Annotated in this window: 57 protein-coding genes, 3 tRNA genes and 3 pseudogenes (2 of these 63 running past the window's edge); 42 read left to right on the top strand and 21 right to left on the bottom strand. The window is 51.4% G+C overall.

Annotated features, from left to right (window positions below):
* The 12 genes from fliH to rcsA all read left to right on the top strand — a co-directional run.
* A protein-coding gene (fliH, locus tag DK872_RS09700) for a flagellar assembly protein FliH (protein ID WP_007371497.1) crosses the window boundary here: on the top strand, nt 1-195 show its 3' end. The gene continues 519 nt to the left of window position 1, outside the view; only the last 195 of its 714 coding nucleotides appear in the window; its start codon lies off the left edge, out of view; its stop codon occupies nt 193-195.
* On the top strand, nt 195-1565 hold the full coding sequence (fliI, locus tag DK872_RS09695) for a flagellar protein export ATPase FliI (RefSeq protein ID WP_007371496.1): 1371 nt from the start codon (nt 195-197) through the stop codon (nt 1563-1565). The genes fliH and fliI overlap by 1 nt, the downstream gene beginning before the upstream one ends.
* 20 nt (nt 1566-1585) lie before the next feature.
* A complete protein-coding gene (fliJ, locus tag DK872_RS09690; RefSeq protein WP_007371495.1) occupies nt 1586-2029 on the top strand; it encodes a flagellar export protein FliJ in 444 nt (147 codons plus the stop codon).
* Complete coding sequence (gene fliK / locus DK872_RS09685; RefSeq protein ID WP_079517739.1) at nt 2026-3294, top strand: flagellar hook length control protein FliK; 1269 nt, start codon at nt 2026-2028, stop codon at nt 3292-3294. The genes fliJ and fliK overlap by 4 nt, the downstream gene beginning before the upstream one ends.
* 103 nt (nt 3295-3397) lie before the next feature.
* Nucleotides 3398-3865 (top strand): flagellar basal body-associated protein FliL, encoded by a 468-nt coding sequence (gene fliL / locus DK872_RS09680; protein WP_007371493.1) that lies wholly within the window; start codon nt 3398-3400, stop codon nt 3863-3865.
* 4 nt (nt 3866-3869) lie between these two features.
* Nucleotides 3870-4874, top strand: coding sequence for a flagellar motor switch protein FliM (gene fliM, locus DK872_RS09675; protein WP_007371492.1), 1005 nt, complete (start codon nt 3870-3872; stop codon nt 4872-4874).
* A complete protein-coding gene (gene fliN / locus DK872_RS09670) occupies nt 4871-5287 on the top strand; it encodes a flagellar motor switch protein FliN (RefSeq protein ID WP_007371491.1) in 417 nt (138 codons plus the stop codon). The genes fliM and fliN overlap by 4 nt, the downstream gene beginning before the upstream one ends.
* A 7-nt stretch (nt 5288-5294) precedes the next feature.
* The gene (gene fliO / locus DK872_RS09665) at nt 5295-5669 is read left to right on the top strand and encodes a flagellar biosynthetic protein FliO (RefSeq protein WP_007371490.1); all 375 of its coding nucleotides are present in this window, start codon (nt 5295-5297) and stop codon (nt 5667-5669) included.
* Nucleotides 5669-6406, top strand: coding sequence for a flagellar type III secretion system pore protein FliP (gene fliP / locus DK872_RS09660; protein ID WP_161518284.1), 738 nt, complete (start codon nt 5669-5671; stop codon nt 6404-6406). Before fliO ends, fliP begins: the two co-directional genes overlap by 1 nt.
* 9 nt (nt 6407-6415) lie before the next feature.
* Entirely contained in the window at nt 6416-6685 is a 270-nt protein-coding gene (gene fliQ, locus DK872_RS09655; RefSeq protein WP_007371488.1) for a flagellar biosynthesis protein FliQ, read from the top strand.
* Nucleotides 6686-6693: 8 nt separating this feature from the next.
* Entirely contained in the window at nt 6694-7491 is a 798-nt protein-coding gene (fliR, locus tag DK872_RS09650; RefSeq protein WP_007371487.1) for a flagellar biosynthetic protein FliR, read from the top strand.
* Between the two features lie 278 nt (nt 7492-7769).
* Entirely contained in the window at nt 7770-8393 is a 624-nt protein-coding gene (gene rcsA, locus DK872_RS09645; RefSeq protein ID WP_007371486.1) for a transcriptional regulator RcsA, read from the top strand.
* 44 nt (nt 8394-8437) lie between these two features.
* Here rcsA and dsrB read toward each other — a convergent pair whose 3' ends face one another.
* Nucleotides 8438-8626, bottom strand: a complete 189-nt coding sequence (gene dsrB, locus DK872_RS09640; protein WP_007371485.1) for a protein DsrB — start codon at nt 8624-8626, stop codon at nt 8438-8440.
* 126 nt (nt 8627-8752) lie between these two features.
* On the opposite strand from dsrB, the gene yodD reads away from it, so the two are divergent.
* Nucleotides 8753-8983, top strand: a complete 231-nt coding sequence (gene yodD, locus DK872_RS09635; protein ID WP_007371484.1) for a YodD family peroxide/acid resistance protein — start codon at nt 8753-8755, stop codon at nt 8981-8983.
* A 217-nt stretch (nt 8984-9200) separates the two neighbouring features.
* Nucleotides 9201-10031 carry a mannosyl-3-phosphoglycerate phosphatase-related protein gene (locus tag DK872_RS09630; RefSeq protein ID WP_007371483.1) on the top strand — a complete coding sequence of 277 codons (831 nt, stop codon included), beginning with the start codon at nt 9201-9203 and terminating at the stop codon, nt 10029-10031.
* Here the strand turns inward: DK872_RS09630 and dgcQ are convergent.
* From dgcQ to DK872_RS09615, 3 genes are all read right to left on the bottom strand, one after another.
* Nucleotides 9995-11692 carry a cellulose biosynthesis regulator diguanylate cyclase DgcQ gene (gene dgcQ / locus DK872_RS09625; protein WP_161518283.1) on the bottom strand — a complete coding sequence of 566 codons (1698 nt, stop codon included), beginning with the start codon at nt 11690-11692 and terminating at the stop codon, nt 9995-9997. The genes DK872_RS09630 and dgcQ overlap by 37 nt on opposite strands.
* A gap of 106 nt (nt 11693-11798) precedes the next feature.
* Nucleotides 11799-11981, bottom strand: coding sequence for a YodC family protein (locus tag DK872_RS09620; RefSeq protein ID WP_007371481.1), 183 nt, complete (start codon nt 11979-11981; stop codon nt 11799-11801).
* Between the two features lie 79 nt (nt 11982-12060).
* Entirely contained in the window at nt 12061-12972 is a 912-nt protein-coding gene (locus DK872_RS09615) for a DUF808 family protein (RefSeq protein ID WP_071920998.1), read from the bottom strand.
* Between the two features lie 177 nt (nt 12973-13149).
* Between DK872_RS09615 and yedA the strand changes: the two genes are divergently transcribed.
* On the top strand, nt 13150-14058 hold the full coding sequence (yedA, locus tag DK872_RS09610; RefSeq protein ID WP_035942225.1) for a drug/metabolite exporter YedA: 909 nt from the start codon (nt 13150-13152) through the stop codon (nt 14056-14058).
* Here the strand turns inward: yedA and DK872_RS09605 are convergent.
* The 4 genes from DK872_RS09605 to DK872_RS09590 form a co-directional block, all read right to left on the bottom strand.
* Nucleotides 14036-14527, bottom strand: a complete 492-nt coding sequence (locus DK872_RS09605) for a very short patch repair endonuclease (RefSeq protein ID WP_007371477.1) — start codon at nt 14525-14527, stop codon at nt 14036-14038. The genes yedA and DK872_RS09605 overlap by 23 nt on opposite strands.
* A gap of 12 nt (nt 14528-14539) precedes the next feature.
* Nucleotides 14540-15238 carry a phosphohydrolase gene (locus tag DK872_RS09600; RefSeq protein WP_079517738.1) on the bottom strand — a complete coding sequence of 233 codons (699 nt, stop codon included), beginning with the start codon at nt 15236-15238 and terminating at the stop codon, nt 14540-14542.
* A gap of 39 nt (nt 15239-15277) precedes the next feature.
* On the bottom strand, nt 15278-15535 hold the full coding sequence (drpB, locus tag DK872_RS09595; protein ID WP_007371474.1) for a cell division protein DrpB: 258 nt from the start codon (nt 15533-15535) through the stop codon (nt 15278-15280).
* Nucleotides 15536-15831: 296 nt separating this feature from the next.
* Nucleotides 15832-16032 carry a hypothetical protein gene (locus DK872_RS09590; RefSeq protein WP_071921000.1) on the bottom strand — a complete coding sequence of 67 codons (201 nt, stop codon included), beginning with the start codon at nt 16030-16032 and terminating at the stop codon, nt 15832-15834.
* A gap of 450 nt (nt 16033-16482) precedes the next feature.
* On the opposite strand from DK872_RS09590, the gene DK872_RS09585 reads away from it, so the two are divergent.
* The 7 genes from DK872_RS09585 to DK872_RS09555 all read left to right on the top strand — a co-directional run bounded on the left by DK872_RS09585 (nt 16483) and on the right by DK872_RS09555 (nt 24202).
* Nucleotides 16483-16839, top strand: a complete 357-nt coding sequence (locus DK872_RS09585) for a YdiL family protein (protein WP_079517737.1) — start codon at nt 16483-16485, stop codon at nt 16837-16839.
* A gap of 57 nt (nt 16840-16896) precedes the next feature.
* Nucleotides 16897-18099, top strand: coding sequence for an MFS transporter (locus tag DK872_RS09580; protein ID WP_007371469.1), 1203 nt, complete (start codon nt 16897-16899; stop codon nt 18097-18099).
* Between the two features lie 257 nt (nt 18100-18356).
* Entirely contained in the window at nt 18357-19631 is a 1275-nt protein-coding gene (locus tag DK872_RS09575; protein WP_035890257.1) for an MFS transporter, read from the top strand.
* Nucleotides 19631-20497, top strand: a complete 867-nt coding sequence (ydiB, locus tag DK872_RS09570) for a quinate/shikimate dehydrogenase (RefSeq protein WP_007371466.1) — start codon at nt 19631-19633, stop codon at nt 20495-20497. The genes DK872_RS09575 and ydiB overlap by 1 nt, the downstream gene beginning before the upstream one ends.
* Before the next feature lie 25 nt (nt 20498-20522).
* Nucleotides 20523-21281, top strand: a complete 759-nt coding sequence (aroD, locus tag DK872_RS09565) for a type I 3-dehydroquinate dehydratase (RefSeq protein WP_035890259.1) — start codon at nt 20523-20525, stop codon at nt 21279-21281.
* A 163-nt stretch (nt 21282-21444) separates the two neighbouring features.
* Nucleotides 21445-23040, top strand: coding sequence for an acyl CoA:acetate/3-ketoacid CoA transferase (locus tag DK872_RS09560; protein WP_035890260.1), 1596 nt, complete (start codon nt 21445-21447; stop codon nt 23038-23040).
* A 13-nt stretch (nt 23041-23053) separates the two neighbouring features.
* Nucleotides 23054-24202, top strand: coding sequence for an acyl-CoA dehydrogenase (locus DK872_RS09555; RefSeq protein ID WP_007371463.1), 1149 nt, complete (start codon nt 23054-23056; stop codon nt 24200-24202).
* A 42-nt stretch (nt 24203-24244) separates the two neighbouring features.
* Here DK872_RS09555 and DK872_RS09550 read toward each other — a convergent pair whose 3' ends face one another.
* Nucleotides 24245-25156: an AraC family transcriptional regulator gene (locus DK872_RS09550; RefSeq protein ID WP_007371462.1), complete on the bottom strand. Its 912-nt coding sequence runs from the start codon at nt 25154-25156 to the stop codon at nt 24245-24247.
* A gap of 327 nt (nt 25157-25483) precedes the next feature.
* Here DK872_RS09550 and DK872_RS09545 point away from each other — a divergent pair, with 327 nt between their 5' ends.
* The 5 genes from DK872_RS09545 (at nt 25484) to fadK (ending at nt 30575) form a co-directional block, all read left to right on the top strand.
* Nucleotides 25484-26248: an electron transfer flavoprotein gene (locus tag DK872_RS09545; RefSeq protein ID WP_035890062.1), complete on the top strand. Its 765-nt coding sequence runs from the start codon at nt 25484-25486 to the stop codon at nt 26246-26248.
* A gap of 20 nt (nt 26249-26268) precedes the next feature.
* Nucleotides 26269-27216, top strand: a complete 948-nt coding sequence (locus tag DK872_RS09540; protein ID WP_161518282.1) for an electron transfer flavoprotein subunit alpha — start codon at nt 26269-26271, stop codon at nt 27214-27216.
* Nucleotides 27217-27257: 41 nt separating this feature from the next.
* Complete coding sequence (locus DK872_RS09535; RefSeq protein WP_161518281.1) at nt 27258-28547, top strand: FAD-dependent oxidoreductase; 1290 nt, start codon at nt 27258-27260, stop codon at nt 28545-28547.
* Nucleotides 28544-28837 (top strand): ferredoxin family protein, encoded by a 294-nt coding sequence (locus DK872_RS09530; RefSeq protein ID WP_007371457.1) that lies wholly within the window; start codon nt 28544-28546, stop codon nt 28835-28837. The genes DK872_RS09535 and DK872_RS09530 overlap by 4 nt, the downstream gene beginning before the upstream one ends.
* Before the next feature lie 70 nt (nt 28838-28907).
* Complete coding sequence (gene fadK, locus DK872_RS09525; RefSeq protein ID WP_079517734.1) at nt 28908-30575, top strand: medium-chain fatty-acid--CoA ligase; 1668 nt, start codon at nt 28908-28910, stop codon at nt 30573-30575.
* Nucleotides 30576-30769: 194 nt separating this feature from the next.
* Here fadK and DK872_RS09520 read toward each other — a convergent pair whose 3' ends face one another.
* Both DK872_RS09520 and DK872_RS09515 read right to left on the bottom strand, forming a co-directional pair.
* Nucleotides 30770-31381 carry a hypothetical protein gene (locus DK872_RS09520; protein WP_035890070.1) on the bottom strand — a complete coding sequence of 204 codons (612 nt, stop codon included), beginning with the start codon at nt 31379-31381 and terminating at the stop codon, nt 30770-30772.
* Nucleotides 31382-32004: 623 nt separating this feature from the next.
* Nucleotides 32005-32094, bottom strand: a tRNA-Ser gene (locus DK872_RS09515).
* Nucleotides 32095-32187: 93 nt separating this feature from the next.
* Here DK872_RS09515 and mtfA point away from each other — a divergent pair.
* The 3 genes and pseudogenes from mtfA to DK872_RS27505 form a co-directional block, all read left to right on the top strand.
* Nucleotides 32188-32985 carry a DgsA anti-repressor MtfA gene (gene mtfA / locus DK872_RS09510; protein ID WP_007371403.1) on the top strand — a complete coding sequence of 266 codons (798 nt, stop codon included), beginning with the start codon at nt 32188-32190 and terminating at the stop codon, nt 32983-32985.
* A 100-nt stretch (nt 32986-33085) separates the two neighbouring features.
* Nucleotides 33086-33161 (top strand) — tRNA-Asn (locus tag DK872_RS09505).
* Between the two features lie 153 nt (nt 33162-33314).
* Nucleotides 33315-33421: pseudogene (locus DK872_RS27505) on the top strand (DUF4102 domain-containing protein); the annotation flags it as partial.
* 1029 nt (nt 33422-34450) lie between these two features.
* Here the strand turns inward: DK872_RS27505 and DK872_RS09500 are convergent.
* The 5 genes from DK872_RS09500 to DK872_RS09480 form a co-directional block, all read right to left on the bottom strand.
* Complete coding sequence (locus DK872_RS09500) at nt 34451-35845, bottom strand: efflux transporter outer membrane subunit (RefSeq protein WP_007371401.1); 1395 nt, start codon at nt 35843-35845, stop codon at nt 34451-34453.
* Nucleotides 35846-35950: 105 nt separating this feature from the next.
* Nucleotides 35951-36850, bottom strand: a complete 900-nt coding sequence (locus DK872_RS09495) for a helix-turn-helix domain-containing protein (RefSeq protein ID WP_161518280.1) — start codon at nt 36848-36850, stop codon at nt 35951-35953.
* Nucleotides 36840-37472 (bottom strand): TetR family transcriptional regulator, encoded by a 633-nt coding sequence (locus DK872_RS09490; protein WP_035890072.1) that lies wholly within the window; start codon nt 37470-37472, stop codon nt 36840-36842. The genes DK872_RS09495 and DK872_RS09490 overlap by 11 nt, the downstream gene beginning before the upstream one ends.
* Before the next feature lie 105 nt (nt 37473-37577).
* Nucleotides 37578-40712: an efflux RND transporter permease subunit gene (locus DK872_RS09485; protein ID WP_079517732.1), complete on the bottom strand. Its 3135-nt coding sequence runs from the start codon at nt 40710-40712 to the stop codon at nt 37578-37580.
* A 9-nt stretch (nt 40713-40721) separates the two neighbouring features.
* On the bottom strand, nt 40722-41879 hold the full coding sequence (locus tag DK872_RS09480) for an efflux RND transporter periplasmic adaptor subunit (protein ID WP_161518279.1): 1158 nt from the start codon (nt 41877-41879) through the stop codon (nt 40722-40724).
* A 55-nt stretch (nt 41880-41934) separates the two neighbouring features.
* Here DK872_RS09480 and DK872_RS09475 point away from each other — a divergent pair, with 55 nt between their 5' ends.
* The 4 genes and pseudogenes from DK872_RS09475 (at nt 41935) to shiA (ending at nt 44737) form a co-directional block, all read left to right on the top strand.
* Nucleotides 41935-42561 carry a TetR/AcrR family transcriptional regulator gene (locus tag DK872_RS09475; protein WP_007371396.1) on the top strand — a complete coding sequence of 209 codons (627 nt, stop codon included), beginning with the start codon at nt 41935-41937 and terminating at the stop codon, nt 42559-42561.
* A 285-nt stretch (nt 42562-42846) separates the two neighbouring features.
* Nucleotides 42847-42994: pseudogene (locus tag DK872_RS09470) on the top strand (P-type DNA transfer ATPase VirB11); the annotation flags it as partial.
* Between the two features lie 101 nt (nt 42995-43095).
* Nucleotides 43096-43347, top strand: a complete 252-nt coding sequence (locus DK872_RS27310) for a hypothetical protein (RefSeq protein ID WP_107146604.1) — start codon at nt 43096-43098, stop codon at nt 43345-43347.
* A gap of 64 nt (nt 43348-43411) precedes the next feature.
* Nucleotides 43412-44737, top strand: coding sequence for a shikimate transporter (shiA, locus tag DK872_RS09465; protein ID WP_071921006.1), 1326 nt, complete (start codon nt 43412-43414; stop codon nt 44735-44737).
* A gap of 40 nt (nt 44738-44777) precedes the next feature.
* Here shiA and cbl read toward each other — a convergent pair whose 3' ends face one another.
* Both cbl and nac read right to left on the bottom strand, forming a co-directional pair.
* Entirely contained in the window at nt 44778-45728 is a 951-nt protein-coding gene (gene cbl / locus DK872_RS09460; RefSeq protein WP_007371390.1) for an HTH-type transcriptional regulator Cbl, read from the bottom strand.
* A gap of 101 nt (nt 45729-45829) precedes the next feature.
* Nucleotides 45830-46747 carry a nitrogen assimilation transcriptional regulator NAC gene (nac, locus tag DK872_RS09455; RefSeq protein ID WP_007371389.1) on the bottom strand — a complete coding sequence of 306 codons (918 nt, stop codon included), beginning with the start codon at nt 46745-46747 and terminating at the stop codon, nt 45830-45832.
* 331 nt (nt 46748-47078) lie between these two features.
* Between nac and DK872_RS09450 the strand changes: the two genes are divergently transcribed.
* Both DK872_RS09450 and DK872_RS27500 read left to right on the top strand, forming a co-directional pair.
* Nucleotides 47079-47154: transfer RNA gene (locus tag DK872_RS09450), tRNA-Asn, on the top strand.
* 151 nt (nt 47155-47305) lie between these two features.
* A pseudogene (locus tag DK872_RS27500) lies at nt 47306-47503 on the top strand (Arm DNA-binding domain-containing protein); the annotation flags it as partial.
* A gap of 220 nt (nt 47504-47723) precedes the next feature.
* On the opposite strand, the gene DK872_RS09440 reads toward DK872_RS27500, so the two are convergent.
* Nucleotides 47724-48641 carry a LysR family transcriptional regulator gene (locus tag DK872_RS09440; protein ID WP_007371388.1) on the bottom strand — a complete coding sequence of 306 codons (918 nt, stop codon included), beginning with the start codon at nt 48639-48641 and terminating at the stop codon, nt 47724-47726.
* A gap of 141 nt (nt 48642-48782) precedes the next feature.
* Here DK872_RS09440 and DK872_RS09435 point away from each other — a divergent pair, with 141 nt between their 5' ends.
* From DK872_RS09435 to DK872_RS09410, 6 genes are read left to right on the top strand one after another with little or no spacing between them, the layout of a single operon-like run.
* Nucleotides 48783-49550 carry a 5-oxoprolinase subunit PxpA gene (locus DK872_RS09435; protein WP_199887163.1) on the top strand — a complete coding sequence of 256 codons (768 nt, stop codon included), beginning with the start codon at nt 48783-48785 and terminating at the stop codon, nt 49548-49550.
* A 29-nt stretch (nt 49551-49579) separates the two neighbouring features.
* Nucleotides 49580-49831: an acetyl-CoA carboxylase gene (locus DK872_RS09430; RefSeq protein ID WP_071921007.1), complete on the top strand. Its 252-nt coding sequence runs from the start codon at nt 49580-49582 to the stop codon at nt 49829-49831.
* Nucleotides 49832-49847: 16 nt separating this feature from the next.
* Nucleotides 49848-51248 (top strand): acetyl-CoA carboxylase biotin carboxylase subunit, encoded by a 1401-nt coding sequence (locus DK872_RS09425; RefSeq protein ID WP_071921008.1) that lies wholly within the window; start codon nt 49848-49850, stop codon nt 51246-51248.
* Nucleotides 51238-52128, top strand: a complete 891-nt coding sequence (locus tag DK872_RS09420; protein WP_071921009.1) for an allophanate hydrolase subunit 1 — start codon at nt 51238-51240, stop codon at nt 52126-52128. Before DK872_RS09425 ends, DK872_RS09420 begins: the two co-directional genes overlap by 11 nt.
* Nucleotides 52109-53089: a biotin-dependent carboxyltransferase family protein gene (locus tag DK872_RS09415; RefSeq protein ID WP_161518278.1), complete on the top strand. Its 981-nt coding sequence runs from the start codon at nt 52109-52111 to the stop codon at nt 53087-53089. Before DK872_RS09420 ends, DK872_RS09415 begins: the two co-directional genes overlap by 20 nt.
* A gap of 58 nt (nt 53090-53147) precedes the next feature.
* Nucleotides 53148-54491 carry a cytosine permease gene (locus tag DK872_RS09410; RefSeq protein WP_072440324.1) on the top strand — a complete coding sequence of 448 codons (1344 nt, stop codon included), beginning with the start codon at nt 53148-53150 and terminating at the stop codon, nt 54489-54491.
* A 241-nt stretch (nt 54492-54732) separates the two neighbouring features.
* Here the strand turns inward: DK872_RS09410 and DK872_RS09405 are convergent, their stop codons facing one another.
* Nucleotides 54733-55953, bottom strand: a complete 1221-nt coding sequence (locus tag DK872_RS09405) for a hypothetical protein (RefSeq protein ID WP_007371381.1) — start codon at nt 55951-55953, stop codon at nt 54733-54735.
* On the bottom strand, nt 55950-56681 hold the 3' portion of the coding sequence (locus tag DK872_RS09400) for a mannosyl-3-phosphoglycerate phosphatase-related protein (RefSeq protein ID WP_007371380.1). Its footprint extends 93 nt past the window's final position; the window shows 732 of its 825 coding nt (coding positions 94-825); the start codon falls outside the window, past its right edge — the gene reads right to left on this strand; the stop codon is at nt 55950-55952. Before DK872_RS09400 ends, DK872_RS09405 begins: the two co-directional genes overlap by 4 nt.

Below are 56681 nucleotides of genomic sequence, written 5' to 3'. Positions count from 1 at the left end.
GTTCACCCGGACGATCTGCAACGGGTAGAAGAGATGCTCGGCGCGACGTTAAGCCTGCACGGCTGGCGTCTGCGCGGCGACCCAACGCTGCATCCGGGCGGCTGTAAAGTTTCCGCCGATGAAGGCGATCTTGATGCCAGCGTTGCAACGCGCTGGCAGGAACTGTGCCGTCTGGCGGCGCCGGGAGTGATTTGATGACTGCGCGCTTGACCCGCTGGCTGACAACGCTTGATAACTTTGAAGCCAAAATGGTGCAGCTCCCTTCTGTGCGCCGTTACGGGCGACTGACCCGCGCTACCGGCCTGGTGCTGGAAGCCACCGGTTTGCAGTTGCCGCTGGGCGCAACCTGCATCATTGAACGTCAGGAAGGCGGCGAAACCCACGAAGTGGAAAGTGAAGTGGTCGGCTTCAACGGTCAACGCCTGTTTCTGATGCCGCTGGAAGAAGTCGAAGGGATTTTGCCCGGCGCGCGCGTTTATGCACGCGGTGCGGTGGGCGATGGTCTACAGAGCAGCAAACAGTTGCCGCTCGGCCCTGCCCTGCTGGGACGCGTGCTCGACGGTGCAGGTAAACCGCTCGACGGCCTGCCTGCGCCCGATACCGGGGAAACGGGCGCGTTGATGACGCCGCCGTTTAACCCGTTGCAACGTACGGCGATCGAGCATGTGCTTGATACTGGCGTGCGCGCCATTAACGCCCTGCTGACGGTAGGTCGCGGTCAACGTATGGGGCTGTTTGCCGGTTCCGGCGTCGGTAAGAGTGTGCTGCTTGGCATGATGGCGCGTTATACCCAGGCTGACGTGATTGTCGTGGGGCTTATTGGTGAACGTGGCCGTGAAGTTAAAGATTTTATCGAGAACATCCTTGGCGCTGACGGTCGCGCCCGTTCTGTCGTGATCGCCGCGCCAGCGGATGTTTCTCCATTGTTGCGTATGCAGGGCGCTGCCTACGCCACGCGCATTGCTGAAGATTTCCGCGACCGCGGTCAGCATGTGCTTCTGATCATGGACTCTCTGACGCGTTATGCCATGGCGCAGCGTGAAATTGCGCTGGCGATCGGCGAACCGCCAGCAACCAAAGGTTATCCTCCTTCTGTCTTCGCCAAATTACCGGCGCTGGTGGAACGTGCGGGGAACGGCATTCACGGCGGCGGCTCGATCACCGCTTTTTATACCGTCCTCACTGAAGGGGATGACCAGCAAGATCCTATCGCGGATTCTGCGCGCGCGATTCTTGATGGACATATCGTACTTTCCCGCCGTCTGGCGGAAGCCGGTCATTATCCGGCGATTGATATTGAAGCCTCCATCAGCCGTGCAATGACCGCGCTAATTACTGAACAACATTACGCAAGGGTCCGGAATTTCAAACAGTTGCTGTCTAGCTTCCAACGAAATCGCGATCTGGTGAGCGTTGGCGCGTATGCGCGAGGCAGTGACCCAATGCTGGATAAAGCTATTGCATTGTGGCCGCAGCTTGAAGCCTTTCTGCAACAGGGCATCTTCGAACGTGCCGGGTGGGAAGATTCTATACAGTCTTTAGAGCTGATCTTCCCGACAGTATAAGGTAGTGGAGAGCTGACTTTATGACGCAAAACAGCGCATTAACGACGCTAAAAGATCTGGCTGAGAAAGAGGTTGACGACGCGGCACTGAAGTTGGGTGAAATGCGTCGCAACTGCCAGCAGGCGGAAGAGCAGTTGAAAATGCTGATCGACTATCAGCATGAGTATCGCAACAGTCTGAATAACAACATGAGCCAGGGCATTGATAATCAGCGCTGGCAAAATTATCAGCAATTTATTCAGACGCTGGAAAAAGCCATCGATCAGCATCGTAAGCAATTGATGCAATGGAACGAGAAAGTCGATATCGCTCTGGGTTGCTGGCGAGAGAAGAAACAGCGCTTACAGGCCTGGCAAACGCTGCAAGAGCGGCAAAGCGCAGCAGCATTACTGGCGGAAAACCGCCTCGATCAGAAAAAAATGGATGAGTTTGCACAACGCGCATCCCTGAGGAAAATAGAATGATCACCTTGCCAAAACTGGTAGTAACTGAATCCGATACCGCCACCAGCGCGCAGACAGGCAAAGCGGGCGGCGATTCGGCACAAGATTTCCTCGCCCTGCTTACCGGCGCGATGTCCGGCACGCAGGGACAAACCCAGGAGAACGGGGAACCGCTGACGCTTGCTGATTTACAGGCTGCGCTGGCAAGCGGCAAGCTGGCGAAAGGCAACCTGACCGCAGCCACCGGTGAAGATGCGCAAACGCCCGCGCAGAAACTCGCGGATCTGCTTGCGCGTCAGATTGCCAAACGCGATGTCACCGCCGGGGCGACGGAAAGTACAGCCACCACTGCTGATATGCAAAAACTCTTGTCTGGCCTGACGCCTGCCGCGAAAAGCGATGTTCTCGCCGCGCTGAACAAAACGGCGCAAAGCGGTGATGAGAAGAGTGATGCAACCGATGACGAACTGGCAGGCCTCAGCGCATTGATGGCGATGCTGCCGCATCAGCAAACTGCGCAGCTGAGTGCTTCCGCGACGGCGAAATCGACCAGCGTCAGCACGCAGGATGTTGCCGCAGCCGCTAACCGCGCGCTGAACAGCAGCTCACTCTCGACCGCAGCCGATACCGATCTATCACGTAGCGCCGCGAAGAATGATCCGGGCGCGAACACGCCTTTCCAGGTGGCTGACAATTCACAACAGGCCGCAGTACTGGCCGCGGCCAGCGCCACGAAGAAAGATAGCGACAATGCGCTGCAAACCACCAACACCACGGTTAGCGTGGCGCCGGTGACCACCAGCGCCAGCGCGGCTCAGGCCAGCACGCCTGTGGCGGCACCGGTTGTCAGCGCGCCGCTGGGTAGCCATGAATGGCAGCAGAATATCAGCCAGCACGTCACGCTGTTCACTCGCCAGGGCCAGCAGACGGCTGAACTGCGTTTGCATCCGGAAGATCTGGGCCAGGTGCAGATCTCCATCAAGCTGGAAGATAACCAGGCGCAGCTGCAAATGGTTTCGGCGCACAGCCACGTTCGTCAGGCACTGGAAGCCGCGTTACCGACGCTGCGTACGTCTCTGGCTGAAAGCGGTATTCAGCTTGGGCAGAGCAGCATCAGCAGCGAAAGCTTCACCGGCCAGCAGCAACAGCAGGCCTCACAGCAGCAACACGCTTCACGTTCGGGTTCCGGCGATGTTTTTGGTTCCGACGATGATACAGCCATCGTGACGCCAGCAAGCTTACAGTCTGTGGCTCGCGGTAACGGCGCTGTAGACATCTTTGCCTGAACGCCAGAGGTAGCATGATTATCCCCGTCTTTTCCGCGCTTTGACGCGAGCAGGACACGGGATAATCACCTCATAAGCAGTACTAACAGGAAGCCCGTATCTAATGACTGACTCCGCTATTAATAAAAAACGTAAGCGCTCTATCTGGATCCCGCTGCTGGTGTTAATCACCCTCGCGGCATGCGCCACAGCTGGCTATAGTTACTGGCGTATGCAACAGAAACCTGCGGCAAGCGCAAAAGCGGAAGCTCCGCCCCCGCCAGCGCCGGTTTTCTTCGCGCTGGACACCTTTACTGTGAACCTGGGCGATGCCGATCGTGTGCTGTATGTGGGCATTACGCTGCGTCTGCACGACGACGCAACGCGCGCCAGACTGAGTGAATATTTGCCGGAAGTGCGTAGCCGCTTGTTACTGTTGTTCTCTCGTCAGAATGCACAACAGCTTGCAACCGATGAGGGTAAACAGGCGCTTGCTACCGCGATTAAAGAGACGCTTGCAACGCCGTTAGTGCCAGGACAGCCGAAGCAGGAAGTCACTGACGTTCTTTATACAGCTTTCATTTTGCGGTAAAGACATGGGCGATAGTATTCTTTCTCAGGCCGAAATCGATGCGCTGCTCAATGGCGACAGCGATAAGAGTGATGATCCGAAACCGGGTATGGGCGGCGATAGCGATATTCGCCCCTATGACCCGAATACCCAGCGCCGCGTGGTGCGTGAGCGTCTGCAAGCGCTGGAGATCATCAATGAACGTTTTGCGCGTCAGTTTCGCATGGGGTTGTTCAACTTGCTGCGTCGTAGCCCGGATATCACCGTTGGCGCGATCCGCATTCAGCCCTATCACGAGTTTGCGCGTAACTTACCCGTTCCGACCAACCTTAACCTGATCCACCTGAAACCGCTGCGCGGCACCGGCCTGTTTGTCTTCTCGCCGAGCCTGGTGTTTATCGCCGTGGATAACCTGTTCGGTGGTGATGGACGCTTCCCGACGAAAGTGGAAGGCCGTGAGTTTACGCACACTGAACAACGCGTGATCAACCGCATGCTCAAACTGGCGCTTGAAGCGTACAGTGATGCATGGAAGGCCATTAACCCGCTGGACGTAGAGTATGTACGTTCTGAAATGCAGGTTAAGTTTACCAACATTACTACGTCGCCGAATGATATCGTCGTCAATACGCCGTTCCACGTGGAAATCGGCAACCTGACCGGTGAATTCAACATCTGTCTGCCTTTCAGCATGATAGAGCCGCTGCGCGAGATGCTGGTGAACCCGCCGCTGGAAAACTCACGCACCGAAGACCAGAACTGGCGTGACAATTTAGTGCGTCAGGTTCAGCACTCCGAGCTGACTTTGATTGCCAATTTCGCGGATATTCCCCTGCGCCTGTCGCAGATACTTAAGCTCCAGCCCGGCGATGTGCTGCCGATTGATAAACCCGATCGCATTATCGCTCATGTGGACGGCGTACCGGTTCTTACCAGCCAGTACGGTACAGTCAATGGACAATATGCGTTACGTGTAGAGCACCTGATAAACCCGATTTTGAATTCGCTGAATGAGGAACAGCCCAAATGAGTGATATGAACAATCCGTCCGATGACAACAACGGAGCAGTGGACGATCTGTGGGCTGACGCGTTGAACGAACAAAAAACCTCGACTGGCAGTAAAAGCGCGGCTGATGCCGTGTTCCAGCAGCTTGGCGGCGGTGATGTTGGCGGCAATCTCCAGGATATCGACCTGATTATGGATATCCCGGTCAAGCTGACGGTCGAACTCGGCCGTACGCGGATGACCATTAAAGAGCTGCTGCGTCTGACGCAGGGTTCCGTAGTCGCCCTTGACGGGCTGGCGGGCGAGCCACTGGATATCCTGATTAACGGCTATCTGATTGCGCAGGGTGAAGTGGTTGTCGTCGCCGATAAATACGGTGTGCGTATTACCGATATCATCACCCCGTCTGAGCGTATGCGTCGTCTGAGCCGTTGAGCCGAGCATGAAAACACAGGCCACGGTTTCCCAACCGTCTGCCATTTCCGGTTCGCCGCTGCTGCAAGTCAGCGGCGCACTGTTTGGCATTATCGCGGTGATCCTTGTCGCCGCGTGGCTGGCAAAACGCCTCGGCTTTGGCGGCAAAACCGCCGGCGCCAGGGGCTTAAAAGTGACGGCCAGCGCTTCTGTCGGCACGCGTGAACGCGTAGTGATTGTCGATGTTGAAGATGCACGTCTGGTGCTCGGCGTGACTCCCACCCAAATAAACCTGTTGCACAAACTTCCTCCTGCGCCTGCTGAAAGTGAAGACGTGAACGACAAAAATGCGGATTTCCAGTCCGTGATGAAGAATTTGCTTAAGCGTTCCGGGAGATCCTGATGCGCAGTTTGTTACCCCTTGTGCTGGCTGGTTTATGGCTGGTTACACCTGCCGCTTTCGCTCAACTGCCCGGCCTTATTAGCCAGCCGCTGGCTAACGGCGGCCAGAGCTGGTCGCTGCCGGTGCAGACGCTGGTGTTTATCACCTCCCTCACCTTCCTGCCGGCAATTTTGTTGATGATGACCAGCTTCACCCGCATCATCATTGTGTTTGGCCTGCTGCGAAATGCATTGGGTACACCCTCCGCGCCGCCAAACCAGGTACTGCTTGGGCTGGCGCTGTTTTTGACCTTTTTCATTATGTCGCCGGTTATCGACAAGATTTATACCGACGCCTATCAGCCGTTCAGTGAAAACAAGATTTCCGTGGACGTGGCGCTGGAACGCGGCGCGCAACCGCTGCGTGAATTTATGCTGCGCCAGACCCGACAAGCCGATCTGGCGCTGTTTGCCCGCCTCGCCAATGAGCCACCCATTCAGGGGCCGGAAGCCGTACCCATGCGGATTTTGCTGCCTGCTTATGTGACCAGTGAGTTGAAAACGGCTTTCCAGATAGGCTTTACGATTTTTATCCCGTTCCTGATTATTGACCTGGTGATCGCCAGCGTACTGATGGCGCTGGGGATGATGATGGTGCCACCCGCGACCATCGCCCTGCCGTTCAAGCTGATGCTCTTCGTGCTGGTGGATGGCTGGCAATTACTCGTCGGCTCGCTGGCGCAAAGCTTTTACAGTTAGGAGTAAAGCATGACACCCGAATCGGTCATGATGATGGGCACCGAGGCGATGAAAGTGGCTCTCGCACTCGCTGCCCCACTGCTGTTGGTTGCGCTGATCACGGGTCTGGTGATCAGTATTTTGCAGGCTGCAACGCAGATCAACGAAATGACGCTCTCCTTTATCCCGAAAATCATCGCCGTGTTTATCGCGATTGTGGTTGCCGGGCCGTGGATGCTGAATTTGCTGCTTGATTATGTGCGCACCCTGTTCAACAACATTCCTTATATCATCGGGTAAACCCGCTTATGCTGAACGTCACCAGCGACCAGTGGCTCCACTGGATCAGTATGTATTTCTGGCCGCTGCTGCGCGTGATGGCGCTGATTATGACCGCGCCGATCCTCAGTGAAACACGTATCCCGCGTCGCATTAAAGTTGGGCTGGGGATTGTCATTACCGTAGTCATCGCACCGACACTGCCACCAACACCCGATGTCGCCATTTTTTCACCACCAGCGCTGTGGCTGGCGTTACAGCAAATTCTGATTGGCGTCGCGCTCGGTTTTACCATGCAGTTTGCTTTTGCCACTATCCGTACCGCCGGTGAACTGATTGGCCTGCAGATGGGTCTCTCCTTCGCCACCTTTGTCGATCCTACCAGCCATCTAAACATGCCAGTGCTGGCGCGTATTCTCGATATGCTGGCGATGCTGCTGTTCCTCACCTTCAATGGACATCTTTGGCTGATTTCCATGCTGGTGGACACCTTCCACACGCTGCCTATCGGCGGCAATCCTGTAAACAGTAACGCGTATCTGGCGCTAACCCGCTCGGCGGGAATGATTTTTCTCAATGGCCTGATGCTGGCATTACCGGTTATCACCCTGCTACTGACCATTAACCTGTCACTCGGTTTGCTAAACCGCATGGCTCCTCAGTTATCGGTGTTTGTCATTGGTTTTCCGGTGACATTAAGCGTAGGTATTTTGCTGATGGCGGTGATGATGCCGTTGCTTGCACCTTTCTGTGAACGATTATTCAGCGAGTTTTTCAATCTGTTAGCGGAAATTGTCAGCGAACTGCCGCAGAATACTAATCCGTAGCTTTGGTATTGTCTTTGTAAGGATAATCCTAAAGTGAAATTTGCAAAACATCTTCCAACATATATCTGGCGCGGCTTATTTGTTTTTAGCCGTCTCACAGAACACAACATTTACTTTACTTTGAGATGATTCCTGGCAAATTATACGTAACTTTACGGGATAGTGGATTCGCCTGAAGTCTTCATCCTGCACTTCAGTAATATTAAGTTTTTCCTGTATGGCTTCGGAAGCTTCTGGCGGGTGGTGAATTATCGTTACGCATTGAGTGAGGGTATGCCATGTCAACGATTATTATGGATTTATGCAGTTATACCCGGTTGGGATTAACAGGGTATCTGACGAGCCGGGGGGTAAAAAAACGAGAAATCAACGATGTACAAACAGTTGATGAACTCGAATCAGCTTGCGCCACACTTCAGCCATCCGTGGTGTTTATTAATGAAGACTGCTTTATCCATGACCCAAGCAGCAGTCAACACATTAAGCAAGTCATTAATCAACATCCCCGAACACTGTTTATCGTGTTTATGGCGATAGCCAATATTCATTTCGATGAATATCTTTTGGTCCGTAAAAATTTATTGATTAGTTCTAAATCAATCAAGCCTGAGTCGCTGGACAATATTCTGGGAGATTATCTGAGTAAGGAGAAAAAAAGCGTCGGAACCATTAATTTACCCACGCTTTCATTGAGCCGTACAGAGTCCAGCATGTTGAAAATGTGGATGTCCGGGCAAGATACGATCCAAATATCGGATCAAATGAATATCAAAGCCAAGACGGTATCATCACATAAAGGCAATATAAAAAGAAAAATAAAAACACATAATAAACAAGTTATTTACCATGTCGTACGTCTTACCGACAATGTCACGACAGGTATATTTGTTAATATGCGTTAGAAAGTAGTATTTTTTTTCACCCTCCCTGGCAGGAGGGCGAAATATTATTCTACTCGCTCGACAAAAATCCCATCAGGGTGGTCCTTTTCGTTAAAGAACCAAATACCGAGCGGGTAATCTTCAAGTGATACCAGGTACATCGTACCCTCATTGAATGCTTCAACAGCCAATACCACACCCGGACGGCGTGGACCCCCGTCCGTTTTGACTGTAACCCGATCGTTAACCTTCATATTTACCCTCCTGTCGCATTTACGCCAGTGTAGAACAAAACGCCGGAGCTGGCAGCGTCCCGCCGTTTAGCTGGCGATTTTTTCTACCGTCTATACTTAAGAACGGCATTGCAACGAGGTGACAGCATGAAAACGGCAAAAGAGTACAGCAATACCGTCAAGCGCGACGTCGATATTGACGTGGATGCGCTACTGGCGGCCATTAATGAAATTAGCGAAAGCGAAGTTCATCGGGTCGAAGATGAAGAGGGCCAGCGCGTCAGCGTTGATGGTCGCGAATATCATACCTGGCGGGAACTGGCGGAGGCATTTGAACTGGATGTCCATGATTTCAGCATTACGGAAGCGAATCGCTGAAGAAACATCCCGGCCGTAAAACGGCCGGGATAAAGCTTGCTTTCGCAAGAAGCACTTAAAATTCGTACACCAGGGAATCTGATGTAGCGCAACTTTATCGACAAAAACGGACGATGACAAGAATTATTGATCAGGCGAATAATTAGAAATACAACTGTATTCTGTTGGATACAATACTTCCGCCGCCTGCCCTTTTCCGAATGATAAGGAGCCGAAAATGCCGAGTCTGGACGATCCCTTACTGGTATTTACCGATGTCGATGGCACGCTGCTTGATAACCATACCGGCGAGTGGCAAGCCGCAGCAGAATGGCTTACCCGCCTTCGCGCGCAGTCAATCCCGGTCATTTTATGCAGCAGTAAAACAGCCGCAGAGATGATGGCCATTCAGAAATTGCTGCAACTGCAGGGACTGCCGTTTATTGCCGAAAACGGCGCCGTCATTCAGCTTGATGCGCAGTGGCAGGATCATGAGGATTACCCACGTATTATCAACGGTTCGCCCCATGCTGATATTGCCAGCGTACTGGCCCGGCTGCGCCAGCAGCATGGCTGGAAATTCACTACGTTTGGCGAACTGGATGAGCATGTGCTGGCAGACGTGACCGGTTTACCTCTGGCGCAGGCAAACCTTGCGCGTCTCCAGGAGGCGTCAGAAACGCTGATCTGGCGTGACAGCGACGAGGCGATGTCCGCCTTCGATCAAACCCTTCAGCAACTCGGTCTGCGCTTTGTGCAGGGCGCGCGCTTCTGGCACGTTCTGGATGAACGCAGTGGAAAAGATCAGGCCGTTAACTGGCTCACGCGCCAGTATCATCACTACCGGGGCCAGCGCATGTTAACGCTTGGCCTCGGCGATGGCCCTAACGATGCGCCGCTGCTTGATAGCGTCGATTACGCTATCGTGGTGAAAGGCCTCAATCGCCAGGGCGTACAATTGCGTCAGGATTCACCCGAGCGGGTTTATCACACAATGCAGGAAGGCGCGGGAGGCTGGCGCGAAGGGATGGATCATTTCTTTGGCGCACCGTCCGTAGAGCAAACCTGATTGCGTCCGTTGTTTTTCGCGCGGTACAGGCGGCTATCAGCAACAGATTGCAGGGATTCGAAATCGTAATCGCCGTTCTCAGAGGCATCGCTGACACCCAGCGACACCGTAATGCGCAGCGTGGTGTCTTTCTGTACCAGAATCTCTTTCCCCTTGATTCGCGCGCGAATACGCTCGGCAACCCGGGCAGCCTGCTCCAGCGTGCTGCCCGGCAGCAGAATACAGAACTCTTCCCCGCCGACGCGCCCGGCGACATCCTGCCCGCCGATAGTATTGCTGATTATTCCGGCAGCATGAGAGAGCACCAGATCGCCAGCCTGATGACCGAAACGGTCATTAACACTTTTAAAGTGATCGAGATCCAACTGGATAACGGCAAAGGGCAGATTACTCACGCGCGCCTGTTCGGATAACGTTTTTGCCCGTTCAAAAAATGAGCCGCGGTTATACAGACGCGTTAGCGGATCGAACCACGCCTGCCACTGCAACGTGTTCTGCATGCTGTACATATTATTCACCATCCTGCGGATAATCCCCCACGAGAACAGCAGCATGCCGGTAAAGAGCAACCACAACAGCGACAGTGCGATACTGATACGCCCAAAATCGCCGGTTATCCCCTCCCGCAACGTGTGAATACGCACCAGTACGCCACCAAACTGTTTCAGCTTTTGCCAGCTAACATAGCGAGTACCGAGATGGATCCCACCGAGGGTATCGCGTTCCATATCCGCCAACAGTTGATTGCGTTCATTCACACTAAATACAGCCCCCTGCTCCGTCAGCGTGCTAGTCAGCAGATTAAAGCTGCTGTCATAAAGCAGATATTGCCCCCCTTCCTGCTCTTCACGCGCTTCGACCAATAAACGATTGATATCGCTAATAGGAAAGCTCAGCACCAGCACGCCATACCAATATTGCTGATAGTCCAGCGGCACGCTGGCAGCGACGAACCCGCGTGTTACGCTGCCCTGGCGCGCCTGATCGGTATACCAACGAACGCCACGGGCCCGATTTTCCTGCTGTTGCTGTCCCCGAAACCAGGAGCGCATCAGCAGGCGATAATAGGTCGGAACGATCTTTTCTTCACTCTCCACCGGGTTTGTCGAGATATAGAAACCGGCGCGAGAAACGTAATACGCCTGGCGCGGCAACATGGAAGCATTAGCGGAGAGACGGAACAGATAGCCGAGCTCCATCGCCGCGGTCAGTTCCGCAGGTAAGCGTTCATCATCACGGTTGAGGAGATCGCTTTGATTAACAAAATAATCGGATACGCCATAAATGGGCAGCGTGCGCGTATTATCAAGGCCGATTTGCCACTGCGACTGTGTGCGCCGGAGTCCGAACTCCTGCTGTACATTATTCAGTACTTTAAAACCGAGCGGCGTTTGTAGCGCGGCCTGCATGCCGTTGCGAAAAAAAAGCAGCCGATCCACACCACTCTGCATTTGCATGTCCAGCGCGTTACTGACATTTTCCAGCTCGCTGCGCTGGCTGGCGACGTAAGCTCCTTGCAGGACGATCACTTCTCGCCAGGTCAAAATCGTGGAGCACACCATGACAATCAGAAAGCAAAGGTTAACCACCCGTGCCGGGAGAAAATAACGCTTCAGAGTAATAAACGACCTCGGTTGTTTCACGACGCTGTTCTGCCGCACACGAGCTCCCTGGAATTCAGTCTGTATAGCCGCAGTCGATCTTTAGCACTGGCGTCGAATGGAGAACAATAAAAACGCCCAGCAATAGCCGGGCGTTTCTACTGGGTTACACCTGCTCGTGTGCCCTTTGCCTGTCGCCAGGCATCAGTTCATCTTCACGAAAGGCTTCCCGTTTGACCCCGTAACCGTCATACCATCGGCACTCCACCATACCGCTGGAATAGCCGGTAACGATCATGCGCGGACCACCCTCTTTTGGTATTACTTCATCGCTGACCAAAAAGACCATCACTGCCTCCTGTATCAGGGCGAAACTTTTTCACATTAGACGAAGTTTGCGGGTTTTGCATAATCACTGCGGCGAGATTTTACTTCGCCGCACCACGCAGATGCGTAACCCCTTTAACGACGGCCACGACCACCGCGCCAATGGCGAATCCCAACAGCAAATTAGCGATAACCGGTATCAGGGTCTGCAGCAACGCGTGCTGACCGGCCGCGAAATTCGCGATCGCATGGTGCAGCGGCGTTATGCCATGCACCACAATACCGCCGCCAACGAGGAACATCGCCAGCGTGCCGACCACGCTTAAGGTCTTCATCAGCCAGGGAGCCAGAACAAGCAGCCCTTTGCCCATCCCCTGCGCCAGCGCGCCTTTCCGTTCTGCCAGCCAGTAACCCATGTCATCGAGCTTGACGATAATCCCCACCAGGCCATAAACACCGATGGTCACCAACAACGCAATGCCCGATAAAACCAGCACCTGGTTGAGCAATGGCGAGTCGGCCACGATACCGAGCGTGATGGCAACAATCTCTGCCGATAAAATAAAATCGGTACGGACAGCGCCTTTGATTTTGTCTTTTTCGAACTGCTGTGGATCCTGTGCGGCCAGCGCCTCCAGCCGATGCTGCCGGGCTTCAGGGGTCTCTTTATGCTTACGTGCAGCCAGGGTGTGCAGCACTTTTTCCACACCCTCGAAGCACAAAAACGCGCCGCCGACCATCAACAGCGGTGTAATAGCCCACGGGATAAACGCGCTGATCAGCAAAGCCAGAGGCACAAGAATGACCTTGTTGAGCAGCGATCCGCGCGCCACACCCCACACTACCGGCAGTTCACGGTTGGCGCGAACGCCGGTTACTTGCTGCGCATTTAACGAAAGATCGTCTCCCAGCACACCGGCAGTTTTCTTCGCCGCCAGTTTGCCCATCACGGAAATGTCATCCAGCAAGGTGGCAATGTCGTCAAGCAATGTTAATAAACTACTTCCTGCCAAAATTTCTTCCTTTTCAGAGTTATCACTAAATAAAGTGCAGTATGCAGTAAAAAATCTATGGCGAGAATCACCCCATAGTGTCAACAAAAATTTAACAGCTTCTGCCGAATTAACCACTCGCAAGACGTATAGTTTTGACGTTTACTATAAGCCTCGTATCTTTTGTTGTGGTGGTTTATGCGTTTCAGGCAAGTTTTACCGCTTATTGGAGCGTTGTTTGCGCTCTACATCATCTGGGGTTCTACCTATTTTGTTATCCGCGTCGGCGTCGAAAGCTGGCCGCCCTTCATGATGGCTGGTATCCGCTTTTTATCTGCGGGTATCGTGCTGATAACCATTCTGTTGCTGAGCGGCCATAAACTGCCGCCGCTGCGCCCAATGCTCAATGCGGCGCTGATTGGCGTATTGCTGCTCGCTGTCGGTAACGGCTTTGTCACGGTGGCGGAACATCAGAATGTCCCTTCCGGCATCGCTGCGGTCGTCGTGGCGACCGTACCACTGTTTACGCTGTGCTTTAGCCATTTTTTTGGTATCGCGACGCGAAAGCTTGAGTGGGCTGGAATTGCTATTGGCCTGGCGGGGATCATTTTGCTGAATAGCGGCGGAAACCTGAGCGGTAATCCATGGGGCGCAGTCATGATCCTCATCGGCTCGCTAAGCTGGGCGTTTGGTTCGGTGTACGGTTCGCGGATTGAACTCCCGGGTGGGATGATGGCGGGCGCGATTGAAATGCTGGCCGCCGGGATCGTGTTGCTGGCCGCCTCGGCTCTGAGCGGCGAACACCTTAGCGCCATACCGCCGCTGTCCGGCTTTTTCGCCGTCGGCTATCTGGCGCTGTTTGGCTCTATCATCGCTATTAGTGCCTATATGTATCTGATCCGCAACGTGTCACCGGCATTAGCAACCAGCTACGCCTATGTGAACCCGGTGGTGGCGGTACTGCTGGGCACGGGCTTTGGCGGCGAACATCTCTCTTCCGTTGAATGGCTGGCGCTGGGGATCATTATCCTGGCTGTGGTACTGGTGACGCTGGGCAAATATCTCTTCCCGCCGCGCCCGGCTGTTACGCCTTGCGTGGAGAAGTAATCGCCATCGCATGAATCCCCTGAGTGTCGATCTGCGCGGTTTGTTGCCCCTCGCAGATCCACTCTTCCAGCCGCTCGCTCAGCGCCCCGTCGCTCAGTTTCAGCTTGCCGCGCAATGCGCACTCCCACACCACCAGCACCCGCCAGCCCTGTTCAAGCAGCAATGCGCAGTCGCGCGCATCACGCGCCACATTTTTGCCGATTTTTTCCAGCCAGAAATCCGTACGCGTGGCCGGAATCTTAAACAGATAGCAGTTATGGCGATGCCAGTAACACCCGTGGGTGAAGATCACACAGCGATACTCATCCAGCACAAAATCAGGGCGACCTGGTAACGCGGCATCCTGTACGCGAAACGCCAGATCCAGCGATTGCAGGCAGGCGGCCAGCCGTTTTTCGATGGCCGTATCGCGCGTAGCGATTGCCCGCATATTCTTACTGCGCGTCGCTTTGTCATGAACATCCGCCATCTCTTTTCTCCCTTAAGTTGCTGAGGTACGAAAGCGCCGTAGCACCTCATCATCAATCCGTTGATGATCGCCCTGGAGTTCCGCGCTCAGTTTCGCCATGTAATGCACCAGAAAATCGGCGTTATGCGCAGCCAGCTCCCGCCCTTTTGCTGTCTGCATGGTGGCAGGCAGCTTCAGTAACTTACAGCGAAAATGATCGAGGGCGTAGGCTCTGTCGTCCAGTTCCCGCTCTGCGGCAAAGGGATCGTTGCCGTCAAAGAGCGCCGCGCCCATCGAACCGGAGACAGCAAACACGCGGGCCAGACCAATCGCGCCAAGCGATTCCAGCCTGTCCGCGTCCTGAACGATTTTGGCTTCCAGCGTGAGCGGTGCGATACCTGCGCTAAAGCTGTGCGCTTCAATGGCATGACGCACGGCTGGCACCGAGCCTGCGGGAAAATCAGGGAAGTCATTGGCCAGAATTTCAGCGGTTTTTTGCGCCGCCAGTACCGAGGATTGATGGCGTTGCGGGTGGTTTTTCGCAAAGCTGACAATGTCATGGAAATAGCAGGCAGCCAGCACCACCAGCCCATCAACCTGCTGCCCCAGCATCAGCGTCTGCGCGGTTTTCCACACCCGGCGAAAGTGCGACACATCATGGGCTGCATCAGCATGATTAAAGTGTTGCGTCACCCATTTATCGAAACGGTGTTGCCAGTCAGATAAATTCATTGTGCGTCCTGTCGATGAAAAGTCATTACCATAACATCTTCAGGCATCAGGATCGCGTGGGCGAGTATACCAGGCAATCGCGCCGAGTATCGCTCCCACCACGCCAAGCACCAGTACGCTGCTGAAGCTGTTGAACCCATCCGCGCTGGCTGCGCCCCTTGCGCCATTCGCGTTGCCCGAAGGCGGTCCAGGCAACCAGATATCGTTCAACAGGCTCCAGATAAACCAGACACAAAAAATCCAGAAAACCCATAACGCCAGCTTTCCCCCCAGACTTCGTTTCGCTTTATCTTCCATAATGTCGTTTTCCGCGCTGTTAAGGGTGAAAAGGAAAAGCTTCTTTCAATACGAATGTGACTACTTTCACATCATATCCCCAGAAAATGAATTTTAAAGATATATCAGCTTTATTTATATATTTTACTGTCACACGTCAGCTCGCCCTGTTTTGGTGCAAAGAAGTTCGTAAAAATAAACAGAATAAAAAAACAAAGTGTTTTAGTTTTATTTAAGGCTAAAAAATTAGTTTTCTTATTACAAAAACTGTGTAATTATCCTGACTCGTTTGTTATCCACCTTCCTTTCTTTATTTTTTACTGTCGCTCCTGTTTGACTTGTCCGATATTTATATGTCGGACTTTTTTCTTCTTATTAAAATAACCAACATCAATACCAATAACCCCTGAATTTACAGAAACCATAAATTTAAAATAACCATTAAAAACAAATGGTTGCAATGGTTCGCGAATCATAATCACATCGTGTAAAAACAGAATACCTACGATATTTCTCATTTTTATTACCTGACATCGCAGATAATTAAGGAAAAACAGGGAATAATCCTACTCAGCCCATCATGACGCTAAACATATTCTCAGACACCATGTTATTTATTGTACAAATAATTAATGGGAAAATATCATCCGGAATTATTTCTACACATAACACGACTAACGCGTAACGCTAAGGGTGCTCATCATTGAGAAACCGATCGGCAAACCTGGGCAGGAGCGACAAACAGCGGAAGTGATCCCCGATCGCACGCGCACAAGACAACGGTGACATCCGCCACTGTCGGGTTTCATTCGAAATGCGACTTGCCCACGCAGACAGCAGAATTCAGGCCGGAGCTTTACAGACCGATAACAAATAATATTGCACAAAATAGTGTGACTCTGTTCAATCCGCAATCTGCGCAATAGTGTTATTTATGCACAATCGTTTTTATATGAAGCAATTAAATTATGAACGCATATGAATTACAGGCATTACGCCATATTCTCGCGATGAGCATCGAAGAGTGCGCAACCTGGATTGCACCGGATAATACGGCAGCAGAGTGGCAGGCATGGGAAAAGGGAGAAAAAGCTATCCCAGCGGATATTGTTGAAAAATTGCTGGCGCTGAGAAAAAAAAGGCAATCGCATATTAACGCTCTCATCCAACGAATAAACAATCGCATTGGCAATAATACGATGCGTTTTTTCGTGGATTTGGCTGCGTTTCGGACGGTATATCATGATGGGGATTATCTGGACTGGAAGGTTTATCAGTCAGTGGCCGCCGAACTCTATGCGCATGATCTGGAACATCTGTGCTAAAGACGTTTGTCTGCTGACACCGCCAACGATCCATTTCACCTTCACGCCGTAAATAAAATGAAAAACACCTATCTCTCGACTGCCCTGGGTCTTTATCTGAATTACCTGGTGCACGGCATGGGGGTCATTTTAATGAGCCTCAATATGTCTTCGCTCGAACTCCAGTGGCAGACCAATGCAGCAGGAGTATCTGTTGTTATTTCCTCACTCGGTATTGGCCGGCTAAGCGTTTTGCTCTTCTCCGGAATATTGTCGGACAAATTTGGCCGTCGACCATTTATTATTCTCGGCATGCTTTGCTATCTCGCATTTTTTTTCGGCATCATCAACACACACAGCATTGTTGTGGCTTATGCGTTTGGCTTTTTAGCCGGGATCGCCAACAGTTTTCTCGACGCAGGAACCTATCCCAGCCTGATGGAAGCATTTCCGCGTTCCCCCGGCACGGCGAATGTGCTGATCAAAGCGTTTATTTCTGCGGGGCAGTTTTTATTACCGATGATCATCAGCCTGCTGGTATGGGCGGAAATCTGGTTCGGCTGGTCCTTTCTGGTTGCCGCCGCCATTATGATCCTCAACGGCCTGTTTTTACTCCGCTGCACCTTTCCCCCTCACCGTGCGCGCAAATCGCCACCGGTCGCAGACAGCACGCTTAAACACCACTGCTCCGTTATCGATCTGGCCAGCTACACATTGTATGGCTATATCTCAATGACCACTTTTTACCTTATCAGTCAGTGGCTTGCGCAATACGGTCAGTTTGTTGTCGGCATGTCGTATACCGAGTCTATCAAACTGCTCAGCGTTTACACCTGCGGTTCGCTGCTCTGCGTTTTCATTACCGCTCCACTGGTACGGAAAACCGCCAGAACCATGGCGTTATTAGTGCTGTACACTTTTATCTCGTTTGTTGCCTTGCTGACAGTATGTCTGCATCCCAGCGTTGGGATGGTGGTGATTTTTTCGTTTGTTATTGGTTTCTCCTCCGCAGGTGGCGTCGTACAAATTGGCCTGACATTGATGGCCGCCCGTTTTCCTTACGCCAAAGGAAAAGCGACCGGTATTTATTACAGCGCGGGAAGCATTGCTACTTTTACCATCCCATTAATAACGGCACGCCTCTCTGAGCACAGTATTGCTGATATTATGTGGTTTGATACTGCCATTGCGGCTATCGGTTTTCTGCTGGCACTTTTTATTGGTTTACGCAGCCGTATGGCATCCAGGCGCTCGGTGAATATGGCACCTGTCGCCGAATAACCCTCCCGATGCAATATTGTTGATGCGCTTGTGCAAAATAATACGGACGTTATTTAGCGACACAATTGATAGCGTTCAAAACGATATAAAAGCCATTTCACTTCACATTTTATCATGCAATAAACCTGGAAAATTAAGCGCCATACTATGTATGGCCGAATGTTGAAAGAACGTAAAGTAATATCTAAACTCGCGGCCAGATATCACAGTAAGCGCTGCGGGAGAAAAAATTTAAAATCTGCACGGAGCTGTGAAAAATGTCTCAGAATAAGGCTTTCAGCACCCCATTTATCCTGGCGGTAATCTGTATCTATCTTAGTTATTTCCTGCACGGCATTAGCGTTATTACGCTGGCGCAAAATATGACATCTCTGGCGGCGAAATTTTCCACCAACAATGCGGGCATTGCTTATTTAATTTCGGGCATCGGTCTGGGTCGTCTGGTCAGTATTCTGTTCTTTGGCGTTATTTCCGACAAGTTCGGTCGCCGGGCCGTTATTTTATTGGGCGTCGTATTGTATATGCTCTTTTTCTTTGGCATCCCCTCCAGCCCGAACCTGATGGTGGCTTTTGTTCTGGCTGTCTGCGTCGGTGTCGCCAACTCGGCGCTCGATACCGGAGGCTACCCGGCGTTGATGGAGTGTTTTCCGACAGCGTCCGGCTCGGCGGTGATTCTGGTAAAAGCGATGGTTTCTTTCGGGCAGATGCTCTACCCAATGATCGTCAGCTACATGCTGCTTAATGATATCTGGTACGGCTATAGCGTCATTATTCCCGGTGTTCTGTTTGTCCTGATCACGTTGATGCTGTTGAAAAGCCGCTTCCCCGGCCAGCAGGTCGATGCCAGCGTCGCCAAAGCGCTGCCGCAGATGAACAGCAAACCGCTGCCGTGGCTGGAAGGCATTGCCTCGGTATTATTCGGCGTTGCAGCCTTCTCCACCTTTTACGTCATCGTGGTATGGATGCCGAAATATGCCATGGCATTTGCCGGAATGGCGGAAGCCGACGCCCTAAAAACCATCTCTTACTACAGCATGGGATCGCTGCTGTGCGTGTTCATCTTCGCCGCACTGTTGAAGACAAAAGTACGTCCTGTCTGGGCCAACGTCTTTAACGCCGGGCTGGCGGCTATTACAGCAGCTGTTATCTATTTGTTCCCGTCGCCACTGGTGTGCAATGCCGGTGCGTTTGTTATCGGCTTTTCCGCAGCGGGCGGCATCCTGCAACTGGGTGTGTCGGTGATGTCTGAGTTCTTCCCGAAGAGCAAAGCCAAAGTCACCAGCGTCTACATGATGATGGGCGGGCTGGCGAATTTTATTATTCCGCTGATTACCGGGTATCTCTCTAACATTGGACTGCAGTACATCATCTTGCTGGATTTCTTCTTCGCACTGCTGGCCTTCCTCACCGCCGCCATTGTCTTCGTCCGTTACTACCGCGTCTTCAATATTCCTAAAAACGATGTGCGGTTCGGCGAACGGTATTTTCAAAAAACAGCTTCCGTTCACGATAAATATTCAAGGAGTCTATGATGGATGTAACTGCAAAATATGAACTGATTGGCCTGATGGCCTACCCTATCCGGCACAGTCTTTCTCCGGAAATGCAAAATAAGGCGCTGGAAAAAGCCGGGCTGCCTTTTACCTATATGGCATTTGAAGTCGATAATTCGACATTCGCCAATGCCATTGCCGGGCTGAAAGCCTTAAAAATGCGCGGCACCGGCGTCTCCATGCCGAATAAACAACTGGCGTGCGAGTATGTGGATGAATTAACCCCGGCGGCAAAACTGGTTGGCGCTATCAATACCATTGTCAACGATGATGGCTATTTACGCGGCTACAACACCGACGGTACCGGACATATCCGCGCCATCAAAGAGAGCGGTTTCGACATCAAAGGCAAAACCATGGTACTGCTGGGTGCCGGAGGGGCATCAACCGCGATTGGCGCACAAGGTGCCATTGAAGGGCTGAAAGAGATTAAACTGTTTAACCGCCGGGATGATTTCTTCGAAAAAGCCGTCGCCTTTGCCCGTCGCGTCAACGAAAACACCGATTGCGTGGTAACCGTGACAGACCTTGCGGATCAGAAAGCGTTTGCCGCTGCCCTTGCTACCGCAGACATCCTCACTAACGGCACCAAAATCGGCATGAAACCGCTGGATGATCAAAGCCTCATCAGCGATATCAGCCTGCTTCGTCCGGGTCTGCTGGTCACCGAATGCGTGTATAACCCGCATATCACCAAACTGTTGCAACAGGCGCAGCAAGCCGGGTGCAAAACCATTGATGGTTACGGCATGTTGCTGTGGCAAGGGGCTGAACAGTTCAAACTGTGGACCGGTAAAGAGTTTCCGCTGGAATACGTGAAACACGTCATGGGCTTCGAAGCCTGAAAGACCGTTGAATAAGAGGTACTGAATGAAAACGGTAAGCGTAAAAAATCTCGTGATTGGCGAAGGAGCTCCCAAAATCATCGTCTCGCTGATGGGGAAAGATATCGCCAGTGTTAAATCGGAAGCGCAGGCCTATCGTGACGCGGACTTCGATATCCTGGAGTGGCGTGTTGACCATTTCAGCAATGTCGCCTCCATTGATGCTGTGCTGGAAGCGGTATTTGTCATCCGCAATGCAATAGCGGATAAACCGTTACTGTTTACCTTCCGCAGCGCGAAAGAAGGTGGTGAACAGGCGCTATCGGCGGAGCAGTATATTGCGCTCAACCGCGCGGCAGTTGATAGCGGTCTGGTCGATATCATCGATCTGGAGCTGTTTACCGGCGAGGCGCTGGTCAAAGCCATGGTGGAACATGCGCACGCGAAAAGCGTGAAAGTTATCATGTCCAGCCACGATTTCCATAACACGCCACCAGCAGAAGAGATTGTGCAGCGCCTGCGCAAAATGCAGCAACTGGGTGCCGATATACCCAAAATCGCGCTGATGCCGAAGAACAAAACCGATGTGCTGACCCTGCTTACCGCGACGCTTGAGATGCACGAACACTATGCCGACCGCCCGCTTATTACCATGTCGATGGCAAAAGCCGGGGTCATTTCACGGCTGGCAGGTGAGGTGTTCGGCTCGGCCGCAACGTTTGGCGCGGTGAAAAAGGCCTCGGCACCAGGACAAATATCCGTTAGCGACCTGCGTATTGCCTTAACGATATTGCATCAGGCCTGAGAGAGTATATTCAGGCGGAACTAAACGTTTTCGCCCTACATTAAATAATGCCCGGACATGAATATTTTCAAATATTCAGCGGACGCGCTCGGCTTTAATTCACGGTTGAATACCGGCGAATAAAGCCAGATATCCGCACCGCACGGACATCCCAGGAGTCATTATGAAACCTGAAAGACCCTCACGCCTCAATGGACGCGTGACTGTACTGTCAGCGCAGGAAGCGGTGGAATATATTCCCGACGAAGCCACGCTGTGCATTTTAGGCGCAGGTGGCGGCATTCTCGAAGCCACCACATTGATCACCGCGTTAGCCGATAAATATAAACAGACGCAAACACCGCGAAACCTTTCCATTATCAGCCCAACCGGACTTGGCGACCGTGCCGATCGCGGGATCAGCCCGCTGGCACAGGAAGGCCTGGTGAAATGGGCACTGTGCGGACACTGGGGACAATCGCCGCGCATCTCCGATCTGGCAGAACAAGGTAAAATTGCCGCCTACAACTACCCGCAAGGCGTATTAACACAGACGCTTCGCGCCGCGGCGGCCCACCAGCCCGGCATCCTTAGCGATATCGGACTGGGCACCTTCGTTGACCCCCGCCAGCAAGGCGGCAAGCTGAATGAAGTCACCCAGGAAGATCTGATCAAACTGGTCGAGATCGATAACAAAGAGTACCTCTACTACAAAGCCATTGCCCCGGACATCGCGTTTATCCGCGCCACCACCTGTGACAGCGAAGGATATGCCTCGTTTGAAGATGAAGTGATGTATCTGGATGCACTGGTACTGGCGCAGGCGGTGCATAACAACGGCGGGATTGTGATGATGCAGGTGCAGAAAATGGTGAAAAAAGCCACGCTGCATCCGAAATCAGTGCGCATTCCGGGTTACCTGGTGGATATCGTGGTAGTGGATCCCAACCAGACGCAGTTGTACGGCGGCGCACCGGTGAACCGCTTTATCTCTGGTGATTTCACGCTCGACGACAGTACGCAACTTACCCTGCCCCTCAATCAGCGCAAGCTGGTGGCGCGCCGCGCCTTATTTGAGATGCGCAAAGGCGCGGTGGGAAATGTGGGGGTCGGTATTGCCGACGGCATCGGCCTGGTGGCGCGTGAAGAAGGCTGTGCCGATGATTTCGTGCTGACGGTGGAAACCGGGCCGGTCGGTGGCATCACCTCGCAAGGTGTGGCGTTCGGTGCCAACGTCAATACTCGCGCCATTCTCGATATGACCTCGCAGTTTGATTTCTACCACGGCGGCGGCCTTGATGTGTGTTACCTGAGCTTTGCCGAAGTGGATCAACACGGCAACGTCGGCGTGCATAAATTCAATGGCAAAATTATGGGCACCGGCGGGTTTATTGATATTAGCGCCACCTCACGAAAAATTGTGTTCTGCGGCACGCTGACTGCCGCCGGGCTGAAGACCGAGATTACCGACGGCCAGTTGCGCATTGTGCAGGAAGGCCGGGTGAAAAAATTCATTAGCACGCTGCCAGAAATTACCTTCAGCGGAAAAATCGCCCTCGAACGCGGGCTGGACGTCCGTTACATCACCGAACGCGCAGTATTTACCCTGAAAGAGGACGGTCTCCATTTAATGGAGATTGCGCCGGGCGTCGATCTGCAAAAAGACATTCTGGACAAAATGGCGTTCACGCCGGTGATTTCTCCCGACCTGAAACTGATGGATCCACGCTTATTTATCGATGCCACCATGGGGTTTGTGTTACCCGAAGCGGCCAATTAACAGGAGTACGATAATGGATTTCTCTTTAACCGAAGAGCAGGAACTGCTGCTTGCCAGCATCCGGGAACTCATTACCAGCAACTTCCCGGAAGAGTATTTCCGTACCTGCGATCAGACAGCAACTTACCCACGCGAATTTATGCGTGCACTCGCCGATAACGGCATCTCTATGCTCGGCGTGCCAGAAGAGTTCGGCGGCATCCCGGCAGATTATGTCACGCAGATGCTGGCGCTGATGGAAGTATCAAAATGCGGCGCACCGGCATTCCTGATCACCAACGGCCAGTGCATCCACAGCATGCGTCGTTTCGGCTCCGCTGAGCAGCTACGGAAAACGGCGGAAAGTACGATGGAAACCGGCGATCCGGCGTATGCGCTGGCATTAACCGAACCGGGAGCGGGTTCCGATAACAACAGTGCCACCACCAGCTACACGCGCAAAAACGGCAAGGTCTACCTGAACGGGCAGAAAACCTTCATTACCGGGGCGAAGGAATACCCTTACATGCTGGTGCTGGCGCGCGATCCGCAGCCTAAAGATCCGAAAAGAGCCTTTACGCTGTGGTGGGTGGACGCGAAAAAACCGGGGATCAAAGTTAACCCGCTGCACAAAATCGGCTGGCATATGCTCAGCACTTGCGAAGTGTATCTCGACAATGTCGAAGTTGAAGAGAGCGATATGGTCGGCGAAGAAGGCATGGGCTTTCTCAATGTGATGTACAACTTTGAAATGGAACGCCTGATCAACGCCGCCCGCAGTACCGGCTTTGCCGAATGCGCGTTTGAAGATGCTGCCCGCTATGCCAATCAGCGCATTGCTTTCGGTAAACCAATTGGCCATAACCAGATGATCCAGGAAAAACTGGCGTTAATGGCGGTAAAAGTTGAGAACATGCGCAATATGGTACTGAAAGTGGCCTGGCAGGCCGATCAGCAGCAGTCCCTGCGCACCAGCGCTGCACTGGCGAAGCTGCACTGCGCCCGTACCGCACAGGAGGTGATTGATGATGCCATCCAGATTATGGGTGGGCTGGGTTATACCGATGAAGCGCGCGTCTCTCGTTTCTGGCGGGATGTACGTTGTGAACGCATCGGTGGCGGCACTGACGAGATCATGATTTACATCGCAGGACGCCAGATTCTGAAGGATTACCAGGATTAAAACTGCGCTGTAGCTCCCGGCGCGCCGGGAGCTACAGGAAAATTAATACAGCACTTTTTCCGGCACGTAAAAATCGGACAGATACTCTGATTCAACCACGTTATTTTTAAATTGCCGACGGTAGTCGCTGGGTGAGCAACCACCATGACGCAGAAAGAGCTTGGCAAAATGATCGACGTTTTCGTATCCCACGCGCCAGGAGATTTCGGCCAGCGAATTGTCGGTATTGGTCAGCGCAAATTTGGCTTCCGTCATCCGCCGCTGAATCACATAGTTGATGGGAGAAATACGGTATTCTTTAGTAAATTCGTGACAGATATAACTGACACTGGCGTGAAATTGTTTTGACAACTGTTCGAGCGTTATTTTTTTACGGTAGTTGTTATTCAGATAAACCAGAATATCTTTAATTAATGCATCTTTTTTAATATACCCCTGCTCCGATCGGTAAGCGTTTTTAAAGTTTTCGAAGTACAACACCGTCAGCGCATAAGCAAAAGCATCATAGACCGAAGATGTTAATGTATTTTTACTTTGCGGCAACATTACGCTCAATTCATGAAAGATGCTGGTAATCACCTCTTTTGCCTGCCCGGCAGAAATGACCGGACACGAATGCGGTTGCAACAGTTGGTTCTCTTCCCAGCCGCGAAAACGAAAGCCATACAGCGCGCAGGTATAGGTAGTGGCAGGCGCGTTCGCATCGGAAGTGACGGCGTGTAACCGCCCCCGCTCAATCACCACAATATCGTTCTCGTGCGCGACATACAGCGACGAATCAATGATTAATCGTGCAATCCCTTTTTTGACAAAAATAAGCTCAGTTTCATTATCGTGAACATGATGCCCGGATTCCCAGGTTGGGTCATCGCTGATGACAAAGCGCGAAAATCGGGGCGTTTCCCCCTGCACGAAAAGGGGTTCCACGGCATTATCAAAGCATCGCTGATACATGACAACCTCACATGTTAAGAATAAGCCTGAACAAAATAATAAGGGTAAAATAGAGCGACTACTGCGGTTATTCAACACTCCTTCGCTGTTGCAGAACAAGATTATTTGCCCGGCATGCAAGATAATATGTTTACGCCTGAAAATTAATTTCCCTCACTTTTATTTTGCCTGGGCGATCTCACTTTTTTTGCAAGATTGTTAGCAACGAAAACAAATTGTCCCGTCGAAAAGCGCATCCCGCTATCGCACACTGTTTCCAGTCACTTTTTACTTTCCGTCGATATTGGCGCTACGTCCAATATTCGCCCGCGACTCACAGGAGATGCCATGAAAATAATAGCCTGCTTCAAACTGGTACCTGAGGAACAGGACATCGTGGTCACGCCCGACCACGCGCTCAGCTTTGACAATGCAGCAGCGAAGATCAGCCAGTTCGATCTCAATGCTATCGAAGCGGCGACGCAGCTCGCCAGCGATGATGATGAGATTGCCGCCCTGACCGTTGGCGGTTCGCTGCTGCAAAATTCAAAAGTGCGTAAAGACGTACTTTCTCGCGGCCCGGACAGCCTGTTTATGTTGCAGGATGCGCAACTGGAACATGCCCTGCCGAAAGAAATCGCCCAGGCGCTGGCGGCGGCGGCAGAGAAGATGGGCTTCGATCTGATGCTGTTTGGCGAAGGTTCCGGGGATCTCTACGCCCAACAGGTGGGCTTGCTGGTTGGTGAGATCCTGCAACTGCCGGTGATTAACGCCGTCAGCAACATCCAGCGTAACGGCGACAAACTCAGCATTGAGCGCACGCTGGAAGAGGAGGTCGAAGTAATCGAACTGGCGCCACCCGCCGTTCTCTGTGTCACTTCCGATATAAACGTCCCGCGTATTCCTTCGATGAAAGCCATCCTTGGTGCGGGTAAAAAACCGGTCAACCAGTGGCAGGCCAGCGACATTGGCTGGAGCCCGTCCTCACCGCTGGCGGAACTGATGGAAATCACCGTACCACCAGCCACCACGCGCAAACACATCATCCTCGACAATGATTCACCCGAAGCGATTGCCCAACTGGCTGAACTCGTGAAAAAAGCCCTCAATTAAGCCCAACGGAGAAGAACACCATGAGTCAATTAACCCATGTCTGGGTACTGAGCGATAACGCAGAACGCTATGCCGAATTACTGTCCGGCGCACGCCTTTGGGGCCAGCAGGTACATGCCATCGTCTATGGCGCAGAACAGGTCAAGCGAGTCCAGTCTCTGGGCGCCGACAACGTGATAGTGCTTGAACCCCACTCTGAACTGCAACGCATTGAAAATTTCGCTGAGACTCTTGCGGCGCGGATCGGGCCGGACGCTGCCGGTCAGCCATCATTACTGCTGATGGCCGCGACAAAACGGTGCAAAGCGCTGGGCGCGCGGTTGAGCGTGCAATTGAACGCGGCGATGGTTAATGACGCCACGGCTGTCACCATTGCCGACAGCAGCGTCTGTGCGGAACACCGTATGTACGGTGGTCTGGCGTTTGGGAAAGAGAAACTCAACGGCTCGCTCGCCATCATTACCCTCGCATCCGGCGTACTGGAGCCTACGGCCGCAGATTCGTCGCGCACCTGCCCGGTTGTCACTGCGGACTATATTGCGCCGCGCCACGAGATCCGTTGTCTGGAACGCCGCGCGAAAACGCTGAGCAGTGTGGATCTGAGTAAAGCGAAACGCGTGGTGGGTGTTGGCCGTGGCCTGGCGGCGAAAGATGACCTTGCGATGGTACGAGAACTGGCCAGCGTGCTGGGTGCGGAAGTGGGTTGCTCGCGCCCGATTGCCGAAGGCGAAAACTGGATGGAACGCGAACGTTATGTGGGCGTCTCCGGCGTACTGCTGAAATCCGATCTCTACCTGACGCTGGGGATTTCCGGGCAGATCCAGCATATGGTCGGCGGCAATGGCGCCAAAGTGATCGTCGCCATCAACAAAGATAAAAACGCGCCGATTTTCAATTACGCCGATTACGGTCTGGTGGGCGATATCTACAAAGTCGTCCCGGCCCTGATCGGTGAATTGAGCCACTAAGATACGTATCCCGCAGGCGCTGCGGGAAGGGAGCATAACGCATGTCGGATGAAAAATTTGACGCCATCGTAGTGGGCGCGGGCGTGGCGGGAACGGTGGCGGCTTATGTGATGGCCAAAGCCGGACTGGATGTACTGGTTATTGAACGCGGCAACAACGCGGGCAGTAAGAATATGACCGGCGGCCGACTCTACGCGCACAGTATTGAGCGCATCATGCCCGGTTTCGCGCAGCGCGCGCCCATTGAGCGCACGGTCACGCGGGAGAAAATCTCCTTTTTAACCGATGACAACGCCGTCACCCTCGATTTTCAACGCGAGAAATCTGAGCTCGCGGAGCAGGCCTCCTATACCGTGCTGCGTAGCCGACTCGATCCGTGGCTGATGGAGCAAGCCGAAGAAGCGGGCGCGCAATTTATTCCGGGTGTCCGGGTGGATGCGTTGATCCGTGAAGTCAATCAGGTCACCGGCGTGCAGGCAGGTGATGACATTCTTGAGGCCAATGTGGTGATTCTCGCTGACGGTGTCAATTCGCTGCTGGGACGTTCTCTGGGGATGGTGCCGGCGCCCTCGCCGCACCATTATGCCGTGGGCGTGAAGGAACTGATTAGCCTGTCGACCACGCAAATCGACGATCGCTTTAATCTCTGCGGGAACGAAGGTGCCGCCTGGCTGTTTGCTGGCTCTCCATCGAATGGCCTGATGGGCGGCGGTTTTCTCTATACCAATCGGGAGTCGGTATCGATTGGTCTGGTTTGCGGGCTGGGAGAGATGGGTCAGGCCCGGAAAAGCGTGCCGCAAATGCTGGAGGACTTTAAACAGCATCCAGCTATTCGCCCGCTGATTCAGGGCGGGAAATTGCTGGAATACTCGGCGCATATGGTGCCGGAAGGTGGTCTCGCGATGATCCCGCAACTGGTCAGCGACGGGGTGATGATCGTGGGTGATGCTGCCGGGTTGTGCCTCAATCTGGGCTATACGGTACGCGGTATGGACTTAGCCATCGCTTCGGCGGAAGCCGCGGCCAATACCGCGATTGCCGCCAGAGCGCAGCAAGATTTTTCGGCTCACGCACTTTCGGCCTATAAACGCGCGCTGGAGCAGAGCTTCGTGATGCGCGATATGCAGCATTTCCGCAAGCTCCCTGCCCTGATGGAAAACCCGCGTCTGTTTACCCAGTATCCGCAAATGGTGGCAGGCATCATGAATGATATGTTCACGGTTGACGGTAGCCCGAATCAGCCAGTACGCAAAATGATGATGTCTCACATGAAGAAAATCGGCCTGCTGAATTTACTGAAAGACGGCATCAAAGGGGCGACTGCACTATGAGCCAGGAGAATAACGTTAACGTTGACGTCAAACTGGGCGTCAATAAATTCCATGTTGATGAAGGCCATCCGCACATTATTCTGGCCGATAACCCCAACATTGATGAGTTTCGCAAACTGCTCAACGCCTGTCCTGCCAATCTCTACAAGCAGGATGCGCAGGGCAATATCCATTTCGACTGCGCCGGTTGCCTTGAATGCGGCACCTGCCGTGTGTTGTGCGGGGAAACCATTCTCGAACACTGGAACTACCCGGCAGGGACCTTCGGTGTTGACTTCCGCTACGGTTGAGCCCAAATCCGCCTGAAATTCATGCAAAAACATCCACTACGTTTAACGGTTTATTGACCAGGAAGAGTCCATGAGTGTCACGATAACGTTTAATGCTGAACGTCGGGAAGCGTACCGACGGCAAGGATATTGGGGCGATGCATCGCTGGGCGATTACTGGCACCAGACCCTGCGCGCGATGCCGGACAAACTCGCCGTGGTGGATAATCATGGTGATTCATACACCTATGCGGCGCTTGATCACGCCGCAAGTTGCCTGGCAACATGGTTGCTTAACAGCGGTATTCAACCGGGCGATCGCGTCGCATTTCAGCTACCGGGCTGGTGTGAATTCACGGTGATTTACCTGGCCTGCCTGAAAACCGGCGCGGTGTCTGTGCCGCTGCTGCCCGCCTGGCGTGAAGCGGAACTGGTGTGGGTATTAAATAAATGCCAGGCAAAAATCTTCTTTGCCCCAACGCTGTTTAAGCAGACGCGTCCGGTCGATTTGATCCTGCCACTGCAAAACCAGTTACCCTGGCTACAACGCATTGTCGGCGTGGATAAGCTGGCACCGGCAACCACGTCGCTTAGCTTCCGGCAACTGGTGCAGGAGAACGCCCCACTACATGCACCGCGCGAAGTTCACGGCGATGAACTGGCCGCCGTGCTGTTTACCTCCGGCACCGAGGGAATGCCGAAAGGCGTGATGTTAACCCATAACAATATTCTCGCCAGTGAACGAGCCTACTGCGCGCGGTTGAATCTCACCTGGCAGGATGTGTTTCTGATGCCTGCACCGCTCGGTCATGCAACCGGCTTTTTGCACGGCGTCACCGCGCCCTTTCTGATCGGTGCTCGCAGTGTATTGCTGGATATTTTCACCCCGGAGGCCTGTCTCGCACTGCTGGAGCAACAGCGTTGCACCTGTATGCTCGGCGCCACGCCGTTTGTGTATGACATCTTGTGCGCCCTCGGCAAACAGCCGGCCGATCTTTTATCGCTGCGTTTCTTTCTTTGCGGTGGAACCACTATCCCCAAAAAAGTGGCGCAGGGTTGTCAGCAGCTTGGGATCAAGCTGTTAAGCATTTACGGTTCGACGGAGAGTTCGCCCCACGCGTTGGTGAATCTCGATGATCCGCTGCCGCGCATGATGAATACCGATGGCTATGCCGCTGCCGGTGTGGAAATTAAAGTGGTGGATGAGTCGCGCAAAACGCTGCTGCGCGGTATGGAAGGAGAAGAGGCCTCGCGCGGCCCGAATGTGTTTATGGGCTATCTGGATGAGCCGGAACTGACTGCCAGGGCGCTGGATGACGAGGGCTGGTACTACAGTGGCGATCTCTGCCGGATGGACGACGCGGGCTATATCAGCATTACCGGGCGTAAAAAAGATATTATCGTGCGCGGCGGCGAGAACATCAGCAGCCGCGAAGTGGAAGATGTGCTGTTACAGCATCCGGCCATTGAGGATGCCTGCGTGGTAGCGATGCCCGACGAACGTCTGGGGGAACGCTCATGCGCTTATCTGGTGTTGAAAACGCGGGAGCCACCGCTACGCCTGGAGGATGTGGTGGCTTTTTTCAGCCGTAAGCGGATGGCGAAGTATAAATACCCAGAGCGCATCGTCATCGTCGATAAGCTGCCCAGAACATCATCCGGTAAGATCAAAAAGTTCCTGCTGCGCCAGGACATCATCCAGCGGATGAGCAAAGAGAGCGACTGCACCAGCCCGCAAAGGCGCTACTCGCACTCGTAGCGTTGCATAAGATGATGGTAATAAACGCATCCGTAAATGACGCCTGGTAAACAGATGATGAGCGTCGTTTCTGACCCTGTGGCAACGCGACCTGCCGGTTACGTTGCCACAGGATTTACTGACAAGTAAATGGCACGGGATTGGCGCTATCAGTATCAGAGAGCGGAGAAATGTTCCGTCTTGCCACCTGTATTCTATCCGGTAATAACCGTACGATATTGATTCGGTTGATTTTTGGCACGGGGTGCGACTTGAATGCCGTTTTTCATTACATATCGTGTCCCTTTAAAATCTCTTTTAATATCCCCTTTTATTATCTTGTATTTTCCAGGTGTATAAGAGGTGCCATATTTCAGATCGTAAATATATTGCCCTTTATCACCGGAAGAAGACGGGCCGCTAATATAAGAAAATGAAATCCCATCCCTGAGCATTTTTTCACCAAGCACCCGCAACCATTCTCGCTCGCCAATATGGCAACAATGGAATTTTAATACTCCAATGCGTTTCAAACCCCATAGTTTTAGATAATAAATAAAATCGTCTGTCATTTTTGCATAGCGCAATCCAAACTCAGTCGAATGACTGACGATAATTAATTTATCATTCTCACCCATATCGGCGCAGAAATCCCTTACGAAGCCACCGAACAAAATATCCCTGTAATCTGGATATCTTTTTTTTATGAAAGCATAGGTATCCGGCTCGGTGTACTTGAGATCATCAAGAATAATGCATCTAACCTTTCCATATTTCCACACAGCCGGGATACTTGTCGTCCCATAACGCCTTAAAAAATCAAACATAGCCTCTCCGATTAATAATAAAATGAGCGAAACTGGTAAAAATAAGTTGAACGCGAGAAAAACCCAGGTCAATAAAACAATCAAATTAATATTTAAAGATATTTTTATTTGAGCTTATAAGCACAGAGATAATAAGCTCAGAAACATTTACATACTTCAGTTATTACCTTCAGCCATGGCAACTTCCAGTAATAATGAAAACGATAGTTAATAATAATTGTAAGAAGCAATATTACTGATTGCTACAATTAACATCTTATTTAAAACAGTATTTCTCAGGTCAATATAAAGAAGAGATAAACAGCACGGCACACTCACTGCTGACAGGAAAAAGAGCGAATGCAGATCGCTGTTAAGTAACGCAGAGCCAGCGCATAATCATTGTGCCCGGCAGGTCAAATGTGCGGCTTCGCAACGCAAAGACATCAAAAGGAACGCGCGCACTTGCGACGATCAAAATGGTCAAACCAGAGCGAGAGGAATCTGAGGTAAAAATAATAAATCGCATTACGTTTTATGAGATATGTGCACATGACAGATTTATCCATGATGTGTAACATTCATGAAGTACAAGCGAGGCATTTCCGGAATAAAATCAGTAAGAAACAACCGATTGGGTGAAGTGGCGGAGAGAGGGGGATTTGAACCCCCGGTAGAGTTGCCCCTACTCCGGTTTTCGAGACCGGTCCGTTCAGCCGCTCCGGCATCTCTCCGTTCAGATGGTTGCCATGATGCCAGGTAATTTGGCATTTTAACAGACCCTGTCCCGTTAATTTGGTTCAAGTGGCGAGTTTGCGAGCAAAACGATGATTAAGTGGCCCTGGAAAACAAAAGACTCCGCTGATGAGGCGACGTTCCCGTGGGAAGAAGCACTAAACGCCCCGGTATTAGCAAATTTATCGCCTGATGAGCAGGTTAAACTTGTTCAGCTTGCGGATCGCTTTTTACAACAAAAGCGGCTGGTTCCATTACAAGGATTCGATTTAGACGCCTTAAAGAGCGCGCGCATCAGTCTGCTCTTTTGTCTGCCCGTGCTGGAGCTGGGCCTCGAATGGCTGGATGGTTTTCACGAAGTGTTGATTTACCCGGCTCCGTTCGTGGTGGACGATGAGTGGGAAGATGATATCGGCCTCGTGCATAACCAGCGCATGGTGCAATCCGGTCAGAGCTGGCAACAGGGGCCGATTATCCTTAACTGGCTCGACATTCAGGATTCGTTTGATGCTTCCGGCTTCAATCTGATTATCCACGAAGTTGCGCATAAGCTGGATACGCGTAATGGCGACAGAGCCAGCGGCATCCCGCTGATCCCACTGCGTGAAGTGGCTGGCTGGGAGCATGATTTGCGCGCCGCCATGGATAATATTCAGGATGAAATCGATCTGGTGGGAGAAAGCGCAGCCAGCATTGATGCCTATGCGGCAACCGATCCCGCAGAGTGTTTCGCCGTGCTGTCGGAGTATTTCTTCAGCGCTCCCGAACTCTTCGCCCCGCGTTTCCCGGCATTGTGGCAACGCTTCTGCCACTTCTACCAGCAGGATCCGCTCAACCGCCTGCGCGGTCAGACCGGCGGTTACCACGAAGGGATAAACCAGGTACATTAAAACAGCACGTTGTGCTTTAATTAGCCAATTGAATCAGCGGGTTAAATTTAGTATTGACACACCAGTACGGGGCCAGTACTATGCGCCCCGTTCACACGATTCCTCTGTAGTTCAGTCGGTAGAACGGCGGACTGTTAATCCGTATGTCACTGGTTCGAGTCCAGTCAGAGGAGCCATCTTTCAGTTCTCATGCATCCTTGCGAATCTTTATCTGATGTTGATTCAACAGGTTAGCGTGAAACCCCTTTCCCGATGTCTTTTCTGTTTTTCCTCCGCATCGGGAAATGTTAGTGGTCTGCTTCAGCTCAACTATAGAGTGACCAGCAACACTGCGTAACGGCACCAGAATCCACAGTCTTAAACCTTCCCGTAACCTTATAAAGTCTCTGATTCACACGGTCTGCACCTGTATGCCAATCCAGGCGGCTCACATCTTTGACATCTCAAATATCATATTCTTGTCCGCTGGTTTCATTGAGGGACTGAGTCACATTATCAGGGTTCAGCCGATCAGCGATTGAAAACTGAATGCACTAATCTGCGGGACTCCTGGACTCAATAAGCAGCACTTCCCCTATATCAATTCATTTCCTTCGTCCGTGAACTACCGCTGCGAATAGATACGCAGGCAATCGTTAAGCCCTAATCATTTGAATAAAATCATAACGCGTAATCTTTTCATTATAACGAGGGAAAATGGCAGTAATTATGCAAAAACAATAAGTAAATTCACTATATTTTCACAAAACCGCCCCACTCTCCCCATAAGAAGGTTGACAAGTGCAGATGAATTAGTATGATCATACTAAGCCATCCGTCAATAAGCTTTCCGTTGAAGATTTTATAAAATAAAATGGCTAAGACCGGAAAAATAAAAGATTAACACACCTTTCACCCTCAAAATGATTAATAATAACAATGAAAAAATCAAAAGCTAAAAATTGTTTATTAATATGCTTCTCAATTCTCTTTTTTAGCATGTTAATAATGTTATCTTCGTTCTATTTTTCACGTCTGACCGAGTATGTGTTATTCAATTACTTGTTTAGATACAGTATTGTTGGTGTAGTTATAGGATTGGCTATCATACACATTACATGCATATTGCTCACAGGTTATCTTATTTACCTTTTATTTAGAAAGTAAAAATTCAGGCAGTCGCATTTTAAATAAAATTTATTTTTAAGTAATAGTCACAAAAAGAAGTAAAAAGCCCTGTTATTCCTGCGTAAAAAAGTTGTTATATCTAATATCCCCAGAGCCAATATTCGAACGATTATACGTATCTAACATAGAAGTACCTCTGATTTCCTTTCCCCTAATACAGCCAGTATTCGTCTTAGTTAAAAAATCTTTTTCACCTGAGGTGAAGAATTGAGATTGTTCTCTGATTTCATCTGTCACCTCAAGCTGAATAGATAAAAGTTAAATGACGGCAATTGGCCGTCATTTCTTGATTCAGGTGCTATGCTTTCCAGCCGCCACCGAGAACTTTATAAAGAGTAACCTGCTGTGTTATTTCACTTAAACGAGTCGAAATTTCAGTTTTCCTTGCCTGAAATAAAGATCGTTCAGCGACAAGCACATTGAGATACCCATCCACACCTTCCTGATATCGGCTATTCGCAAGAGTGTAGTAACGTTGATTTGCCGCGGTGTCTTGTACCCGAGCAGCCAGTTCATGTTTATAGGTCGCTTGACCCGCCAGAGCATCCGAAACCTCCTTAAATGCCTGCTGTATAGCTTTTTCATAATTTGCTATTTCAATTCTTTTGGAAATTTCCGCAACGTCAAGATTGGCTTTGTTTTTTCCCCCATCAAATATTGGTACGCTTATGCTGGGAACGAATGACCAGGCAGCCGTGCCCCCTTCAAGCAAATGTCCAAGACTATCTGAAGCCGATCCTCCGGAAGCAGTAAGGCTGATGGTAGGAAAGAAAGCGGCTCTGGCCGCGCCAATATTCGCATTAGCTGCCTTAAGAGTATGTTCGGCAGCAATAATATCCGGCCTGTTTGTCAGGACTTCTGATGATATTCCGTCAGGCAACGCCGGGAAATTCCATGCTTTAAGTAAAGTCGCATTTTCTACAATATTGGCCGGTATGTTCGTACCCAGTAATAGCTGTAAAGCATTTGTATCCTGTTTAACCTGACGGGTGTATTGGTAAACTTCAGCCTCAGCGCTTCTTAATGACGTTTCCGCCTGAACAACATCCTGTTCGTTTGCGATGTCCATCGCATACCGTTGTTTAGTCAGATCATACGTTTTACGCTGACTTTTAGCGGTATCTGTCGCCACATTAAGTAAATCCTTATCCGCGCAAAGGGTCAAATAGCCCGATACGACCTCTGATACAAGACTAATTTGTGTGGCGTGAGCAGTAGCCTCAGTCGAAAGATAATTTTCAAGCGCCTGTGCTTTCAAACTTCTAAGCCTGCCAAAGAAGTCAATTTCCCAGGATGTTACACCAAGATTCGCTTCATATTGCTGGTATGACACAGGCCCGGAAGTCTGGGTAGAATAGAGATTGCCAGGCAGATGAGCCGAAGTCTGGCTACCATTAGCCTCGATGGTTGGTAATAAAGCGGCTCTTTCAATCCTGTACTGTGCTCTGGCTGACTCTATATTTAAAGCAGCAACTCTGAGATCTCTATTATTTTTAAGGGATAATCCTATCAGGAGTTTTAACGTGTCATCATCGAAAAACTTTTGCCATGCAAGATCTGAAGTTTTATTCCTGTACGCATTACTCTCCCATTTCCCGGAAACAGGTACCGATGGGCGTTCATACTTCGGCTGTAAGTTGCAGGCCGTCAGAGTTAAGAGTACCGGTATAACAATAAATAGATGTTTCTTCATAACCTATCCTTCTGAGGATAATCATATTGCAATGTCTGAATTCTAAGCCCGGTGACTATCTTAGAAGTGCACCTGACTGTTTGAAACGGTCGCTTTATACACGCATTACATAAATCTGCCTGAAACAGATTTATGTAATACATCAGCACATGGCACTAAATAGCTACAAGTTATAAAACTTGAATGTAATGAATGTTTCTTCGACCCAGGAAGAAAATAACGCTCTATATCATTACCCTTTCTTCTTGTGATATCTAATCTGGGCAAATGATAACGGTTCACGTCCATGATAAATTGCTGAAACCCGGCTTTTATACCCGAATAATTAAATTGTGCATAATGACCTTCAGGTATTATTATTTTTTGTACTTTACTCTTCATAGAATATAAATTCTGATAATCTGTTGCTGTAAAGTACTTGATAACAACGCCTGAATTTACTGCGATATTGGGTTCAAAATGGCTGATACCATAGACGTAAGAAGGTAGCTCCTGGTAGTCCCTGAGATACCTGTTAAAAAAATTCATCCGCACATCTATATTGAACTTACAGAGATCTTCAAAAGCACAAGGGAAAGAGTGTTCTATGCCGAGAAAAATTTGTTCTGGTAATGAAATAATGTCCGGTTTGGGTACCGGATGAATTATCCTCTGATATGGCGGGTAGAGCTGTGAACAATCCCATTCAGTGTTATTTCTGTACCTTGCAGGAGTCTGATGAAAGTAACTTTTGAATGAACGGGTGAAAGCCTGCTGCGTAGTAAAACCATATTTCAAAGAGATATCGAGAATATGTGTTTTAGTTATCTGTAATTCAGCAGCCGCGGCGGATAATTTTCTTAGCCGGATATACCTGCTTAGAGTAACTCCCGTTAACGCATGATAAACCCGCTGTAAATACCATTTCGAATATCCTGACTTAGCCGCCACAATATCCAGGGATAATTTTGATGCGAGTTGAGATTCTATCCATTCTGTAAGATCATAAATAAAATCATTTTTCATTACACACCGCCTTATTCCCAATAGCCATATCAAAAGCAAAATCCAGCGCTGATTGAGAGTAACGATAAAGCAAAGTATCGTTTGGCATCATAACTATCGACCTGAGCGCTCCCATAAAAACATAGAAAATCATCGAGCTGAGTATTGTTGTCGAAATATCAGCATGAATCCTTCCATTTTTTTGGGCTTCGGATAAAACAGAATCTATCATGACGAATAATTTATCCATCTTATTCCCCACCAGAATATCATGGTTATTTACTTCGTCAGGATATTCATAGCGGAAGACAGTCATCTCGATAACATTTTGAAGATGTTTGTTTCTCTTAACGCATTCAATTTCCCTTAACAAACAGTGGCGTAACGCCATAACAGATTCGGCACGCATTACAAGATCTTCAACTTCCGTAAAAAGTAAGAGAGGTGTGCGCTCAATAACCTGTTTAAAAAGATCGTTCTTTTCCCTGAAATGCCAATAAATAGCGCCTCGCGTACAGCCCGCTTTTATTGCTATCATCTGTAACGTTGTGCGATAAATACCTGAATCCCGAAAGCATTGCTCAGCCGCATCCAGAATATGCTCGCGGGTTTCTTCAGCATCTTGCTTGGTTCGTCTGGCCATTTTCAAGCCTCCAGAATAAATTAAAATTTATCGTATCTACATTACTGCTCAGATTGAGGATTTTAGTATTGGTATCCCTGATGGATACCAATACCTCACATACAGCTATTTTTCTTCAGCTATGGTTAATGCTTCTTTTTTGTTTTTGTTCCTGGTAAAAAAACCAGCGACAAGAACATAAAACAGCGGGATATAAAAAATAGCTAATACGGTCGCGGTAAGCATCCCACCAACAACGCCAGTACCAATGGCATGCTTGCTTCCGGAACTTGCTCCTGAAGCAATAGCGAGAGGAATAACACCAACAATAAATGCCAGTGATGTCATAATAATGGGTCGTAAACGGACTCTGGCTGCCTCAATGGCTGCCTGCGAAAATGACATTCCACTTTTTTCATGAAGATCGCGCGCAAATTCAACAATTAATATCGCATTCTTTGCAGAGAGACCAATCGTCGTTAATAAGCCAACCTGGAAGAAAACATCGTTCCCCAATCCACGTAAAAGCGTCGCACTGACAGCGCCAATAACACCCAGCGGTATGACTAACATTACTGAGAAAGGAATACTCCAGCTTTCATAAAGCCCTGCCAGACAGAGGAAGACGATTATTAGCGACAGAGCATAAAGCGCCGGCGCTTGCGAACCTGAAAGACGCTCTTCAAATGAAAGACCTGTCCAGGCAACATTTAAACCTGGTGGCAATTTTGCCGCGATCTCCTCTACCGCCTTCATGGCATCCCCGGAGCTATAACCCGGTGCCGGTTCGCCAAGAAGTTCAACTGCCGGTAAACCGTTATAACGCTCCAGTTTCGGGGAACCATAAGTCCATTTCCCACTGGCGAACGATGAGAATGAGACCATCTCTCCGTCACTATTACGTACGTACCATTTATCGAAATCCTCCGGAGAAATACGTGAACTGGCTTCCCCCTGGATATAAACCTTTTTAACACGCCCACGATCATTGAAGTCATTAACATACGTTGACCCCCAGGCGGCGGACATCGTGTTATTTACATCAGAGAGACTGAGTTTCAGAGCCTGCACTTTCTCGTCATCAATCAGAATTTGATATTGTGGCTCATCATTCATACCGTTGGGTCGAACCATTTGCAGTGCGGGGTTTCGGGCAGCCATCCCAAGAAACATATTCCGTGCCTGCATGAGTTTTTCATGGCCGCCGCCAGTTGTATCCTGAATAAACAGGTTAAAACCAGTGGCATTCCCCAATTCCATCACCGCCGGTGGAGCGAAAGAAATAACCGTTCCCTCTTTTATTGTGCTGAAATATCCCATTGACCTGGCAGCCAGTTCAAATACCGAACCTTTCCTTTCATTCCATGGTTTAAGTCCCACAAACACCATAGCGGAACTCTGACCACGCCCTGCAAAGTTAAATCCATTGACCAGCATTGTCGTGGCAACCATGTCTTTTTCCTGGGTCAGAAAATACGCCGATATTTTGGTTAATACTTTCTGGGTCTGCTCCGCACTACTGTTTGGTGGCAGTTGTACTTGCACAAAGAGATTTCCCTGATCTTCATCAGGCAGGAATGACGTTGGTATCCGTGGGAATAGCGCAATAAGTAAAGCGATGATTGCCAGAAAGAAAAGCATCGCTCGTTTTCTGGCCCTCAAAGTACGTTCGACGCCATTGCGATAAAGCGAAGTGCCGCGTTCAAATTTACGGTTAAACCAGCCGAAAAATCCCTTTTTAGCCTGTGCGTCATGATGCGTTTGTTTCAGGATCGTTGCGCATAATGCCGGAGTAAAAATTAGCGCAACGAGCACCGACAACGCCATTGCAGAAACAATAGTGATAGAGAACTGGCGATAAATTACACCTGTTGAACCGCCGAAAAACGCCATCGGAAGAAATACAGCGGAAAGAACCAGACCAATACCAACCAGAGCGCCCGAAATCTGCTCCATCGATTTTCGGGTCGCTTCAAGCGGCGGAAGCTTTTCTTCTTCCATCAGTCGCTCGACGTTCTCCACAACAACAATGGCATCGTCGACGAGAAGCCCGATAGCCAGTACCAGGCCAAACATGGTTAATATATTAATTGTAAAGCCAAATGCGGTCATAATGCCGAATGTGCCCAGCAAAACGACCGGAATAGCGAGTGTAGGAATAAGTGTTGCTCTCCAGTTTTGCAAAAAAAGCAGCATCACGACAAAAACGAGGACTATCGCTTCAATAAGGGTATGCACCACTCCTTCTATTGAGGCACTTATGACAGGAGACGTATCGTAAGGATAAATAATCTCCACGCCTTCCGGTAAACCAGGCTTAAGCTCGTCCAGCTTTGCTTTGACAGCTTTAATGGTGTCCAGCGCATTAGCACCGGTTGCCAGGCGTAACGCAATAGCTGTACTCGGAAGATCTTTGCCATATTTTGATTGTATTGAGAAACTCTCGGATCCCAGTTTTACTTTGGCCACATCCTTAAGTAACACGCGGGATCCATCGGGCTGAACCTTCAGGAGTATATTTTCAAATTGTTCAGGCGTTGTGAATCTGGTCTTGCCAATGACAGTTGCACTCAGTTCAATATTTTCATTGGTTGGTAAACCGCCTAACTGGCCCGCAGATACCTGTACGTTTTGCGCCTGAATAGCAGAGCTGACATCCAACGGGGTAAGTTTATATCCATTCAGCTTATTCGGATCCATCCAGATACGCATCGCATACTGGGATCCCAGCATAGTGAAATCACCCACACCGGTAATACGAGTTAAAGGATCCTGTATGTGAGAAACCAGATAATCACCGAGGTCAAAGCTGCTCATACGACCATCAGTGGAAACAAGTCCGGCAAGAATTAAAAAGTTAATCTGATATTTAGCAACCCGGATCCCCTGATTCTGAACTTCATCCGGTATTAAAGGCGTTGCCAGCGATAGCTTATTTTGTACCTGAACCTGAGCAATATCCGGATCTGTTCCTTGATTAAAGGTGACGGTAATTGTGAATGAGCCATCCGAATTACTCTCAGACTTTAGATAGCGCAAATTATCAAGGCCATTCAGTTGCTGTTCGATAACCTGCACCACAGTATCCTGAACGGTATCTGCCGATGCTCCAGGATAAGATCCAGTCACAGCAATCGCAGGAGCAGCAATATTAGGATACTGGTTGATGGGTAACTTGATTATAGAAAGCACGCCAGCCAGCATAATAATGATGGCTACAACCCATGCAAGTACGGGGCGGTCAATAAAAAAACGTGACATTACGGCTCCTTACTCAGGCTGATTAGCGACTTCAGGCGAAGGGGGAGTAGCCTGGGCAATCCTGACTTCACTGCCGGGCTGGGCTTTTTGTGTCCCATCCACAACGACCCGATCGCCACTTTGCAATCCGTCCCGTATTAGCCACTGATTGCCTACAACGCGATCGGTTACCACCGCTTTCCGGATCACTTTGCTATCTTTGCCAACGACAAGAGCCGAGGCCTGTCCAGTCGGATCACGGGTGATTGCTCTTTGTGGAACAAGCAGGGCATTCTCGTTCACCCCTTCCTGTAATTTGGTGCGGACGAACATACCTGGCAGCAACCGTCCATCGGGATTAGGAAACTCGGCGCGTATAATTACAGAGTCCGTACTTTCATCTACTGTTACTTCTGAAAGTTTTATTCGGCCCGGATGCGAATATTCAGTGCCATTGTCGAGGATCAGTTTGACTTCAGCCTGTTGGTCGCCATTTCGTTTCAGGCGGCCTGCGGCAAATTCATCCTGCAATTTAAGAAGAGCCGTTGAAGATTGCGGAATATCGACATAGATAGGATCAAGCTGCTGGATGGTTGCAAGATCAGTGGTCTGATTGGCGGTCAGCAACGCTCCCTGAGTAACGGAAGATCGCCCGATGCGTCCCGATATTGGTGCGGTGATCGTTGTATAGCCTAAATCAATGCGAGCAGAGTCAACATCAGCCTGCGCCTGTAGCCAGGTTGAACGTGCATCATCCCGATCCTGCTGGCTTACCGCTCCTGTTTTTACTAGTCGTTCATACCGGTGGGCTAAAAGTTTCGATGATTCCAGGCTCGCTTCCGCTTTAGCAAGTGTCGCCCGATAAGGAGCAGGATCAATCTGATACAATGCCTGTCCGGCTTTCACGAGGGCACCTTCATCGAATAATCTTTTTTGAAGTATGCCGCCAACCTGAGGACGCACTTCAGCAGTCCTGAAAGACGAGGTTCGGCCAGGGAGTTCCGTCGTCAACGTCACATTTGCTGCGTTTACCGTCACAACTCCCACTTCAGGAATCGAATTTTGAACTGGCCGCTGTGGCTGATCACATCCGAGAAGTGTAAGTGACAAGAGAACTGACAGCGCCGGATATGCAGGACGAAAAAGCACAGACATCATGAGCGATCTCTCTGTAGTTTGAATATTCATTCTAGTATATTCATACTAAAATATGACTTGCAAGAGATATTAAAGAGGCTAATAAATGAGCAACGTACAGGACGAAGAAATTGGCGTGAAAAGCAAAGACAGGAGAAAGCAAGTACTCGATGCGGCGGCCAAATGTTTCCGTGACCTGGGGTTTCATGGATGCAGTATTGCTAAAATTTCGAAAGAGGCCGGCATGAGCCCCGGGCACATTTATTATCATTTTGCTAACAAAGAAGCCATCGTGGAAGCCCTGGTCGCGCAGCAGGAAAGCACTATTTTTGAACTGATCAATGATATTGCGACATCTCCAGCCGATGAGAAATTAGCCGTGACACTTAAAAGGCAAACGGCACGTATGGTTGAGCTTCATACCTCTCCAGAGTTTATTAGTTTATGGCTTGAAATTGCTGCCGAAGCGGTGCGAAACCCTAACGTTTCGCAAGTACTCCAGGTGTCGCATAACGCCATTAGCAACAGGTTCAATGCGCAATTACTTAAAAGAACTAAAAAAAATGATGAGAATGAAATTAAGCAACTGCACGCAAAGATGGATATCATTGCATCCATCTTTGCGGGATTATCGCAGCGCACTGCATTACAATCTATTGATGCGGAAGGAGATAAAGAAATGCTTATTGAAATGATAAATAACGTTATCGATCTTTTTTTTAAAGAATATTAGCCCTTACTCATCCATCCAGCGATATTGAATAAAATACCCTGCCCTCGCTCCAGAGGGCAAAGCGTAACTCCTTAATACTATTCAAGAATACCCCAACCAAACCATAAAAAAACCCCGCCATTAAAAAATAACAATGGCGGGATGATCAGTGAGAGAATGAAGAATTTGCTCGCCATCAGCATAACGCAGTTGCGAATTATGCTGATGAATATTTTGTGCTCTCGCAATGCGAGTAATAAGTTATGAGTCAGGGAACACCATTTCAGAGAATTAAAGCGCTAACGAATGGCCGCTAAATATATTTCTCTCAGCCGCTATAAGCGGCGATTTTCTGACACTCCCTGGCCTGACGGAAATAGCCGTTAATCGTTCGGGCGAGTTGTTCAGCAAAATTAACGTCCTGTGGGGACAACACACCGCTCCGCGTGATTATGGTAACAGGATTCATTATTCACTCCGCTGGCCAGATGACACGTTACCGGCAAGTGGATTCCAGTAATAATTACGAATAACACTTACAATTCCGGGCATCAAATGCTGGTCTTCCCCGGCGATCATTACCGATCTAAACCGATGTTCGAAAACACGGTCAGCAAAGCTACTGCATCCCACTGGTCAGGCGTTGGCCCTGCCTTTTTTTTCCTTCATCGCCGGATAATCTTCTGCGCCGTCAGCTTCCCTGAGTTAAATTCCCCTTTCCTGCATCCTGCTTTCCAAAAAGGTTTTCACCTGGCGATGGGCGCTGTAGTCTCATTAGCGGCTTTTACTTTGCTGCATGCGATGTGAGTAACCTTTTCCCTATACAAAAAACTAGAAAAATTTGGAAACTTGAGGAACGGACAGGACAATTATGGATTCCACGCTCATTACAACCCGCCCCGATGAGGAAGCCCCTTCTCTCAACCGTGCCCGTCGTGCTGCCTGGGGTAGCTTTGCCGGTGCGGTCGTCGACTGGTATGACTTTTTACTCTATGGCATTACTGCGGCGCTGGTGTTTAACAAAGAGTTTTTCCCCCAGATCGATCCGGCAATGGGCACGCTTGCCGCCTTCGCGACCTTCGGCGTCGGCTTTTTATTCCGCCCGCTGGGTGGCATCATTTTCGGCCATTTTGGCGATCGTCTGGGCCGTAAACGCATGCTGATGATGACCGTCTGGATGATGGGCATCGCCACGGCGTGCATTGGTATTTTGCCTTCGTTCGCCACCATTGGCTGGTGGGCACCCGCGTTACTGGTTACCCTGCGCGCACTCCAGGGCTTTGCCGTTGGTGGCGAATGGGGCGGCGCGGCGCTGCTCGCCGTAGAGAGTGCACCCGCAGGCAAAAAAGCGTTTTACAGCAGCGGTGTGCAGGTGGGATATGGCGTTGGTTTGCTGCTCTCCACCGGACTGGTGTCGCTGATTAGCAGCATGACCAGCAACGCACAGTTCCTCAGTTGGGGCTGGCGTCTGCCTTTCCTGTTCAGCATTGTGCTGGTACTCGGCGCATTGTGGGTGCGTAACGGCATGGAAGAGTCCAGCGAATTTGAACAGGCGCAGGCTCAATCCGCAAAACAGCAGAAAAAACGGCTGCCAGTATTTGAAGCGCTGGTTCGTCATCCGGGCGCGTTTTTGAAGATTATCGCCCTGCGCCTGTGCGAGCTGCTGACCATGTATATCGTGACCGCTTTCGCACTGAACTACTCCACGCAAAACCTCGGTCTGCCGCGCGAGCTGTTTTTAAATATTGGCCTGCTGGTCGGCGGAATCAGTTGTCTGACAATCCCACTGTTCGCGTTGCTGGCGGATCGTTACGGGCGTCGCCGCATCTATATTACCGGCGCGATACTCGGCGCACTGAGCGCGTTCCCGTTCTTTATGGCGCTGGAAGCGCGTTCGATTTTCGGCGTAGTGTTCTTTTCACTGATGCTGGCGAATATCGCCCACGATATGGTGGTTTGCGTACAGCAGCCAATGTTTACTGAAATGTTCGGTGCAGGATACCGCTACAGCGGCGCGGGAGTGGGCTATCAGGTTGCAAGCGTGGTGGGCGGCGGCTTTACGCCATTTATCGCGGCCGCGCTGGTAACATTCTCCGGCGGCGAGTGGCATTCGGTGGCGATATACCTGACGGCAGGTTGCCTGCTTTCGGCGCTAACCGCGGTGTTAATGAAAACACCGCAACGGCATAAACAGTAAGGAAGAAAAGACGCAGCCGTTTATGCGCTGCGTCTTTTTTTTAAATCTGGTAATCAATCACCGCTTCATCCGGCTCCATTACCTGACGTTTAATATCGTCTACGGATAACCCGGCATTACACAGTTCGATAAACCGCCACACGTAATTGCGCTGTAGCTGACCGCGTTTCAGCCCCAGCCACACAGTGTTGGCGTCAAACAGATGCTGCGTATCCAGCCGCACCAGCTTGCCCTCTTCGTTCTCGCCGCTCGATTGTTCTGCCACCAGCCCGACACCCAGCCCCAGTTCAACATAGGTTTTAATCACGTCCGAGTCCTGCGCGCTGAGCACCACATCAGGGATTAACCCCTTGCGGCCAAACGCTTCATCGATACGTGAACGCCCGGTGATCCCCTGCCGGTAGGTAATCAACGGCCAGCGGCTGATATCTTCCAGCGTCAGCGGTGAGCACTGCACCAGCGGGTGATCCTGCGGAACCAGTAAGCTGTGATGCCAGCGGAACCACGGGAAAGCCGCCAGCGAACTGTCGTTGCTTAAGCGTTCACTGGCGATACCGATATCCGCTCCGCCGTTATGCAACAGCGACTCGATTTCCTGCGGCGTTCCCTGAATCAACTCCAGGCGGACTTCCGGGAACAGCGCGCGGAACGCTTTGATCACCGACGGCAAGCTGTAACGCGCCTGCGTATGCGTGGTGGCGATAGTTAACACGCCGGAAGTGTCATTGGTGAAGAGATCGGCGAGCCGACGAACGTTGCTCGCCTCATTGAGGATGCGCTCGGCAATCACCAGCAGTGCTTTACCCGGTTCAGTCATTCCCAGCAGCCGTTTGCCACGGCGGATGAAAATCTCAATCCCCAGCTCTTCTTCAAGCTCGCGGATATGACGGCTGACGCCTGACTGCGACGTGTAAAGCATGTTGGCGACTTCGGTCAGGTTGTAATCCCGCCGCGCCGCCTCGCGGATTATTTTTAATTGCTGGAAATTCACCCTTTCCTCCAGGCCAATCAGACATGATGCTATTGTTAAAGTCTGTGGCCTGGCAGAACAAATAATAAAAACCAGCATCTTATTCCATTAAGGAATAATCATTAGCTCACCAACTGCAACTCATGGCTTTCCATGGCCGGACGACTGACTAAAGACATTAAAATATCTTTTACCGCCTGTGCTTGTGGTGACAGCGAGCCGCGAGCTGAAACATTCAGCGACAGCGGCAGGTTCATAGATGGTGTGGTAATACGCGCCATCCAGCCGTTAGTTGCGCTGCACAGCGAACGCGCGGCTGATTCCGGTAATACAGTAACACCCATTCCGCTGGCGATTGCTGCGGTCAGCGTGGCAATGGATTCGATTTCGCCAATGATTTTTGCCGTCAGGCGACGCAGAGAGAACGCTTCGTCCACACGCAGACGTACAGCGCTATAGTCACGCGGCAGGAACAGATTCATTTCAGCGACCGCGGTTAAATCCACGCTCTGCCCCGGGCAATCACGAGTACCAACCAGATAGAGGTCTTCTTTCAGCAGCGGCAGGCTATTGATTCCCGCCCCCGGTGCGCGCTCATACAGCACCGCCATATCCAGTTGACCACTCAGTAGTTTATCATTCAGCACCGCGCCGCTATTTTCATGCAGATAGACCGCCACTTCAGGCAGCTCGGTACGCACCGCCTGTAATAATGGCATGGTGACTGAAGACGCTGCCGTGCCCGGCGCAAGACCGATAGACACCTGGCCGCGCAAACACTGGCCGACGTTGTTCACCGCCAGTTGAGCCTGTTCGCACTGACGCAAAATCATGCGCGCATGGGTATAGAGAATCTTGCCTGCTTCCGTCGGCGTTACGCCTCGTTTAGTACGGATCAACAACTGCTGATCCAGCTCACCTTCCAGAGTGGCGACTTGCTGACTCAGCGCGGGCTGCGCAATATGCAATACTTCGGCTGCCTGAGTCAGGCTTCCAATATCGACGATTTTTACGAAGTATTTCAGTCGTCTTAAGTTCATTTTGCCTCCTGTAAGGGATACCAATGCCAACGCCGGTTGTTATGATGTCGGAGGAGTTGCAATATGCTTGCCAGTTTTAGTTAAGGAATTAATTAACGCTTAACAGGCTGGATAATAAGAGTTTCTAATTACAACGCAGGGTATTATCACTGAAACAACAGTTTGAGATCTGCCCCATTAGGGGTATTTTGCACCATTATAGTGCAAATGCTGGCTTATTGAGCTGGCGCACGCGCAGGTTGCCGAAATTGTCAGCAAACGATCGCGCTCAGGCGATCCACCCTTTGACAAGCCCGGGCGTGACCGATAATATGCGCCCCGTTCACACGATTCCTCTGTAGTTCAGTCGGTAGAACGGCGGACTGTTAATCCGTATGTCACTGGTTCGAGTCCAGTCAGAGGAGCCATCTTTCAGTTCTCATGCATCTTCGCGAATCGCTATCTTAAATGCAGATTCAAAAAGCCAGCGTGAAAACTCTCCCCGATGCATTTTGATTTTACCCTCTGCATCGAAAAAATTTGGTGGTCTGTTCTGGGTCATTTCAGTTCGATTATGAAGTGACCGCCAAATGCCCCCTTAACGACACGAAAATCCGCACCCTCAAACCTTCTCGTAAACCTTGTAAAGCTTCTGACTGGTCTGTATCTGCGTGTCCAGCCAGACGGTTCACGTCTTTCCGTATCAACGGTAAAGCATCCCGTCCTGGCTTAGGTACTTACCCTGTTGTGTCGCTGGCTGATGCCCGACAGCAACGCATTTTCGGCCACGGAATAACTACGTTCAATTATCTGGCGAACAGCCTCTTCCTTAATTCAGGAGTAAAACGCGGTGTGCCCATAGACTTCTTCAGTGCTCAAACTACAGGGCAGATTTGTCTACGGGCTCGGGGCGCTCCAGTCTTGTCCGTTTCTCAAATGCCAAAATTTTTGGTTATTAAATAGGGAAAGGTTTACTCACGTCGGGCGCAGAGAGGTGTTAACGTCGCACCATATTGATTTGCTGCGTCACGAATGCGCTGCGGAAATACTCGCGCAGCGCCGCCATCGCCGGGGTGAAGTGGGCGTCATGACGCCATGCCAGGCCGACGCTCATCGGGTGCACATGGTTCACCAGCGAACGGGTCTCAATGCGCCGCCCTTCCAGCGACCACGGGCGATAAACCAGGTCCGATAAGATAGCAATCCCCGAACCATTCGCCACCATGCTGCGCACCGCCTCGACCGAACTGGTGCGCAGGATAACGCTCGGGCTGGCTCCGGCCTCTTCCCAGTAGCGCATGGCACTGTCTGCAGCTTCATCCACCGTGAGCATAATGAAAGGTTCCCCGGCCACATCCTCCAGCGTCACGTGCGATTTTTCACATAACGGATGCCGCGATGGCAGCCACAAGCGGCGCGTAGAATTAAACAGGGTTTCGGCATAAATCGACTGATGGCGTAAATTGCCAGTCAGCACCAGTGCCATATCCAGCGTCTGGTCAACCAATCCTTGTTCAATATCCTGCCGTTCATACTCAAACAACTGGATATCAATGTGCGGGTAATCCTGCGCCAGCCGTTGCAGATGGAACGGCAGAAAATAGCCTATCACCGTGTAACTTGCCGCCAGGCGTAGCGTGCCTCGCACACCCGTGTCATTAACCGGCATACTACGCACGGCATTATCCACGGTCTGTAACACGGTATAGGCATGGTTAAGAAAATGGTTCCCGTAGTCGGTCAGCATCATGCCGTGCACCGAGCGGGTAAACAGCTTTTTGCCCAATAGCTGCTCCAGTTCCTGAATCGCCCCGGTGACCGCCGACTGCGAGATATTAAGATGCACGGCCGCCAGCGAGATCTGCCCCATTTCGGCGGTGGCAACAAAATAACGAACCTGGCGTAATGTCAGCATCTCTGTCTCTCTTTTTATTTAAGGTTTGCCGATGAGCGTTCTGTTTTTCTGATATCAGACTATCTAAAAATAATACTTTTCGGATACAAATAAATCTTCATATAGTGAATTAACACCCCCAAGCGTAAATAAGAAATTATTATGATGAAAACGGTCGATATCAACTCCGATATAGGAGAAAGTTTTGGCTCATGGATAATTGGCGATAATGTTGATAATGAGCTTATGACGATAATAAGCTCCGCCAATATTGCCACCGGGTTTCACGCTGGCGATCCAAATATTATGCGAAAAACCGTCGAGTCGGCCAGAAAAAATGGCGTAGCCATTGGCGCACATCCGGGATTTAATGATTTACAAGGATTTGGTCGCCGCCATTTATCTATTCCGATGGACGAACTGGTTAACGACATTATTTACCAACTGGGTGCATTGCGGGAATTCGCACGTTTATACTCCTTGCCATTGCAGCATATTAAACCTCACGGCGCGTTATATATGCACCTGGCGCGGGATGAAACGGCAGCGCAATGTTTTGTCGCCACCCTGCATCAACTCGACGCCAGCCTCTATCTTTACTGTATGGCGGGTTCCGCCGTCTGGCAGGCAGCGCAGCGGCTGGAGCATCCGGTCGTCACCGAGTTTTACGCCGACAGAGAGTATGACGATCAAGGGCTTATTGTCTTCACCCGCACTACCGGGCGTCTTAATGTGCAGGCGATCACCGAGAAAGTGTTAATGGCCTGTCTGGAGGGGAAAGTCAAAACCGTTACCGGCAATACCATCCCGATTCGTTTCGATTCTATTTGTATCCACAGTGATACGCCCGGCGCACTGGAAATTATCAGCTCGGTAAAAATGGCGCTCATTAATGCAGGTATAAACGTCTGCTCACCGGGTATGGTTTAATCATTCCCGCTTATCTGGAGAGAAATACGATGTCTGATGTTGAAATTATTTCGCCATTGCCAGGTATTTTTTACCGGCAACCCTCACCGGAGGCTGCACCTTTTGTTAAGGATGGCGATAAAGTCGAACCCGATACCATTATTGGTTTAATTGAAGTGATGAAGCAGTTCAGCGAAATATTCGCCGAGACTCGCGGCATAATAAGCGCCATCACCATACAAAATGGTGATACCGTCGAACCCGGACAAGTGATCGCCATAATAAAAACCGATAACGAATAATCACTGCGGAGGATTTATGACGGGGAAAATAAAAAAATTATTGGTCGCTAACCGTGGGGAAATAGCGGTGCGTATTATTCGTGCTGCGCAAACACTGGGGATCCCAACGGTGGCGGCATGCAGCGAGGCGGACAGTGAAAGCCTCGCGGCAAAACTGGCCGATGAGGTGTGCATTATCGGCCCGGCACCAGCCGCGCGCAGTTATCTCAACATTAATGCCTTACTGGATGCCGCCGCGCGAACCGGTGCAAATGCGATCCACCCTGGTTACGGTTTTCTGTCGGAAAATGCCCAGTTCGCCGAGCGGGTTGAACAGGCCGGGTATATTTTCGTCGGCCCCGACGCGCAAACCATTCGCGTGATGGGCGATAAAGCCGCAGCCCGCCGCACAGCAGCAGAAGCCGGTGTGCCAGTCGTTCCCGGCTCCCGGGTGCTGGAAACGGTACAGGCAGCGCAAGTTCGCGCCAGCCAGATCGGTTATCCCTGCCTGATTAAAGCCGCAGCCGGTGGCGGTGGTCGTGGTATTCGCGTGGTAGAAAATGATGAGGCGCTGGCGCGGGAATTCCCCGTTGCCCAGAGCGAATCGAAAGCCGCTTTTGGCTCAAGCGCAGTCTATCTCGAGCGTTTTATCGCCCGCGCCCGTCATGTTGAAGTGCAGATCCTCGGCGATGGCGAGCGGGTGATCCACCTGTTCGACCGCGAGTGCTCGTTACAGCGCCGTCGGCAGAAAATCTTTGAGGAAGCGCCCTCGCCTGCCCTGAGTCCTGCCCAGCGGGCCGCGCTCTGCGACAGCGCTGTGCAACTGGCGCGGCACCTACGCTACCGCGGGGCAGGCACGCTGGAATACCTGTTTGATGAAACGCGCGGCGAGTTCTGGTTCATTGAAATGAATACCCGTATCCAGGTGGAACACCCAGTAACCGAGATGGTAACGGGCATCGATCTGGTGCAGTGGATGTTACGCATTGCCAACGGTGAACCGCTAACGTTGGCGCAGTCGGATGTGCACCTGAGCGGCAGCGCTTGCGAAATGCGCATTAACGCCGAAGACCCCGACAAGAACTTCTTCCCTTGCCCTGGCCGGATAGACGCAGTGGTGTGGCCGGGTGGCGAAGGGATCCGTGTCGACAGCCATGTCTTCAGCGGTTACAGCGTTCCCCCGTGGTATGACTCCTTGCTGGCGAAGGTAATTGCCTGGGGCCCCGATCGCGCCGACGCGCTGGCCCGCGCCCGCCAGGCACTCGGCGGGCTTGAACTGCGTGGCATCAAAACCACCGCCCCGCTGCATCAATGGCTGCTGCAACACCCGCAATTGCAGGCGGGAGAATTTACCACCACCACCCTTGAGCAGTGGCTGGCGGAGCGCGACAGTGCAGCCACGCCGCCGCTACAGGAGAGCCGTCGCTATGGCCAATAATCCGATTCGCTACTCGTTTGGCGGAGATGAGCACCTTTTTGCCGAAATTGACCAGTCAATGTCGTTAAATGCTTTTTTCCACGGCCTGACGCTGACGCGGGCACTGGAGGCATGCCAGCTCCCCGGAGTGCTGGATATTTGCCTGGCGAACGCCTCTTTCCAGGTACGCTTTAACCCGGACGTGCTGGCACCGCGAACGCTGCTCGACAAGCTGCAGGCGCTGGAAACCGATAGCGAAGGCGACACAACGCTGGCGACACGCATTATTGAGGTGCCGGTGCTGTACAACGATCCGTGGACACACGAGACGTTAATGCGTTTTCGCGATCGCCATCAGGCACCGGAAGGCAGCGACCTCGACTATGCCGCACATATCAATGGTTATGCGGATAAAGACGACTTTATTGCCGCGCACAGCGGTACGCCCTGGTTCGTGTCGATGGTGGGTTTTGTCGCCGGATTGCCGTTTATGTACCAGATGGTCGGGCATGACAAACAGCTCCAGGTACCAAAATACCTGCGCCCGCGTACCGATACGCCCGGGTTATCCCTCGGTCATGGCGGCTGCTTCGGCTGTATCTACTCGGTGCGTGGCGCTGGCGGTTATCAGCTGTTTGGTATCACGCCAATGCCGATCTATGACCCGGCGCAACGTCTGCCGTATCTGCAAAGCGAAATGGTGTTCTTCAAAGCGGGCGACATTGTGCAGTTCCGCGCCATCGATCATCAGACTTATGACGACATTAGCGAACAGGTGAAAAAAGGCCTATTTTCCCCGCGCATTCGCGATGTGACATTTGTGCTTGCAGACTTTGTCGCCGATCCGCAGGGCTATCCTCAGTTGTTGAAAAGGGGGTTGTATGACCATCAATGTGATTAAGCCTGGCCTTGCCACCACGGTACAGGATGCAGGGCGTGAAGGCTATTACCACCTGGGCATTCCCCCCTCCGGCGCATTAGATCCGTATTCGATGCAGATGGCGAACCTGCTGGTGGGTAACGCAGCCGATGATGCGGTGCTGGAGATGACGCTGCTCGGCCCGGAGTTACATTTTTCCACCGATGCGCTGATCGCGGTGTGCGGCGCGGCGATGACGCCGATCATCGACAATCAACCTGCTGCTGCGCACAGCGCGCTGTATATCCGCGCCGGGCAACATCTGCGCTTTGCCCCTGCCCGCCAGGGATGCCGTGGCTATCTGGCGATTGCTGGCGGCCTTGATGTGCCGCGTGTTCTGGGAAGTCGCTCGACCTATACGCTGGGGGCGCTGGGGGGCTTTCAGGGGCGGCGACTGGCAGCGGGTGATGTGTTGAACGTGCAGCCAGTAAACGCAGATCGCTTCCGCCGCGAAGGGAACACTGTTCCTGAGGCATTACTGCCGGTGCTGGAGAAATCCGTCACTCTGCGCCTGGTGCCGGGCCTCTATATCCACCGACTGACGGATGCCGCGGTCGATACCTTCTTTGCCGACGACTGGTATGTCAGTACCGAAGCCGACCGCACGGGCTACCGTCTGAAAGGCGGGCAGCCGCTGGCGTTTAACCCACGGACGCCACCGTTTGGCGCAGGCTCTGATCCCTCCAATATTGTCGATGCCTGCTACCCCATTGGTTCCGTTCAGGCACCGGGTGGGCTTGAGCCAATTGTCCTGCTGCGCGATGCGGTATCGGGCGGCGGCTATATGACGCTGGGGACCGTTATCAGCCCCGATCTGGCCATTCTTGGTCAGTTACAACCGAATCAACACGTCCGCTTTATGCCTGTGACGCTGGAAGAGGCGCTGGTTGCCCGCCGCCAGTCTCAACAGCGACTGGCGCAACTGGCGAACGTGTTGCGTTAACCCTGCCCGGGGCTTCGCCCCATGGCATCAATTTGCTTGCGTGTTTCAGGAGGTTGCTATGGCTTCAGCTCCACAATCCCGCTCGGCGGAAAATGTTGGTCAGTCAGCGCTGCCGGAGCCGGCGCGCATGGGGAAATTCTCCCTCACCATGGCGTGGTGGGCGGTGTGCAGCGCCGTATTTTACATTGTGGTTGGCGCGTCTTTGGCACTGGCCTACGGGGCGATTAACGCCATTATCGGTATGGCGTTATCTGTTATTTCCTATGGTTTGATTAATGGCGTGATCAGTCGTTTTGCCATTCGCAGCGGCTTGTCTGTCGCCCAGTTCTCACGCCGCCTGTTCGGGCGGATGGGGGCATCGCTGGCGACGCTGATCTTCTTCTCTACGGCGATTTATTACGCCGTGTTCGAAGGCTCGGTGATCGCCTTCGCCCTCAACCACCTGTTCCCGGGTATGGTCTACTGGGCAGCGGCGGCACTGGTGGTGATATACAGCGTGCCGCTTATTTTCGGTAGCGTTCAGCACTGGCTGGATAAATTCAACGGTGTACTGCTGCCGTTTTACCTGGTGGGGTTGCTGGCGACGATCGTTGTTTCCGTGATGCATTACGGCTACCAGGCAAACTGGCTTGAGTATGGCCCGGCCAACCCTTCACGGTGGGGTTGGTGGAACTGCTTCACCTATTACATGGGCGTATGGGTATTGATGATGTACACCTTCGACTACGCCCGCTTTGGCCGTGAGGAAGACAGCCAGTATCACGCGCGCTTTAACTTTGGTATGCCATTTTATCTGGTCACCTTTTTCCTGAATGGCGTAGCGGGAATTTACCTCGCCAGCAGTCTGCACGACGGTGGGGCGCTCAGCGAAACCGCCGTTGTAGTGGCGATATTAAATCTGCTGGGCATTGCCGGGCTGGGGTTTGTCTGGGTGACACAGACACGGATCAACACTGCCAACTATTACCTGGCTACCGTCAATATGCAGGTCTTCTTCCACAGCTTGTTTAACCTCAAATTACCGAAGCTGGTCTGGGCCTGTGTGGTCGGTGTGGTGGTGTACATTCTGATGCTGGCGGATGTGTTCGCCTGGCTATTGCAGGCGCTGGCTTATCAGGGGGTATTTGTCGTGGCATGGGTAGGCGTGGCGCTGGCCGGGATTGCCCACAATGTACCGCACGACCATGAGCATGAGGCAATTAATCCGGTAGGCGTGGGCGCGTGGTTTATCAGCGTGGCGCTGGGGATTGTGCTGATGCAGGGGCCTGCGTCACTGGCCTCGTTCTCGGCGGTGGTAACCTTTGTCTCAGCCTGCGGTTTGTACACGCTGTTCAACCAGTGGGCGCGGATAAGTGAAAATAAACTGCTCAAGCCCCGGCGCTCAGCCAGCGTCCGCCGCTGACAGCACCGGAAAGCAGAAAAGCTCGCTAAAAAGCGGGCTTTTTGCTTTTCTGCATTTATCAGTAATATCTCAGAACAGCCTTCCGGTCTGGCCAGCACTTCATCACGACAGCCTCAGGTCTATATTCCAGACGCTTGCCATATCAATAGCCCCACAAATAACGCCAGTTTTTTGTTCTTGCACCATCCAGCGAAACAGCAAAACCTGCTGCACTGGGATGGGCTATCGCTCATGTGGAAGATTAGACATTCCCTCTATTATCCTCTTCCACTGCCTGACTGATACGTTGCAGGATATCCGGAAAAGCGGACTGAACACGGCTCCAGCTGGGTATGAAGGGTTTCTCGTTCGGCCGTTTAATAAATGCCTCCCCTGCATCAAGGATTGCCTGGGTGAACATTTCCACCGCTGCCTCTTCAACATGCCGGTCAAAACTGAGGCCATTCATTATGGCTTCGTGGTTGTAGATCTCCATCATATCCAGCGCATTGCGATAGTAGGTCGCTTTCAGCACGCGAAATGAATCACCGGTAAGGGGTACTCCCATGGTTGCCAGCTTGCGCAGCAGCGACTGCACAATGTCATTACTCATGCGTTTTAGCCCGCCGGTGCCATCTTCCTCCGCCAACGGCTGATGTTTGTGATCGTAATTATCGGTGATTTCGACCTGACAAGTCTGACGCGTGGTGTAGTTCCTGTAGATCTCTGATAACACGCCAATCTCTAATCCCCAGTCGCCGGGGATCCTGATGCCATTCAGCACGCGTGTGCGCATGGCGAACTCACCTGACAGCGGATAACGGAAACTGGTGAGATAGTCCAGGTATTCAGAATGGCCATACACTTTTTGCAGTGAACGCAAAAGTGGACCAACGAGCAAACGACCGACGCGCCCATTCAGTTTGCCGCCCTCAGCCCGGGCATAAAACCCCTTGCAAAACTCATACTGAAACGCCGGGTTGGCCAGCGGATACAGCAGGCGCGCCAGCATTCCGCGCTCGTAGGTGGTGATGTCGCAATCATGCAATGCTACACAGTGGGTGCGATCGGAAGCCAGCGTATAACCCGCACAGAACCAGACGTTGCGCCCTTTGCCTGGCTGTTCTGGCGCCAGGCCTTCTTTGCCCAGTTCGTCAGCCAGGCTCTTAAGGCGGGGACCGTCATTCCACAGAATGCGATGCCGCTGCGGTAGCCGGGAGAAAAACTCGCGCGCAAAGAGGAACTGCTGGCGATCGGCGCGATCAAGGCCAACCACAATTTCTTCCAGCCAGGGGACTTTCGCCAGCTCACTGACGATATTATCCATAGCCGGACCCTCCAGCTCTGAGAATAACGCAGGCAGAATCAACCCCATTTTTCGTTTTTGGGCAAAGCGAACCATCTCCTCTTCGAGGGATTCGACACTCCGGCGGGTAAGATTGTGAAAGTTAGTCAGTACACCATTCTGGTAAAAATCACTCATTGTTTATCCTCCGGTCTGGCACCCATTGCAGGGTTTAATAAAAAATAATCCAGCCCCTCACGCCAGCCTTCCGGGCCAGCAAGGGTGGTGTAATAAACGTGTTCTTCGTCAGCACGCGGCAAAACCACAGATTTTGTGCCTGTTCCCTTAATCACTACCGCATAATCGACGCGCGTCAGCATGGGGATATCGTTCGGGCCATCGCCTAACCCCATCGTAATCCGTGGTTTGCCCTCCTGCCGTTCAAGCTGTTGCTGCAACCAGACCAACGCATGGCCTTTGTCACAACCTTCAGGCATAACATGCCAGAAACGTCCACCGCGGGTTAAGGCAAGCCCATACCCTGCCAGCGCAATACGGAAATCCTCGAGCCGTTGTTCATCATCTCGCCATAGCAGCACTTCCGATGCATCGCGCAGACGGCTCAGATGTGCCTCCGCCAGCGTCAGGCCCGTAGCGTCAGCGACATCCGCATCGCTTAGCTCATGAAAACCGGTAAAACAGAACCGGTGCCTGAGCGCTTCCAGATTCCGGCATAGCACACGGTACTCCTCGCCTGGGGTATCGGCTCCTGTCGCCTCCCCCGTCATCACGATACGGGCACCGTTTTCAGCAATAAACGGCGAACCCGCAATACCGAGCTGTTCCTGTAGCGGAACGATTTCTGCTGCGGTTTTGCTGGAACAGATGATTACCGGGATGCGAAATTGTTTCAGGCGTGCAAGCCA

This window comes from Kosakonia sp. MH5, from assembly GCF_009935945.1.
Taxonomy (GTDB): Bacteria; Pseudomonadota; Gammaproteobacteria; order Enterobacterales; family Enterobacteriaceae; genus Kosakonia; species Kosakonia radicincitans.
Note: the sequence above shows the minus strand (reverse complement) of the source record. Positions and strands in the feature narration are given on the sequence as shown.

Coding starts and splice junctions, on each gene's coding strand:
- DK872_RS09620 (WP_007371481.1), bottom strand. CDS start 11,981: ATGGTCTTTTTGGTCAGCGATGAAGTAATACCAAAAGAGGGTGGTCCG.
- DK872_RS09430 (WP_071921007.1), top strand. CDS start 49,580: ATGTCTGATGTTGAAATTATTTCGCCATTGCCAGGTATTTTTTACCGG.
- DK872_RS09550 (WP_007371462.1), bottom strand. CDS start 25,156: ATGTATCAGCGATGCTTTGATAATGCCGTGGAACCCCTTTTCGTGCAG.
- DK872_RS09405 (WP_007371381.1), bottom strand. CDS start 55,953: ATGAGTGATTTTTACCAGAATGGTGTACTGACTAACTTTCACAATCTT.
- DK872_RS09475 (WP_007371396.1), top strand. CDS start 41,935: ATGAGCAACGTACAGGACGAAGAAATTGGCGTGAAAAGCAAAGACAGG.
- fliI (WP_007371496.1), top strand. CDS start 195: ATGACTGCGCGCTTGACCCGCTGGCTGACAACGCTTGATAACTTTGAA.
- DK872_RS09485 (WP_079517732.1), bottom strand. CDS start 40,712: ATGTCACGTTTTTTTATTGACCGCCCCGTACTTGCATGGGTTGTAGCC.
- DK872_RS09530 (WP_007371457.1), top strand. CDS start 28,544: ATGAGCCAGGAGAATAACGTTAACGTTGACGTCAAACTGGGCGTCAAT.
- ydiB (WP_007371466.1), top strand. CDS start 19,631: ATGGATGTAACTGCAAAATATGAACTGATTGGCCTGATGGCCTACCCT.
- yedA (WP_035942225.1), top strand. CDS start 13,150: ATGCGTTTCAGGCAAGTTTTACCGCTTATTGGAGCGTTGTTTGCGCTC.
- mtfA (WP_007371403.1), top strand. CDS start 32,188: ATGATTAAGTGGCCCTGGAAAACAAAAGACTCCGCTGATGAGGCGACG.
- yodD (WP_007371484.1), top strand. CDS start 8,753: ATGAAAACGGCAAAAGAGTACAGCAATACCGTCAAGCGCGACGTCGAT.
- fliQ (WP_007371488.1), top strand. CDS start 6,416: ATGACACCCGAATCGGTCATGATGATGGGCACCGAGGCGATGAAAGTG.
- DK872_RS09520 (WP_035890070.1), bottom strand. CDS start 31,381: ATGTTTGATTTTTTAAGGCGTTATGGGACGACAAGTATCCCGGCTGTG.
- DK872_RS09590 (WP_071921000.1), bottom strand. CDS start 16,032: ATGAGAAATATCGTAGGTATTCTGTTTTTACACGATGTGATTATGATT.
- fliR (WP_007371487.1), top strand. CDS start 6,694: ATGCTGAACGTCACCAGCGACCAGTGGCTCCACTGGATCAGTATGTAT.
- DK872_RS09560 (WP_035890260.1), top strand. CDS start 21,445: ATGAAACCTGAAAGACCCTCACGCCTCAATGGACGCGTGACTGTACTG.
- aroD (WP_035890259.1), top strand. CDS start 20,523: ATGAAAACGGTAAGCGTAAAAAATCTCGTGATTGGCGAAGGAGCTCCC.
- DK872_RS09480 (WP_161518279.1), bottom strand. CDS start 41,879: ATGAATATTCAAACTACAGAGAGATCGCTCATGATGTCTGTGCTTTTT.
- DK872_RS09580 (WP_007371469.1), top strand. CDS start 16,897: ATGAAAAACACCTATCTCTCGACTGCCCTGGGTCTTTATCTGAATTAC.
- DK872_RS09540 (WP_161518282.1), top strand. CDS start 26,269: ATGAGTCAATTAACCCATGTCTGGGTACTGAGCGATAACGCAGAACGC.
- DK872_RS09630 (WP_007371483.1), top strand. CDS start 9,201: ATGCCGAGTCTGGACGATCCCTTACTGGTATTTACCGATGTCGATGGC.
- DK872_RS09490 (WP_035890072.1), bottom strand. CDS start 37,472: ATGGCCAGACGAACCAAGCAAGATGCTGAAGAAACCCGCGAGCATATT.
- DK872_RS09410 (WP_072440324.1), top strand. CDS start 53,148: ATGGCTTCAGCTCCACAATCCCGCTCGGCGGAAAATGTTGGTCAGTCA.
- fliP (WP_161518284.1), top strand. CDS start 5,669: ATGCGCAGTTTGTTACCCCTTGTGCTGGCTGGTTTATGGCTGGTTACA.
- nac (WP_007371389.1), bottom strand. CDS start 46,747: ATGAACTTAAGACGACTGAAATACTTCGTAAAAATCGTCGATATTGGA.
- DK872_RS09440 (WP_007371388.1), bottom strand. CDS start 48,641: ATGCTGACATTACGCCAGGTTCGTTATTTTGTTGCCACCGCCGAAATG.
- DK872_RS09435 (WP_199887163.1), top strand. CDS start 48,783: ATGATGAAAACGGTCGATATCAACTCCGATATAGGAGAAAGTTTTGGC.
- DK872_RS09600 (WP_079517738.1), bottom strand. CDS start 15,238: ATGAATTTATCTGACTGGCAACACCGTTTCGATAAATGGGTGACGCAA.
- fadK (WP_079517734.1), top strand. CDS start 28,908: ATGAGTGTCACGATAACGTTTAATGCTGAACGTCGGGAAGCGTACCGA.
- DK872_RS09420 (WP_071921009.1), top strand. CDS start 51,238: ATGGCCAATAATCCGATTCGCTACTCGTTTGGCGGAGATGAGCACCTT.
- fliK (WP_079517739.1), top strand. CDS start 2,026: ATGATCACCTTGCCAAAACTGGTAGTAACTGAATCCGATACCGCCACC.
- DK872_RS09425 (WP_071921008.1), top strand. CDS start 49,848: ATGACGGGGAAAATAAAAAAATTATTGGTCGCTAACCGTGGGGAAATA.
- DK872_RS09545 (WP_035890062.1), top strand. CDS start 25,484: ATGAAAATAATAGCCTGCTTCAAACTGGTACCTGAGGAACAGGACATC.
- fliJ (WP_007371495.1), top strand. CDS start 1,586: ATGACGCAAAACAGCGCATTAACGACGCTAAAAGATCTGGCTGAGAAA.
- DK872_RS09495 (WP_161518280.1), bottom strand. CDS start 36,850: ATGAAAAATGATTTTATTTATGATCTTACAGAATGGATAGAATCTCAA.
- DK872_RS09555 (WP_007371463.1), top strand. CDS start 23,054: ATGGATTTCTCTTTAACCGAAGAGCAGGAACTGCTGCTTGCCAGCATC.
- fliM (WP_007371492.1), top strand. CDS start 3,870: ATGGGCGATAGTATTCTTTCTCAGGCCGAAATCGATGCGCTGCTCAAT.
- DK872_RS09605 (WP_007371477.1), bottom strand. CDS start 14,527: ATGGCGGATGTTCATGACAAAGCGACGCGCAGTAAGAATATGCGGGCA.
- fliL (WP_007371493.1), top strand. CDS start 3,398: ATGACTGACTCCGCTATTAATAAAAAACGTAAGCGCTCTATCTGGATC.
- DK872_RS09500 (WP_007371401.1), bottom strand. CDS start 35,845: ATGAAGAAACATCTATTTATTGTTATACCGGTACTCTTAACTCTGACG.
- fliO (WP_007371490.1), top strand. CDS start 5,295: ATGAAAACACAGGCCACGGTTTCCCAACCGTCTGCCATTTCCGGTTCG.
- drpB (WP_007371474.1), bottom strand. CDS start 15,535: ATGGAAGATAAAGCGAAACGAAGTCTGGGGGGAAAGCTGGCGTTATGG.
- DK872_RS09585 (WP_079517737.1), top strand. CDS start 16,483: ATGAACGCATATGAATTACAGGCATTACGCCATATTCTCGCGATGAGC.
- DK872_RS09415 (WP_161518278.1), top strand. CDS start 52,109: ATGACCATCAATGTGATTAAGCCTGGCCTTGCCACCACGGTACAGGAT.
- dsrB (WP_007371485.1), bottom strand. CDS start 8,626: ATGAAGGTTAACGATCGGGTTACAGTCAAAACGGACGGGGGTCCACGC.
- DK872_RS09575 (WP_035890257.1), top strand. CDS start 18,357: ATGTCTCAGAATAAGGCTTTCAGCACCCCATTTATCCTGGCGGTAATC.
- shiA (WP_071921006.1), top strand. CDS start 43,412: ATGGATTCCACGCTCATTACAACCCGCCCCGATGAGGAAGCCCCTTCT.
- fliN (WP_007371491.1), top strand. CDS start 4,871: ATGAGTGATATGAACAATCCGTCCGATGACAACAACGGAGCAGTGGAC.
- DK872_RS27310 (WP_107146604.1), top strand. CDS start 43,096: ATGCTGGTCTTCCCCGGCGATCATTACCGATCTAAACCGATGTTCGAA.
- DK872_RS09535 (WP_161518281.1), top strand. CDS start 27,258: ATGTCGGATGAAAAATTTGACGCCATCGTAGTGGGCGCGGGCGTGGCG.
- rcsA (WP_007371486.1), top strand. CDS start 7,770: ATGTCAACGATTATTATGGATTTATGCAGTTATACCCGGTTGGGATTA.